Below are 57,671 nucleotides of genomic sequence, written 5' to 3'. Positions count from 1 at the left end.
GTTGAGGAAATCTGGATAAGCCCGAATCCGTTTCCGCTCTACAATTCACGACCGCTCATGAACAATATTGCCAAACACGGTATTGCCTATAAGCGAGTGAAAGCGGGGCAATCTTTTCACGATTGGCTACGCATTCTTCATCCATCTCAGGTGAACGGAGACGAAGGTGATTCCAACCGAGATTCGCTAGTTATCGATGCAGCAACGTCAACCTTGCATACGGTGGTGCTAAGCGATGTTCCACAAGAGATACAAGACCAGCTGAGCGTCCACGCGAAGGAGGTGGACGTCGTCGTAGTATCACACCATGGCTCGAAAGATCAGTCACCGCGTTTGGCGCAAGCCTATCGACCAAAAATAAGCCTGGTGTCTGTGGGTGAAAACAACTACGGACATCCAACGGCTCAGGCACGCCGGATCTGGGCTGCGCCTATGTACCTCACTACTGCTGATTGTGAAATGATCAGGATCGGCCACGGCAAAATAGAAACGTCGTGCTTAGACGCAGAATAGATACCGTGGAATAATAAACCTATGGCAGTATGGGAATCTCTCGAACTCAGACCTCTGATCCTGATTAAGTCTGGTGAACCAGTATATGGTGACCGCGCAACAGACCACGTCAAGCAACAGTTGCGCGCTCGCGATCCGAATACTGATGTGACCACGATTGATGCTGCTGATTATCAAAATGGACAGTTGCAGATGCTCACTACTCCTACGCTGTTTGGCGAGCCACGAGCTGTTATTATCCCCAATGTCGAGCAGGCTACTGACGCGTTTTTGAACGATGCCTTGGAATACGTCGAGATGCCAGAACAAGATGTTGTGGTGTTGTTTCGGCACAACGGCGGCGTGCGCGGCAAGAAATTGCTTGACAAGCTGGTAGCTGAGCGGGTTCCCACGATCACTATCAATGCGGTGAAACAGCAGGCTGAGAAAATCAATGCTGTGATGGCTGACGTTTCGGCACAAGGCAGAACGATGTCGAAACCCGCAGTTGAAGCGCTTATCGACGCCTTGGGTTCAGACTTACGCGAGCTATTATCCGCAACAAACCAGCTCCTCAATGACATCCCTGGAAATATTGGCGATGACGACGTACACAAGTATTTCTCGGGACGTATCGAAGCAAATGGCTACCGAGTTGCCGATGCATTAGTGACGGGCGACGTAGGCCGCGCCATCGAATTGGCCCGTCATGCGATGGCAACGGGAGCCTCGCCAGTGAGCATAGTGTCGTCGCTCGCCTTGAAATTTCGCTCAATGGCGCTGGTATTGGGGCAACGTTCGTCTAAACTGGGCGTAAAAGATACCATGCAGCAATGGCAACGTGACCGTGCCAAGCGTGAATTGCGATATTGGAGTGCGGAAGGCTTGGCACAGGCAATATGCGAAATTGCACGAGCAGATGTCGATGTCAAGGGAGGGTCGCGCGATGCGGGCTATGCGCTTGAGCGTGCCATTTTGGCAGTTGGGCGTGCCCGGCGCATTCGCTAACTTAGACGGCAACTATTCGCTAGTTTCGTCAACAAGCGAGACCTGAAGCATAAAATATCTCGATAAAGAGACAAATCTGGGCTAACCTTAGAAGTGGCGAAAATGAAGCAAATTTTATTGTGCTTCACACAATCCATGGTTAGGAGACACTGTGCAAATTGGTGTACCGCGCGAGCCAGATGCTTCTCAAGCGTTAGTGGCCGCCACTCCAGATACGGTTGGAAAACTCATCAAGCTCGGCTACGAATTGTTAGTTGAGCGCGGCGCTGGTGATCGCGCGAGTTTTCCAGATCATCTGTACGAAGAAGCTGGTGCAAAGGTTGTTGAGACGGACGACGCTTGGGGCGCGGATATCGTATTCGCCCTCGATACTCCGCCAACCGAGTACTTAGATAAAATGAGGAATGGCGCCACGCTTGTTGCACGGATGGCTCCTGGGCGAAACGAACAAACCCTGCAAGCCTTAGCGCAGCGTGGGATTACCGGTTTGGCAATGGACATGGTTCCGCGAATTTCGCGTGCACAGTCGATGGACGTGCTTTCCTCAATGGCAAATATTGCTGGTTATCGCGCAGTTATTGAAGCTGCAACCCAATTTGGACGGCTCTTTACCGGTCAAGTAACTGCTGCGGGAAAGATGCCTCCGGCAACGGTTTATGTAATCGGTGCTGGCGTGGCAGGTCTTGCGGCGATTGGAACTGCAAATTCAATGGGAGCCATCGTCAATGCAACCGATGTTCGCCAGGAGACGGCTGAGCAGGTCGAATCTATGGGCGCAAACTTCGTCGCGATTCCAGCTCCTGCTCAAGAATCATCGGACGGTTACGCCAAAGAAATGACGGCAGACCAAGCCGCTGCGGCTGCCAAACTGTACGCAGAGCAAGCAGCGCTCTCCGACGTCGTCATCACGACCGCAAATATTCCCGGACGTAAGTCGCCGATCCTGCTTGACGCTCAAGCCATCGCTAACATGAAACCAGGATCAGTGGTTGTGGACATGGCGGCAGCAAATGGTGGCAACTGTGAGCTCACCGTTCCAGGTGAGGTTGTGACCACTGAAAATGGCGTAAAAATTGTGGGCTACACAGATTTGGCGGGTCGGCTTCCTGCCCAGGCATCGCAGCTGTACGGCCAAAATCTTGTCAATTTCTTCAAACTGACAACACCCAACAAAGACGGTTTGCTCCACTTGGACCTTGACGATGTCGTCGTCCGGCAAATGGCTGTGACCCTCAATAACGATATTTTGTTCCCGCCTCCGCCGGTGCAGGTCTCAGCAGCTCCTGCTGCCAAGAAGGCAGAGCCTGTTGCGCAAGCGGAACCTGAACCAGAAAAGAGCTGGATAGCTAAGAACTGGTGGATGCTGGTTGCTGGTGCCGTATTTGCGGCCTTAATCATGACAGCTCCGCCGGGAATGACGAGCCATTTCATCGTCTTTGCGCTGGCAGTGGTAGTTGGATTCTACGTTATTACGTCGGTTACCCACTCGCTGCACACTCCGTTGATGTCGGTCACGAATGCCATCTCGGGAATCATTGTGGTAGGAGCACTGCTGCAAGTTCCGGCGGACTCAGTGGCAGTCAAAGTATTGACTTTCTTCGCGATCGTAGTTGCTTCAATTAACGTATTCGGTGGCTTCACAGTGACCCATCGGATGCTCAAGATGTTCCAGAGGAGCTAAGCATGGGTGCCCCTTCGTTTTTCCAAGAATTCTCGGTTCAATTTCAATCCCTGGCGTACGTTTGTGCGGCTCTGCTGTTTATTCTCGCTCTAGCTGGTCTTTCGAAACAGGAGACGGCGCGGCGCGGAAACCTTTTCGGCATCGTCGGAATGGGAACTGCGCTGTTGGCGACTATTCTCATCGTGCTGGCATTCGATAATGAACCTGCGATGTCCTTCTTCCTCATTGCGTTGGCAATGGGTATCGGTGCTGCGGTAGGTATCTACAAGGCGAAGCACGTGGAAATGACGGGAATGCCAGAGCTTATTGCCTTGCTCCATTCCTTTGTTGGCCTTGCAGCGGTGCTCGTTGGCTACAACTCATTTTTCATCACACCAGGCTCTGACAGCCCAGAGAATGCATTCCACATGGGCGAAGTGGGACTTGCGGTATTCATTGGCGCGGTGACACTCACCGGATCCATCGTGGCATTCTTGAAGCTCTCAGCGCGTATCAAGGGATCGCCGCTGACATTGCCTGGTCGTAACTGGCTCAACCTCGGTGCGATTGTGGTGAGCATTGGCCTCATTATTTGGTTCGCCAATACTCGTTCGGTCGGCGTGGGCCTCATTCCGCTCATTCTTCTCACCATCATTGCGTTGGCCCTTGGCCTGCATTTGGTGGCAGCAATTGGCGGTGGCGATATGCCGGTTGTAGTCTCGATGCTCAACTCATATTCGGGCTGGGCGGCAGCAATGGCTGGCTTTACGCTGAACAATGATTTGCTTATTATTACTGGCGCTCTCGTGGGCTCCTCAGGTGCGTATTTGAGCTACATCATGTGTAAAGCGATGAACCGTTCGTTTGTTTCGGTGATTTTGGGTGGATTCGGTACAGACGGCGGCGCTGCCGGGGCGGATGATCGCGATTACGGCGAGCATCGGGAGACGACGGCGGCAGACGTCGCGCAAATGCTCAAGGATGCTCGTAAAGTTATGATTACCCCTGGATATGGCATGGCTGTTGCCCAAGCGCAGTATCCTGTAGCGGATTTGACCTCGCGTTTGCGCGCACAGGGTGTTGATGTAACCTTCGGTATTCACCCTGTTGCTGGCCGTTTGCCTGGGCATATGAACGTTCTTTTGGCGGAAGCCAAAGTGCCGTACGATATCGTGCTTGAAATGGACGAAGTTAACGACGATTTCGCCGATATTGACGTAGTGCTGGTGATCGGCGCAAACGATACCGTTAATCCAGCTGCTGAAGAGCCTGGTTCGCCGATTGCAGGAATGCCTGTTCTGAAGGTCTGGGAAGCGAAGAACGTGGTGGTATTCAAGCGATCGATGGGCAATGCAGGCTACGCTGGTGTGCAAAACCCGCTGTTCTTCAATGAAAATTCGCAGATGTTGCTTGGCGACGCGAAGGCTACGGTAGAGCAGATCATCGCTGCACTGTAGAACACAAACCCGAGAGCTGGTTGAGAATATGGGAGTTTCGATACGTAATTTCGAAGCTCCCATATTTTTGATTCAATAGATAAAGGACGCGCTAGAAGCGCGTTGTGCCAAGAGACTGCAATGATGCGAAAGGTGAAGAATATGGCATGGCTAGTTACTGGAGGAGCTGGATACATCGGCGCCCATGTTGTGCGAGCATTTCATGATGCCGGAATAGATACGGTGGTGTACGACGATCTTTCCACTGGTCTACGCCAGTTCGTGCCTGACGGCACTGCGTTCGTTGAGGGATCAATTCTCGACGAAGATCTCCTGGCGAAGGTGTTCGAAACATACGAAATCACTGGCGTCATGTCTATTGCAGGATATAAATATGCTGGTGAATCCGTTAAACGGCCGCTACACACCTACAATCAGAACGTCACAGGTCTCGTTTCGCTGCTGTCCGCGATGCACGATGCCGGTGTGCACAATTACGTTTTCTCATCTTCGGCATCTGTGTATGGCACCCCGCAGGTAGATATTGTTACCGAAGATTGTCCGCTTTCACCTGAATCTCCCTACGGGCAAACCAAGTTTATTGGCGAATGGCTCGCTGCAGACATGAAAGCCATTGATCCACAGTGGCGCTATACAAATTTGCGTTATTTCAATGTGGTCGGGTCCGCCGGCACAGACGTTTATGATCGTAGCCCGCATAATCTGTTCCCAATTGTGTTTGATCGCTTATTGGCGGGCAAAACACCGCAGATTAATGGAAACGACTATCCGACTCCCGATGGAACCTGCGTACGCGATTATATTCATGTTGCCGATTTAGCGGTGTCTCATGTAGCGGCAGCTCAGGCACTAGAATCTGGGAAAGATCTTCTTCCTGCCTACAATCTCGGTTCAGGGGAGGGCTCGTCTGTGGCCGAAATTATGCATGAAATTGCTACAGTCACCGGAATCGAATTTGACCCGATCATTGCCCCTCGGCGCCCTGGCGATCCAGCTCGCATTGTGGCTGATGGTCACGCAGCGGCACGGGACATCAATTGGAAGATGCGCCACAGCCTAGCTGATATGGTGCGTTCTGCCTGGGAGGCTCGTCAGGCGCAATAGCCTGCCTTGGAAGAGTTTGCGCGAAGTTTTTCCTAACTTAGGCGATGCTTTAGACATCGGCATTATATAGCGCGATGAATGAATGATCGCCTAAGTTAGAGCATCTAATTTGGGGCAAGCGAAACACTTGTATAGATACTTTTGATAGATACTTTTGAGGGTGGTGCGGAACATTCCGCACCACCCTCAAAAGAGTTCGCGTTAGGAGAGCTTAAAACTCTACCAACGGAAAGTTATCGAATCAGGCTTTCTCTCCAAGAGCAGCAACCTGCTTGGCAAGCTTCGACTTGCGGTTAGCAGCTTGGTTCTTGTGGATAATACCCTTAGATACAGCTTTGTCCAGCTTGCGGCTTGCAATACGAAGTTCCGCGGTAGCGGTCTCAGCATCGCCGGCAGCAATAGCTTCACGCGTCTTGCGAACGAGGGTCTTGAGCTCAGACTTGTATGCCTTATTGCGGATACGACGCTTCTCGTTGGTCTTGATGCGCTTCTTCTGGGACTTAATATTTGCCACTGTTTAACTCTTTCGATTTTTCGCTTATGCGAACGGATACGGTCGGTGAGAGGTTGCCATCTCCGGACTGCCAGGCGTGGGGACACCCGTGGTTATGGATCAGGCCGGACTCGCGACCCGACCAGGTGCAAAGTCCATTGGAACACTCTACCAGTTTTTTCGTGCAGTTCCAACGATAAGTAGCCCAAATGGCGGTGCTACGCGTCACGTGCGCTCTCACATCATTATTTGTGGATCTCTTTGAGCGCAGCAATTACTCGCAAATAGCGATTTTTCTCGAGGAATCCGCCGATTCTACGTACTTCGGTAAACGGAACTTGCCAAAGGATGTCGAGGCGCACTTCTGAAGGCCGATTAGCTCGATCCCAGTTTCCATTTCCAATATCGAGCCACCACCGATGATATTCGTCTTGGTATAGCGAGCTCTGTGCGTGATCTTTGGACGTCATCTGGGCACATATTGCAGTGTCTCCAACGCAAGCTACCACCAAAACTGGCCGATCTTTGCCCTCGCCGTTGTTCTCTTCATAAGGAATCCATGTCCACACAACTTCGCCTGGATCAGGAATTCCGTCGTCGTCCGGACGATAGCCAAAATCTGGCAAGCCGTTCTTTGCAATATCCCAACGTTTGCTGCGTGATTGCGCAGATGAGTTCGTAGGTGATGACGACGTCGGTGCGTGTGGCGTAGGCTGAGAACCGCGCGTCGTCTGTGGGGAGCGAGCAGTTCTATCATCGGGACGTTTCCGCGTTAGCTCACGTACGAGACTTTTACCTACATTAACTATGAGGCGCTTTAAGAAAGGTTGGAGATTCATTCGTCCTCAATTGTTCGGTAGTTGGTGTTGTCTGGAGAATCGAAAAGCATCTCAGTTAGGCGCACATGCACGTCCTCAACATGGGGAATGTCCTTCAATTCGAGTGGATTTCCCGCGGATGTTTCAAAGATCAACGTACCGCAGCCAAAAATACGGTCAATGAAATCGAGGTCGTAATTGACGTTTGAGATACGTGAGAGCGGAATGTCGTGGCCGGTTTTGGCAAAGATGCCGCTGCGTGTGATGATTCGCCGTGTTGTAATCGTGTACGTGGTTGTAAACCATTTGAGCCATGGCACCAGAAATACAACTGCTATAAATACCAAGGCTATTGCCCAGATTAACCACACAATCCAAGTAGGGCGAGATTCTGGCAAGAAATAGGTGCCGGCAATGGCAAGTATCAATACGGCAATCGCACCGATAATATTGAGCAATATTGCTTTGACGTGCTCGCGCAGATGAAACACGACTGTTTCATCTGCGCCGAGGATTTTCTGTGGAATAGCCATATTCCTATAATCCCACGATTAAGCACTGATGTGCACGTCACCCACCAATTTCTCGGTTCCGTCGAAGAAATAGTTGCCGGTCACTTCGATTGTGTCGAGCTTTGCCGTGGATGGCAGATTCTTGGTTCGAAGTTCGAAATCTGAAATCATAGCGAAATATTGCGGATCAAGCTTGGCTATCGGCGCTTGCTCGCGGTTGAGTCGAAGCCGTGCATCCGCACCGAAATCGTAACTATCTGAGCGGATCGCAAAAAGATCATTCGTGGTTTTGACCGGCAGGAATCTCTCACGCCCCACCAATATTGGACGCGAATCAGAAAACGAACTCACAATCGCTCCGCTTGCACATTCAATCTGATACACCTGAGGGGAAGTCTTATCGGTAGGATCCACATTCTTTTTATTGCGAATCAGTGGGAGATTGACCACGCCCTCAGTACGACGCAAAAGATCGCGAAGCGCCTCGATGTTGAACCACAGGTTATTGGTGTGGAAATACGGATGACGGTATTGGTCAGTGAAGAAATGCATATCCTCCGGTGGGGTTTGCGCCGTGTCACGCAAAATAATCTGACCATCGGATTTACGCCGTGCCAAATGGCCACCTTTAAGATCGGTCAAAGTACGAGTGCATAGCTCAGGGGCGTATGATGCTCCGCTTTCGCTAAACCAACCGGCAATCTGAGCAGACGGAAATGCACCGAGGTTATCCGCATTCGAGGTAGTGAAGTATCGCAAACCTCGATCTAGGAGCGATGTAAGCAGATCCGATTCGGCAAGCGATGTGAAGAGATCGCCATGCCCGGGCGGACACCATTCGAGTTCAGGATCGCGCGGCCACTCAACCGGCTCAAATGAATCAACTAACAGCTTCGGCTCGCGTCCCTGCACAAAGTCAACGGGTATTCCATCCACTTTGAGATCGTCTGGGAACAAGCTTACGGTGTCGGTATGAGTGCGGAAAGAGTTCATGAGCATGAGAGGAACTTCTTTGCCGCTACAGCGTCGTGCATCGCGAATCTGGGCAAAGATGATATCGAGGAACGTCATGCCGTCGCGAACTGGTAGCAAGGACTTTGCTTTAGCCAAGCCCATCGACGTACCCAAACCACCATTGAGCTTCAAGAACACGGTTTGTCCGAGAGCTTTCTTGGCAACTTCCGGATCAATGTCCACCGCAGTCAGATCATCAACTGACGTGAGTGGCTCAATGGTCGATTCAGGAATTAAACCAGTACTACCTTGTTCAAGCTGGTAAAAGTACTCCTCAAAAACTCTGATTGCGATTTTCCCGGCGCCGTCGTCAATCATCTTTTGGCGGGCGTGTTCGAGCGCGCTCATGCCTCAACCCTTTCTGCTCCTTGCGCTGCAATAGTGCGTAAGAAATGTGGTGGTGTGAACCCATGATCAGCAAAAGCTGTTTCAACGGCTTGCGTAACAGCATCGAAAGCGGCATTAGGGACAAGAGCGATGGCTGAGCCGCCGAAACCGCCTCCAGTCATTCGCGCGCCCAAAGCGCCCGCGGCGGTTGCGCTTTCAACAGCGACGTCCAGCTCAGCGCACGAGACTTCGTAATCGTCACGAAGCGAGGCATGGGAAGCGTTGAGAAGCGAACCGATCTCGTGAGGGCGCTGATCTTCAAGAAGTGCGACGACGTCGCGCACGCGCTGAATTTCGGTCACCACGTGGCGTGCACGCTGCAGTAACACGCCGTCGAGCTTGTCTAAGTCTTCCAGCGTAGCTTCGCGCAATGAGTTCACACCAAGCAATTGAGCTGCTTCTTCACACGATCTGCGGCGCTTTTCGTACTGGCCGTCGTTGAGTGAATGGGTGGCTCGCGTATCGATCACCAAAAGTGAGAGGTCAAATCTCGACATGTCGAAAGGAATACTTCGCGTTTCCCACGACTGGCAGTCCAAATAGAGCGCATTTCCTTCCGTGCACAGCATGGATGCAGATTGATCCAAACCTCCTGTGGCTGCACCAGACACGATATTTTCCGAGGTGACGCAGGCGCTTGCAAGTTCTTTGCGTTCTGCTTGCGTTTCGGTTGGCACGAAAGCGGCACCGACTGCACATTCAATTGCCGCCGACGACGATAGCCCAGCACCCGTTGGAACGCACGAATCGATGGCGGCATCGAAACCGTGAGTTACTCCTAAAGCCCAAGCTGGTCCAACAGCATAGGAAGCCCAAGAATCGGGGGAGTTGGGGCCGATATCGCTCAATTTGCCTTCCCACACGTGTACAGAATCGAGGCGTGAGACGACGCGTACGACGTCGTCGTTCCGAAAAGAGACCGCAGCAAATGTGCGGTGGTTGAGGGCGATTGGCAAGCACAACCCCTCGTTGTAATCAGTGTGCTCGCCGATGATGTTTACCCGGCCCGGAGCTGCCCAGACTTGCTCAGGCTCGTGTCCGAATTGATCTGCAAAAAGTTTGCTCACCCGATTAGAACCTTCTTGGTTGGACCAAGAGTCCTTGAATACTGCCACAACGTGCTCCTTTGCCGTATTGTGTACGTTATGTTGCACAGGCAACATGTGTAAACCAAAAGAAATTCTAGCATTTATACAGCTCTTAGTGCCAAAAGCTACAATATCTTGCGGTGAGCTTTTGTGCCGATGTTAAAATCACATACGACAAGATCTTGGGCACATGCCGCGCGCTGGTAGCCTTATACCTGAGAAACATGAGTTAAGGAGTTCCGTGCCTGTAAGTACGTCAGAGCAGATCAAACAGATCGAACCGGCAGCCACTGCCGCAGATCGTATCCGTAATTTCTGCATTATTGCCCATATTGACCACGGGAAATCTACCCTGGCGGACCGTATGCTCCAACTTACTGGAGTACTTTCAGAGCGGGATATGCGCGCGCAGTATCTGGATCGAATGGATATTGAGCGCGAACGCGGAATTACGATTAAGTCGCAAGCGGTGCGCATGCCCTGGACTGTTGATGGTTCGGCCTATGCCCTTAATATGATCGATACGCCGGGGCACGTCGATTTCTCTTATGAAGTTTCACGGTCGCTTGCGGCTTGTGAGGGAGCAATTCTGCTGGTGGACGCGGCGCAAGGAATCGAAGCTCAGACTCTTGCCAATTTGTATATGGCGATCGAAAATGATCTCGCCATCATTCCAGTGCTCAATAAAATTGATCTTCCCGCAGCTAACCCGGATAAATACGCTGTGGAGCTCGCTTCGCTCATCGGTTGTGAACCAGAAGATTGTATTCGCGTTTCAGGTAAGACGGGCGAGGGCGTGGACGTGCTGCTTGACCGGATTGTGGGTGAGGTGCCGCCTCCAGTTGGCGACGCCGATGCCGAAACTCGCGCTATGATCTTCGATTCCGTATACGACACCTACCGTGGAGTTGTGACCTACGTGCGTGTGGTGGATGGAAATCTGCGTCCGCGCCAGCGCATTCAGATGATGTCTACCAAGCAGACACACGAACTTTTGGAAATTGGTGTGATTTCACCTGAGCCAATGCCATCGAAAGGCCTGGGCGTGGGTGAGGTAGGGTACCTCATTACCGGTGTGAAAGACGTGCGTCAATCGCGCGTGGGTGATACCATCACCGATTTGAACAAGCCAGCTGCTCAAGCGCTTTCTGGTTACCAAGACCCAAAGCCGATGGTGTTCTCTGGTTTGTATCCAATTGACGGATCTGACTATCCAGCTTTGCGCGATGCGTTAGACAAATTGAAGCTCAATGATGCCGCACTCACCTACGAGCCGGAGACTTCTGTAGCTTTGGGGTTTGGTTATCGCTGTGGCTTTTTAGGCCTGCTCCACTTAGAAATTATTACCGAGCGCCTTGCACGCGAATTTGATCTGGATTTGATTGCTACCGCGCCGTCAGTAAATTACCGAGTAATCACAGACGCTGGGGAAGAAGTGAAGGTATCGAATCCTTCGGAATTCCCAGAAGGAAAGATTAAGGAAGTTATCGAACCGCTGGTTGATGCCACAATTTTGACTCCGAAGGAGTACGTGGGAACGGTTATGGAACTGAGTCAGCAGCGCCGCGGAAACATGAAGGGGATGGATTACCTTTCGGAAGACCGCGTTGAACTGCGTTATGAACTTCCACTAGCGGAAATCGTGACGGATTTTTTCGATCAACTCAAATCGCGCACCAAGGGCTACGCTTCTCTGGATTACAAGGAAGAAGGAGAACAAGCTGCGGATTTGGTGAAAGTCAATATTTTGCTCAACCACGAAACCGTGGACGCATTCTCTGCGATTGTTCACCGAGATAGTGCATATTCATACGGCGTGGAGATGGCGGCAAAACTCAAGACTCTCATCCCGCGCCAGCAGTTCGAGATCCCAATTCAGGCTGCGGTTGGCTCACGAGTTATTGCGCGTGAAACTATTCGTGCACTGCGCAAAGATGTGTTGGCCAAGTGCTATGGTGGCGACGTTAGCCGTAAGCGCAAGCTTCTTGAGAAGCAAAAAGAGGGCAAGAAGCGCATGAAGTCGATTGGTCGAATCGATGTGCCGCAAGAGGCCTTTGTGGCAGCGCTCAGCTCTGAAATGCCAGAGAGTAAGAAGAAATAAGTGGTCGATAGTGGACAGCAGCCGGTAAATTACGGGCGTATTATGTCGTTTTCCTTGCGTGGGAAGCGTCTTGGCGATAAGTATGAAAAAGTCATGGAAGAGCACTCCGAAAAATACCTGCTCCCTTTTGAAAAAGGTGTCGGACAAGCAACCATTGCGGCCGGCTCTCATATTGATTTGGCTGCCGTGTTTGGCAGGGAAGCGCCAATTGTGGTGGAAGTCGGGCCTGGCTCTGGAGAGCAGCTAGTTCATGCTGCCACCCTTCACCCCGAATGGGATTTTTTGGCCTTTGAAGCTTGGGCGCCAGGGGTTGCACGCTGTGTAAACGCAGTGTCACGCGCTGAACTCGACAACGTTAAGATCGCTGAACTGGATGCGGCTCAGGCATTGCCGATCATTTTTGGCGCCCACCTTGGTAGTGAATCGTCCGCGACGCACGCTGCTGAGCAGGTTACTGCGCACGTTGCTGAGCAAGCTCTGGCGCACGCCATTGAGCGCGACGGCGCACACGACGTCGTTCAAAACGCTGGTCAGCGTCAGTATGCCTCCCAAGTATGGACTTTCTTTCCTGATCCGTGGCGCAAGAAAAAACACCGCAAACGCAGAATCGTTTCGCCGTCTTTTGCGCATACAGTAGCTGCAATTTTGCAGCCCGACGGCGTATGGCGCATGGCCACCGATTGGGACAACTACGCCTGGCAGATGCGAGACGTGATCGCCGAATCTCCGTGGTTTAGAAATCCTTATGCTGGTCAGAACATTGATTTTACTGACGAGGGTATCTACCAAGGAGGTTTTGCGCCTCGTTTCGAAGAACGCGTTATGACGCGTTTTGAAGAACGTGGTCTTGAAGCACAACGGAAGGTTCACGACGTCGTCGCTGTGCGCAACAACCTGGGGATTGACGACGCCGAGGTGCCCGAGGATCCGTGGGTGAGCGCCGTCGCCCGCGGGGAAACTGTGCTCGCGGATCGCGGTGGAGAGCGTCCGGCGAGCTCGCGTCGAGGATTGGCACAACTTGGCTGAACTGCCGCTAGGCGATCCCGCGCCCGCCGATGGCACATTGCCTGAGCCGCACGTCGGCGGAGGTTTTTCGGCGTACATTCACGTCCCTTTTTGCCGCGTACGCTGTGGATATTGTGATTTCAATACCTATACAAATCTCGATTTTGGCCCAGGCGCATCCGTTGAAGATTTTCGCCATACTGTGCGGCGTGAAATTGAATTATCGCGGCGGGTGCTGGACACAGGCGAGCACGGAGCACTCCGCACAGTATTTTTTGGCGGTGGTACACCAACGATGCTTGCTGCCAAGCAACTGTTGGGTATCTTTGCTGATTTGACTGCCGCTTTTGGTCTTGAAGAAGGTGCTGAGGTCACCACCGAAGCAAACCCAGAAACGTTGACCAAAGATTATTTGGCGCAGCTCAAAGATGCCGGATTTACCCGAATATCCTGCGGTATGCAATCGGCTGATCCTCAAGTTTTAGCCACACTTGATCGTGCCCATACCCAAGGACAGGTTGAAAAGGTTGCAACGTGGGCCCAAGAGCTTGGTCTGCGTTATTCGATTGATTTGATCTATGGGGCGCCGGGAGAGTCGATGGAGCAGTGGGAACGCTCGATTGAGGCAGCTCTTGAACTCGAACCTGCGCATATCTCTGCGTATGCTCTCACTGTTGAGCCGGCCACGAAAATGGGTGCACAGTTGCGCCGAGGAGAAATCCGCGAGCCAGATCCTGAGGAGCTCGCAGATAAGTATGTATTGGCTGATGAGCGCTTTTCTGCTGCTGGATTACAGTGGTATGAGATTTCGAATTGGGCGAAATCGGGAGAAGAATGCCAGCACAATATGCACTACTGGCGCAACGCAAATTGGTGGGGATATGGGCCAGGGGCTCATTCGCATATTAACGGTACACGTTTTTGGAATGTGAAACACCCAATCGCATATGCCCAGCGTTTGAACGCTATCGACGGTAATCTACCTGCGAGTCCTGCAGCTGGACGTGAGGTACTCACTGAGGTTGAGCGACGCGAAGAGCACATCATGATGGGAGTTCGGCTCTCAAGCGGCATTAAAGTACCTTCCGGCACACCTGCACATGTGGTGGCTAATCTTGTTAGCGACGAGCTTATTGATCCGCATCACGCTTTGAGCGGAAAAATCGTGCTTACGCGAAAAGGTCGGTTGCTTGCCGATACTGTTATTCGTGAACTTTGGTAAGTGTAGCTTTCCGAGAGGTAGAGGGATTATGGGCGATATCTACATTAAGACGCTGTTGATTGTGCTATTTGCTGGTTCGCTCGGATGGGCACTTTTTGTAGGGCTGTCGCCTAAAACGAAAGGCTCATGGGATGAGCGCACTCGACTCATCGCGCTTTTGCGCAAAGAAAAGATTTCGCATAAGGACATCGTCAAAGATGCTCGCACTTTTCTCATCGGCGAGCAGAGCAATACGTCTTTGTGGCCATTTTTAGCTAATGCCGCAGCTCATGATGCGTTGAGTGGCAGTGGTACTCAAACGTGGCGCAGCGCTCGAATCCTTGTGGGCGAAAGCGATGCATACCAAGTCATTACAGTTGATTCGCCATTCCTTGCAGATGGTAGTGAGAAAACTTTTCCACAAATGCTTGGTGTTACTGATTCATTCAAGCTTCCAGTAGGTTTTGCATCGACGCCGGTGACGGCGCCGTCGTTTCTCGAACCGTCACAAAGGCGTTGGACGTTCTACGCCACGGCAAGTTCGGCGGAGCTGCAAGAAGATTCTGCCTTGCTAGAGTGGGCAAATTCCCAGCCAAATGTGGTGGCGATCTACACCAACGGCAATACTGCAAGTGTCATTATTGCAGCTCATGAGTTTGATTCAGAATTGGTTGCGGAGATTAAAGCGATTAAAAGTGCGCTGGGGCAGCTTGTGAGGTTGTAACGCAGTCCTTTTGTGAGGTTGTAACGCTGACGCTGCGATAGCTTATAACCCAGCGCTCACAAAATCGATGAGCTCTTCCATCCTGCCGAGCAACGCAGGCTCAAGATCGGTGTAGGAATGCACCGAATCCAGCATCCTTTGCCAGCCTATGCCGATATCCTCAGCATTCGCGTGTGGCCAGCCGAGTCGTGCGAGCGTTCCAGATTTAATATCTTCGCCGCGCGGAACATTTGGCCAGCTAGCAATGCCGATAGTACGAGGTTTAATCGCTTGCCACACGTCAATATACGGATGTCCAAGCACCAAAACACCCGGGTACTTCATTGCCTCTTGGGCGATTCGCCATTCTTTTGAACCCGGCACGAGATGATCAAGAAGTACGCCAGCGCGGTGATCGTTGGACGGGCCAAAAACTTTGAGCACGTCAATAAGGTGATCGGCACCGTAAAGCTCCTCGATCATAATTCCTTCGTAAGCGAGGTCCTCACCCCAAATTTTCGAGATGAGCTGTGCATCGTGTTTACCTTCTACCCAGATACGCGATGGTCGCGCTACCCGAGCTTTGTGATCCACGTGAAGAGAGCCCGATGCGGTAACGAATTTTCCGGCGACGACGCGCGGTTGCGTATCGTTACGCTGTGGCGTTACCTTTGGTTCCACAATCACTACCGGTTCACCTTCAACCCAGAATCCAGGACCGAGTGGAAATGAGCGCTGTTTGAAATCCCCATCTTCAAGTACCATCTGCCATTGACCAGCAACTTTGGAAACTCGCACCACCTCGCCTACATACCCTGTTTGCACATCTTCAAGCAGTAGGCCTACTTCGGCAGGTATCTCGCGTGCTTTGGGTTTGCGCAGTGGATCGGCGCGCAGAACGTCGTCGCCATAACGATCGTTGGCATTTCGAAAAACTGGTGTGGCGGCGTCGGCCTCTTTGAACCGATGAATCTCACGGCCGGAAGGATGTCGGTTGGTAAATCTTGAGTTCACCTCACTAGGTTAAATCACCGGAGGCGAAAAAGGGGTGACCAATCGGACGTTGCGCAGATGCGTGTTGAGGTAAGAAAAGCGTAGAATTAGCACTCGGATACTTTGAGTGCAACACTCACGCTGAAACTGTTGCAACATGTGGAAAGGGGGAACTTGGTGGGAACACCAGATGAACGACGACGGATCGTGCTCAACGCTATCGTTGAAGACTACGTGTCTACGAGGGAACCTGTAGGCTCAAAAGCCGTTGTGGAACGTCATGGCTTCCATGTTTCTCCTGCTACTATTCGCAACGATATGGCTCAGTTGGAGGAAGCTGGGCTGATTGTGCAGCCGCATACCTCTGCTGGGCGAATTCCGACCGATGCTGGATATCGCGCTTTTGTTGATTCGCTCGCTGAGATTAAACCTCTTTCAGCTGGCGAACGCCTTGCAATCGAACGTATTTTGCGCGAAGCAGTGGATTTAGACGACGTTTTGGATCGTACCGTGCGACTATTGGCGCAGATCACTCAACAAGTTGCGGTGGTGCAATATCCGTCGTTGCGGCGCACAACCTTGCGTCACGTCGAATTAGTACGACTCAGTGAGCAGCTCATTCTCATCGTCATGATTACCGACGCCGGTCGAGTTGAGCAACGCACTATCGAGCATAGCCAGCAAATCAAAGAAGCAAATCTTGACGATCTACGCCTTGCCATCAACGAGCATCTCACTGGATTGCAGCTGAAAGTGCTTGGTTCGGCATCTGCGCAGCTCTTGGAAAATTGCCCTGCACATCTCCAAACTTTCGCGCGCAATATTCTCGATGTTTTGCGTCAAACCTTGCTCAATGAAGTTGAAGAGCGTGTAGTTGTGGCTGGTACTGGCAATTTGAGCCGCTACAACGTGGAATTTCACAATTCGATCGCGCCGATCCTTGATGTGCTCGAAGAACAAGTAGTTCTGATGAAATTGTTGGCTAAGCAGGGTGAGGGACTCCACGTTCGAATTGGCCGCGAAAATGATACTGAAGAACTGGTGGAAACATCGATAGTGTCATCTGGCTACGGCAATACATCAGATCAGACCATCGCAAGTTTGGGCATTATCGGCCCAACTCGAATGGACTACCCAGGCGCAATATCAAGTGTCCATGCAATTGCAACGTATTTGTCGGAAATTTTGCGGCAGAACTAGTTGCACGAAATCAGATAAATTAACCCGAATATAAAAGATAGGTAAAGCATTCAGTGGCTGACTATTACGAAATCCTTGGTGTGTCGAGAGATGCCTCGCAAGACGATATCAAAAAAGCGTATCGAAAGTTGGCGCGCAAATTACATCCCGATGTGGCTGGTCCTGACGGTGCTGAGCGCTTCAAGGACGTAACTAGCGCTTATGACGTGCTCTCCAATGAAGAAAAGCGCCGCATGTACGATATGGGTGGCGAGGATGCTCTCCGCGGTGGCGGTGCAGGCGCCGCTGGTGGATTTGGTTTCGAAGATATTTTCTCTACATTCTTTGGCGGCGGAGCTGCTCAGCGTGGTCCAATTTCCCGCACGCAGCGGGGTTCTGATTCGCTTGTGCAAATGAACCTCAGCTTGGATGAAGTTGTGTTTGGCGTAGACAAGCCAATAACTGTTGATATTGCTGCTGAATGCCCCGAATGTCACGGCATGATGACGGCTCCTGGCACGCAGCCGGTGACATGTGCTCAATGTGGCGGTTCGGGTTCGATCCAACGGGTAACTAACTCCCTATTCGGCCAGATGATGACGACGTCCGCTTGCGGTGCGTGCCAAGGTTACGGCACACAGATTGTCACACCATGTGGCGAATGCTCTGGTGAGGGGCGTGTGCGCTCGAAGAAATCCGTAACTGTCAAAGTTCCTGCGGGTGTTGAGAACGGCATGCGGATCCGGCTCACGGGGCAGGGCGACGCCGGAGTGGCCGGTGGCATGCCAGGTGACCTTTTCGCCGAGGTCTATGTAGAAAAAGATCCGATTTTTGTACGTCAAGGAGACCATCTCCATGCCACGCTCGAAGTGCCGATGACGAGCGCTGTGCTTGGCACCGAACTAGCTATCGACACTTTTGATGGTGAACAGAAGGTCTATATTGCTCCTGGCACACAGTCTGGTGCCGAAGTGAAATTGGAAGGCATGGGAGTTGGGCGTTTGCATCGCCGCGGCCGTGGAGATCTAAAAATTACCGTCCAGGTGAAGACTCCTACCAAGCTTGATGATGCTCAGCGTGCATTGATTGAAGAACTTGCCAAGTTGCGCGGCGAAGAATCCCCAGCAGCTCGGATGATTTCAGATTTAAGCTCGGTATTCTCGCGTCTTAAAGATAAGTTCATGGGACACTGATGTCATGATGGCGCATTTTCGCAGTTCGTTTCTTCGATTGGCGGTGTTTGGTGACGCTCCCTGTTTATATTGATCGTAACCTGCAGCAGCCGCGTGTGGGCGACGTCGTCGTGCTTAGTGGAGACGAAGCTCGCCACGCCGCAACGGTACGTCGCACTCGTTGCGCCGAGCGTATCGACATCGTTGATGGTCGTGGCTTGCGCGTTACTGTGGAAGTGGACGACGTGGCAAAAAACCAGCTCAGCGGCACAGCGCTTGAAGTGAAGAATGAAAAGGCTCCTGATGTGCGAATTATCCTAGTGCAAGCCTTGGCGAAGGGTGGGCGCGATGAGCAAGCAGTGGAAACGTCTACCGAATTTGGCGTAGATGAGGTAGTTCCATGGGAGTCGCAGCGGGCAATCGTCACGTGGAGTCAGCCGGGAAAAGCGAGCAAAGGAACTGCAAAATGGCAGCTCACAGCTGATGCTGCTGCCAAGCAGTCGCGCCGTTCGTACGTGCCGGTGGTGCACGACGTCGTAAAATCGCGCGAGTTAGCAGCCAAAATCGGGCAGTGGGTAGCCAATGATTGCTGGGTGTTGGTCTGCCATGAAGAAGCACGTGATTCTTTGGTGCAACACTTACGCACTTTGGTATTTTGCCAAGGTGAGGGATCGGCGTCGGACGATTCGCCGGAAATTAGTGCAACAATGGCTTCGCTACCTGCGCAAATCGTGGTGATCGTTGGTCCAGAGGGCGGCATCGCACCTGAGGAAATTGAACTGTTCACAGGCGCGGGAGCACAACCGGTTTTACTCGGTGAGCACGTTTTGCGATCAGCGACGGCTGGCTCGTGGGCAATTGCAGTTTTGCGAGCTTTCACTGACGCTCAGATGTGGCGATCTAAGGTAGAATCGAATTGATGACGAACGACGCACAAATACAGCGAACAGTTACCGTTCCCGACAGAATCCCCATGATCAGCTTGCTTGGTCATAGCGACGGCGTTTTGCGAGTTCTTGAAAAAGGCCTTGCGCCCGCAACTTTGCACGTGCGTGGACACTCCATTTCAATAACCGGCGATGCCGCAGACGTGGATTTGGCCATTGAATTGATTTCGGAGTTGATCGCCGTCGTCTCCTTGGGAGAGCACCTGACAGTTGATGCGGTGGAGCGCGCAATTTCCATGACGAAATCGGGTATGGCTCGCCCAACTGAGCTACTCAACGCCGATATATTGACGGCACGTGGGAAGACGATACGCCCGAAAACGCTCGGTCAGAAGGCCTATGTAGACGCGATTGACGAAAATACCGTGATTTTTGGCATCGGCCCTGCTGGTACGGGTAAAACGTATCTGGCGATGGCAAAAGCAGTGGTGGCTTTACAGAAGAAAGAAGTCTCGCGCATTATTTTGACTCGTCCTGCGGTTGAGGCAGGGGAGTCACTCGGTTTCTTGCCAGGTTCACTCAACGACAAAATTGATCCCTATGTGCGCCCACTCTACGATGCGCTACACGATATGGTGGATCCGGATGCTATTCCAAAGCTGATGGCAGCGGGAACTATTGAAGTCGCTCCCCTGGCCTACATGCGCGGGCGTACGCTTAACGATGCTTTCATTATCTTGGACGAGGCACAAAACACCACTCCTGAGCAGATGAAGATGTTCCTCACGCGCTTGGGTTTCGGCTCAAAAATGGTTGTGACCGGCGATATCACGCAAATTGATTTGCCCGGCAAAGTACAATCGGGTCTGCTTTTGGTGCGCAGAATTTTGCGAGAAGTGGATGGAATTAAGTTCTCGGAGCTCGGTTCAGCAGACGTTGTACGCCACCGCCTTGTGGCAGATATTATTGACGCTTACGCACGATGGAATGATGAACAATGATTGAAGTTAATGATGAATCTTCGTTTTCGCCAGCTCCGAATTTGGAGGAGATTTCCGAATTAGGAACCTGGCTTTTCGACCAGATGCGAGTGCATCCGCAGGCAGACCTCAACATTGTGTTACTTGATGAATCTGCTATGGCACAACTGCACGTTGAGTGGATGGATTTGGAAGGACCTACCGATGTGATGTCCTTCCCGATGGATGAGTTGCGCCCAACGCCTCCAGGTCAAGAACCGATTGAGGGTATTTTGGGCGATATCGCGATTTGCCCTCAAGTTGCTGCACGGCAAGCGCTGCGTTCTGGACACGCCACGATGGAAGAAATTCTGTTGCTCACTACCCATGGAGTGCTCCATCTTCTCGGCTACGATCACGAGGAAGAAGACGAGCGGAAGGAAATGTTTGATTTGCAGCGCCGCTTGCTTTTGAGCTTTCTAGCTCGTAAACCGCAAAATCCGAACGAGCCTATTCGCGATTTTGGGGATATCGACGATATTGCGCCAACCATCGATTAGGTGACGTACTGTGAGTGATTTTGCTTCGATCCCGCTGAGCGTGGAGATTATTATTGCTGTGTTGTCGCTGTGTGCGATGTCCTATACCGGAGTGATCGCAACTGCGGTAAATCGCGTGACTCGGTCTGAGGCTGCCGAAGCTGCAGCTCATGATGCGGGCGGAAAATACATTGCGAACATTGTCAATGAGCGTGCCAGTGCAATCACAGCAACGCACGGTGCGCGGGTAGTGTTTGCGGCGATCTTCGCTATTTCTACCGCTGCGGCACTCAATCATTTTGTGCAGAATTTTTGGCTCCTGCTCGTGCTCTCGCTTGCAGTAATTGCGGGTGGCAGTGCGATTGTGTCTTTCGTTTTCCCGGGGTCGTTTGGGCGCAAACATCCCTTGGGAGTGATTCGTAGCGTCAATTACGTTTTGTGGGTTTTTACGAAACTTACAGCGTTGTTCGCCGGACGTCGTGACACAGCGGACGACGACGAGCGCGAAACCGAGCATGAAGATCAGCTCGCCTTGATGGTAGAACGCGTTTCGGAATCCGAAGCGATTGAAGACGACGAGCGCTCGCTTCTCCATTCGGTGTTCGAGCTTTCTCGCACACGAGTGCGCGAAGTGATGGTGCCCCGCACAGACATGATTTCTATCGGCGGCGACGAATCTGTAGATCGTGCATTCTCGCTGTTTGCGAGGTCTGGATTCTCTCGTGTTCCGGTGATTGGTGATTCGGTAGATGATCTGCGTGGCGTGCTTTATCTAAAAGATGCCATTCGGCGTGTTCATCACCGCGTCAATCCTAAAGAGATCACGGTAGCCGATGTTATGCGCAAACCGGTGTTTGTGCCTGAAACCAAGATGGTAGATGCCCTGCTACACGAAATGCAGGCAAATACAGTGCATATCGCCCTCGTTGTAGATGAATATGGTGGCATTGCCGGGTTGGTTACCATTGAGGATTTGCTTGAAGAACTTGTGGGTGAGATGGTTGATGAGCACGACGTTGCTCATCCAGAAGTTGAAGCGCTGGACGATGGTACATTCCGAGTACCTGCACGTTTGCCGATAGACGATCTTGGCGAACTGTTCGGTTTAAGTATCGAGGATGACGACGTCGATACTGCCGGTGGTTTGCTTGCGAAAGCTCTCGGTCGAGTGCCTATCACCGGCTCTCATACGGTAGTTCAAGGTTTAGAATTGGCGGCAGATCGTTTTGAAGGCAGGCGTAAGCGCCTTGCCACAATCATTGCTTCATTAGCACCAGAGGAAAATATTGATGAATAATTCTTGGCCAGACGATTTTCGGGCAGGCTTTACCGCTATTGTGGGACGCCCAAACGCGGGGAAGTCTACCCTTACGAATGCGCTGGTAGGGCAGAAGATCGCTATCACTGCGAATCAGCCAGAAACCACGAGGCGCGTTATCCGCGGTATCGTAAATCGCGACGTCGGGCAGCTTATTTTGGTTGATACGCCGGGTTTGCACCGCCCACGTACTCTGTTGGGCGAGCGCTTGAATGACATGGTGCACGAATCCTTGGCGGACGTAGATTGCGTGGCGTTGTGTTTACCTGCGGATGAAAAGATCGGTCCGGGGGATCGGTTCTTATTGAATTTGGTCAAGCAAACGAAAGCGCCCATCATCGCCGTTATTACCAAATGCGACAAGATTTCACGAGAAGCCTTGGCTACCAAACTCATTGCTGTTAATGAGTTCTATGCAGATTTTGCCGAAATTGTGCCGATTTCAGCTATTCAAGGTGAGCAAACTGAACTCCTGATTTCCTTGCTGCTGGAACGAATGCCGCTTTCGCCGCCGCTTTATCCGCGTGATGCAGTCACCGATGAAACTGAAGAAGATCTGATCGCTGAGATGATTCGAGAAGCATCGCTCTCGGACGTGCGTCACGAACTTCCGCACTCGATCGCCGTCGTCATTGAAGAAATGGAAGAACGCGAACGCGCTGGCGGAAAGGGTGAACCGATTTTGGCGATTCACGCTTCTGTGTTTGTGGAACGCGATTCTCAAAAAGGAATTGTGATCGGTACTGGGGGAGCGCGGCTCAAGAAAGTCGGGCAAGAAGCACGTCATAATATCGAGCGTCTGCTTGGCCGGCCGGTTTATCTTGATATCCGTGTCAAAGTGGCGAAAGACTGGCAGCGTAATCCGAAGCTACTGGGTCGGCTCGGTTTCTAATTATTCTCAATACACGAATCCCCAATCTCATCCAAGTGCTGACTATCGTCCGAGCTCTTATTGTGGATATTCCACAATTTGAGCCAATATGCGTGCGAGTGCCGTTTATCTTAAAGTGAAGATATGTACAATGTTGGGATGTTTCTTCTTCTAAATGGCCGCGGCGAGGTTCGCTAGATCGACTCCTCTCCGCGGGTAACTGGTGTCGATCCACGAACTAGCTACATAAAGGAGAGTTATGAAAACCCAAGGATACAATCGGGCACAGAGCAATTCGTCGATGCCAACGGCAAAATACCAGCATTTTCTCGATGCGAACCCGATAGCTTTACCAGATCGCACCTGGCCAAATAATAGAATTACCCGGGCGCCACGGTGGCTTTCAACTGATTTGCGCGATGGCAATCAATCGTTGATTGAGCCGATGAATCCTGATCAGAAACGCAAGATTTTTGAGTTGCTGGTCAATATTGGCGTTAAGGAAATCGAAGTCGGTTTTCCGGCTGCATCACAAACCGATTGGGATTTTGTACGTTCCTTGGTTGAGGAAGATTTGGTTCCTGAGGACGTAACAATTTCAGTGCTCACGCAGTCGCGCCCAGAGATCATCCACCGCACGATCGACGCATTGCAGGGTCTGCCGCGCGCTACAGTGCATCTGTACAATGCGACGTCGCCAACTTTCCGCTCCGTCGTCTTCAATAACGACCGCGAGCAGACGAAACACTTGGCAGTTTCGGGCACTCAGGAAGTGCTCGCCTATATGGAAAAGACGCTGGACGACACCACAATTGCGGGATTTGAGTATTCGCCCGAAATATTTGTCGATACTGAACTCGATTTTGCTTTAGAAGTTTGCGAAGCTGTGATGGACGTGTGGCAGCCTGACGCGGATCGTGAAATCATTTTGAATCTGCCCACTACAGTGGAGAGATGCACACCGAATGTGTACGCGGATCAGATTGAGTGGATGAGCCGCAATCTCTCGCGGCGCGAATTTGTGGCGCTTTCGGCTCACAATCACAATGATCGGGGAACCGGCGTTGCAACCACCGAGCTTGCACTGTTGGCAGGTGTGGATCGAGTGGAGGGATGCCTGTTTGGGCACGGCGAGCGCACCGGAAACGTCGATCTTATTACGGTGGCTTTGAACCTGTTTTCTAGTGGTGTGGATCCGCAGCTGGACGTGTCCAATATTGATGAGATTCGGCGCATTGTGGAGCACTGTACGAATATGGACGTGCCGCCGCGCACCCCTTACGCAGGCGATTTGGTGTACACCTCGTTTTCGGGATCGCATCAAGACGCGATCAAAAAGGGATTCGCGGCGCGGGCAAAAGCGGTTGCCCAAGCCGGAGGAGACGAAAACGCAGTTGTCTGGAATGTGCCGTATCTGCCTATTGATCCCAAAGACGTGGGACGCACCTACGAAGCTGTGGTGCGGGTAAACTCGCAGTCTGGCAAGGGCGGCATTGCATATTTGATGTCCGCTGTGCACGGCATGGATCTTCCGCGTCGCTTGCAAATCGAGTTGGCGCGAATCGTGCAACGATACACGGATCGCTTTGGCGGCGAGATTACCGCAGATCAGTTGTGGCGTATTTTTGCTGATGAGTTCTTGCCGTACATTCTGGCACCTGATTTGCAGCCGTGGGGTAAGTATGCGCTGCGTGGTACCAATATTTGGGCTGACGACGACGGCGCACGGACCGTTTTGACCGTCACGATTTCCCAGCCAGTTGCGCTAAATGATGGAGATGAGTCAGCGCGCGAAGATCGGACGGTTGAAGCGGCTGGAAATGGCCCGATTGATGCATTCGTGCGTGCCATTGCTCAACTCGGCATTGAGATTGAGATTTTGGATTACGTGGAACACGCGATGTCTGCCGGTGGGGACGCCCGGGCAGCTTCGTATGTGGAATGTAATATTGGCGGGCAAATCTTGTGGGGCGTAGGCGTAGATTCTTCTACGATTCGCGCTGCATTTAACGCGATTGTGTCGGCGGTGAATCGAGCGCTGCGCTAAGGAGTGGCGATGCGCGCGGCACGTGAGTGACACGGTGATGAAAAGTTAAGCGAATCCGCATTGAAACATCGCAAAAAGGTATTTCAAATACCGTGTTTTGGCCAATTTAGGGATATTCTAGAAAAATGAACAAAACCTATCGTGACCAAGCGATTGTGCTTCGCACCCACGATTTGGGTGAAGCAGATCGTATTATCACGATGTTTTCGCGCGAGCATGGGAAAATTCGGGGTATTGCAAAGGGCGTGCGCAAAACGAAGTCGCGCTTCGGTGCAAGACTTGAACCATTTTCTCATGTGGACGTTCAACTATATTATGGGCGAACGCTTGACGTGATTACCCAGGTAGAGACGATTAATGAGTATCATCGCTCGATCATCACGCACTATGATCTCTATACGGCTGCGAGTGCTTTACTCGAGACAGCCGATCAGCTGATGTCTACCGAGGGCGAACCTGATTTAGCTCAGTTTCTCCTTCTACACGGGGCGCTACACGCAATGGCTACTGGCGCACACCACCAAGACCTTATCTTGTACTCCTATATTTTGCGCGCGATGAAATATTCCGGTTGGGAATTTGCAGTATTTGAGTGCGCACGGTGTGGAGTTGAAGGGCCGCACGAGGCATTGAATGTGCATATTGGTGGCGCGGTATGCGCCGATTGCCGTCCGGCGGGTTGTGCGATTCCGAGTGTGGAAACCTGGCAGCTATTGGGCGCGCTGATCTCAGGAGATTGGAAGATTGCCGCCCTTGCTGATGAGCCCACCCGAAAGAGTGCTGGTGCTATTATCGGAGCGTATTTGCAATGGCATATGGAAAAGCAGGTGCGTTCCTTGAAATATGTGGATAGTAGGTTGATTTCATGACTGACAAGTACCGTGTTCCTCCCAAACACGCCTCTGGAGCTATTGCACCTGCGTGCGATGCCAATAAAGTGCCCGCACATATTGCAATTGTGATGGATGGCAACGGTCGATGGGCAAATGCACGGAATCTGCCTAGAACCGAGGGACACAAAGCCGGCGAGCTTTCATTGATGGATGTTATTGCTGGAGCGATCGAAATGGGCGTGCGCGTGGTGTCCGTTTACGCTTTTTCCACCGAGAACTGGCGGCGTTCACCGCAAGAAGTTGCGTTCCTTATGGGGTATTCACGCGACGTGATCCACCGGCGTCGAGATGAACTCAACTCGTGGGGCGTGAAAATCCTGTGGTCAGGCAGGCAGCCACGCCTGTGGAAGTCTGTAATAAAAGAGCTGAAAGAAGCTGAGGAACTCACCCGGGGGAACGACGTCATCACCGTGAATTTTTGTGTGAACTATGGAGGCCAGGCCGAGGTGACGGACGCGGTGCGCAATATTGCTGCTCGGGTTGCGCGCGGTGACTTGAAAGCTGAGCGCATCACCCCAGAAACGATTTCGCGCAACCTCTATCATCCGCATTTGCCACCGGTAGATTTGTTCATTCGCACTGGTGGTGAGCAGCGCATTTCTAATTTCATGTTGTGGCAGTCAAGCTATGCTGAGTTCATGTTTGTGGATGAGGCGTGGCCAGATTTTGATCGTCGGCACCTGTGGGACTGTATTTGCAGGTACGCTAACCGTGATCGCAGATTTGGTACAGCGGTCGATACCGTGACGGAAGGGTAGGCGCAGATGCTCAATCAGGTAGATCTTCGTGGACGTGACTTAACGCAGACAGAGCTTGCGAAGGCGCTGCCGCGCGCAGAGTTGAATATTGAACGCGCTCTCGACGCCGTGCTGCCGATTATTAATGCAGTTCGCGACGCCGGTGCAGTTGCGTTGCGCGATTTGGCTGAGCGTTTCGACGGCGTGCGGCCCGAGTATTTGCGGGTGCCCCAAGCTGCGCTTGACCAAGCCGAGGCAGAGCTCAGCGCTGATCTGCGTGAGGGTTTGCTGATGTCGATTGACCACAATCGCCGTGGCCATGAGGCACAGTTGCCGCAGCCGAAAGAGACGCAGATCGTTCCGGGTGGCGTGGTGCGTCAGCGGTGGATTCCGGTTAAGCGCGTTGGATTGTATGTGCCTGGGGGCTTGGCTGTGTATCCGTCGTCGGTGATACATAATGCGGTGGCGGCACAGGTGGCGGGTGTAGAGACGATTGCTTTGGCGTCACCTCCGCAAAAGGAACATGGCGGGCTCCCACATCCCACGATTTTGGCAGCTTGTAAGCTGTTGGGAATCACGGAAGTGTATGCGGTGGGCGGCGCGCAAGCGATTGCTATGTTCGCCTATGGTGCGCGTGGTGAAGATATTCAGCGCGACGGCGAAGTGCTGTGCGAGCCTGTAGATGTGGTGACCGGACCAGGCAATATTTATGTGGCTGCGGCGAAGCGAGCGGTACATGGCATCGTGGGGATTGACGCCGAAGCAGGAACCACTGAGATTGCCATTATTGCTGATGAAACGGCACGCCCTGAGTATGTGGCGGCTGATTTGGTGTCGCAAGCTGAGCACGATCCTTGCGCTGCGTCGGTACTGATTACTCATTCACTCGATTTGGTATCCAGGGTAGAAGAAGCATTAGAGCAGCAAATTGTGCAGACGAAGCATTCTCAGCGCGTGCGTACGGCTTTGAGTGGGCCGCAGTCTGGTGTGGTTATCACAAGTGATTTGGGGCAGTCTGTGCAGGTTGCTAATGCTTATGGCGCTGAACACTTAGAGATTCACACCGCGCAGGCGCGCGACGTGGCGCAGAAGATTCATAATGCAGGTGCGATTTTCGTTGGCGCATTTTCGCCGGTTCCATTGGGTGACTATATGGCAGGATCGAACCATGTGTTGCCTACGGGTGGCACTGCTCGCTTTGCTGCGGGGCTCAACGTGATGGCTTTTATTAAGCCAGTGCAGGAGATTGAATACACGCGCGAAGCGATGAGTGGTTTGTATCCGGCTTTGGCTGCGATTGCCGTGGACGAGGATTTACCGGCGCATGCACATTCGTTGGAAGTGCGGATCAACGATCAGCTTTAGATGAATACCATTCGGCCGATTTGGCGCAATAAAGCGGCAAATCGGTCGAGTGTAGTTCGTCATAGCAGCGTTGGTTGAGTTCTTTATGCTGGCCCCAAACCGCCCACCAAAGAACCAATACCGTATGTGACGATCATGGCGATATTGCCCCACACAATATTCCTAATCGTTGCGGGTATCACTGGGGCTTCGCCGAGTTTTGCCGATACCGCTCCAGTGATCGTTAAAGAAACGCTCACAGCAATCACCGTGATAGTCACCGCCCACTGCGTAGGGCTAAGCAAAATAGCAAGCAGCGGGATAATCGCGCCAAGCGCAAAGGCTGCCATCGAGGCAAGCGCAGCGTGCCACGGATTTGTGAGCTCAGCGGGATCGATGCCCAATTCAAAGCGAGCATGTGCAGCTTCAGCGTCTTGATCTGTTCGGCTCAATTCGCTTGCCATGCGAGTTGCTAAAAACTTTGACACTCCATGCCCGGCAATAATTCCAGCCAGTCTGCGCTGTGAACCAACCGGATCTTTCGCAATAGCTTTACGTTGCCGCACAAGCGCTGCCCGTTCCGAATCGCGCTGTGTAGAAACAGACACAAACTCACCGGCAGCCATTGATAGCGCGCCTGCAACAAGACCCGCCACGCCAGATACGAAAAGGGCGTGGGAATTAACGGCTGCACCAGCAACGCCAACTACCAGACCAGCGGTCGACACAATACCGTCGTTGGCACCGAGCACTCCGGCACGCAACCAGTTGAGCCGCGAATTCATCGCGCCGTCTTGAGCCTCAATGACTTCCAAAGTCTCAACATCTGTATTGTCCTCCACGCAATTATTACACGCGCTAACATTGTTCATAGTTCGAAAATATTGAGTTTTTTCAATTAATACCAGCAAGGGGAGGCTTACCTTGGAGCAAGAAACAAACCCAACTCGGGACGTATTTTTGCCCTTCCGTGCCGATCTACGTGGGCAATCACCGTATGGCGCTCCACAACTCGACGTACCCGTGCGTCTTAATGTGAACGAAAACCCATATTCGCCCTCAAGCGATCTGTGCGAGGCGATCAGTGCTTCCGTTACCGCGGCCATAAAAGATCTCAACCGCTACCCAGACCGCGATTTTTCAAAGCTTCGGTGCGACCTCTCTGATTACCTTGCGGAGGAGTCTGGCGTGCGAATTGCCCCCGATTTGATCTGGGCTGCTAATGGTTCCAACGAGATCATGATGCATATTTTGCAGGCCTTTGCTGGACCGCAGCGTGTGGTGGCAAGTTTTTTGCCCAGTTATTCGATGTATCCCGAATATACACGCGATTCATTCAGCACGTGGGTTGCTGGCACGCGCAAACCGGACTTCTCACTTGATTTTGACGAAATACGGCGAGTGCTTGACGTTCACCACCCGAGCGTCGTCTTTCTTGCCTCACCAAACAATCCAACCGGTACCGCGTTAAGCGAAGCTGAGTTGCGTGAAATTCTCGAGCTCACACGCGAGTCTGGTCCGCTTGCGAGCGACGGCGCAACGCGAGACAATGCGGTGACGCGCGATACCGACGTCTGTGTTACTGACGACGACGGCGTTCCTGCACGCCGCACCGCGACGATCGTCGTGGTAGACGAAGCCTATGCAGAATTTCGACGTGAGGGCGTTCCCAGTGCTTTAGAGCTGCTTGATCGCTACGAGCACCTCATTGTTACGAGGACTATGTCGAAGGCCTTCGGTGCTGCTGGATTGCGATTGGGTTATATGGCTGCGGCAAAATCGATCATTGAGCAGATTATGCTCGTGCGCTTGCCGTATCATCTTTCCGCCATCACTCAGGCCGCCGCCTCAGCAGCCCTGACAAATCGATCAGCGTTGATGGAGCAAGTGGCACAAATCCGTGCCGACCGCGACTCGTTAGCTTGCTCATTGCAAGAAATGGGCTTTGAGATTGCGCCGTCAGATGCGAATTTTGTGTTTTTTGGCAAAATCGCTAATCGTCACCAAACATGGCAAGATTTACTTAACGAAGGCGTGCTGATTAGGGAAGTTGGGCCGGACGGCTGGTTACGAGTGAGCGTTGGTACGCCAGCCGAAAAGGAACGTTTCCTCTCGGCGCTGCACAAGGCGTATGTCGACCACATGTAAACTGAAAACGCTAACCTAGCACTATACAAAAGCAAGGAATTCTGAGGAAGGCGCAACCATGAGTGAGCGGATTGCGAGTTTTGCCCGAGAAACATCCGAGTCGGCGATTTCGGTAGAAATTAATCTCGATGGGCACGGGCGCACCGATGTTGATACCGGCGTGCCATTCTTCGACCATATGCTCACTGCGCTGGGTAAACATTCCCTGATCGACTTGCGCGTTCAGGCTAAGGGCGATGTTCATATCGACGTGCACCACACTGTTGAAGATACGGCAATTTGCTTTGGACAAGCTCTCCAAACAGCACTTGGCGATAAAACGGGAATTGCCCGTTTTGGCGATGCTCTCGTTCCTCTCGACGAAGCTCTGGCACGCGCCGTCGTAGATGTGGCGGGGCGGCCTTATGTAGTACATCGTGGGGAGCCAGCTGGGCAGGAGTATCACCTGATCGGTGGGCATTTCACTGGTTCTATGACGCGCCACTTTTTCGAGTCTTTGGCCTACAACGCCGGGATATGCTTGCACATTGAACTTCTCTATGGGCGCGATCCACACCATATTGTAGAAGCGCAGTTCAAATCACTTGCGCGAGCTCTGCGCGCTGCTGTTGCCCGCGATGATCGCGTTGAGGGCGTTCCGTCAACGAAAGGTGCACTGTGAGCTCACGTAAACGTATTGTGGTGCTCACGCCTTTTGATAAGCCAGAGGTTGTGGCGGCAATTTTGGCGTTACACAAGGTGGACGCACACGTATTGCAAACTCGTTCGGGAGTAATCGTCACTCGTGACGTTCCGGTTCCAACTTTTGATGACTGGGATATCGCAGAACTTCTGGGCGGCGAACCTGAACTCGGAGCTGACGTAGCCTCAGAACACGCTGCGGGAGTGCAATCTCAGGACGCTGCTCAAGATCCGAACGAGCCCACCGCGATTGCGGCGCAACTGTCTCGAATGGCGCCAGGCTACGGAGTGGTGCTTATCAGTGCAGAGTTGGGCGACGACGTCGGTGGGGAACCGGGCGTATCTGGCCTGGTTACGGCACGGAGAGTGATTGATCAAAAACTGGGAGACGAAATCGCACCTGGATTACTGCTCAATTCACTCGATCCAATCATTGAACAGATAATCTTGGGAGCTGCGCCAGTTGCTGAACTCAAAGGAGCTCTCCACACCAGCGAGCTACCGTCCGAGCTACAAAATCAATTTTTCGGGAACGACCGCACTGGTAACGACGGCGCAGGGGACGACCACGCAGGGACTGGCCGCACTGGAGGCGACAACTGATGCATAAAGTTGTGGTGTTGGATGCTGATACTGGCAACGTGCGCTCGGTGGTGCGCGCACTGGAACATGTAGGTGCCAGCGTTGAACTAACCGCTCAACCAGAGCTGGTCATGAACGCCGACGGGCTGGTAGTGCCAGGTGTGGGTGCATTTGCGGCAGTGATGAACAAAATTCGTGCTGTGCGTGCTGATCGGATGATTGAGCGCCGGCTGGCCGGTGGCCAGGCAGTATTTGGTATCTGCGTGGGCTTGCAAATCATGTTTGATCGCGGCACGGAATTTGGGGTGCATGAGGGATTGGCTCAGTGGCGCGGTTCGGTCGATAAACTTGACGCGCCGGTGGTTCCTCATATGGGCTGGTCGCAGGTGCGTCCTGGCAATGGTTCTGCCTTATTTTCTGGCATTGAGAATGAACGCTTCTATTTCGTACATTCCTATGCGGTGCAAAGCGATCCCGCAGTACAGATGGCTGACGAAGCGGAGGTTTTTGCACCGCCGATCGTGTCTTATGCCAATCATTACGGGGATTTTGTGGCCGCTGTGGAAAACGGTGCATTGTGCGCCACCCAATTCCATCCGGAAAAATCCGCTGATGCTGGCTTGCACCTGCTCGAAAACTGGCTTAAGACCTTGTGACAAGGCATTGGGAAAGACTAACTCGGCTACTACTAAGTGAGAATCTCATGAAAAAACTTCAATTGCTGCCGGCCGTTGACGTAGTGAATGGCCAGGCTGTGCGGTTGCTCCAGGGGGAAGCTGGCACGGAAGAGTCCTATGGCGATCCGGCGCAAGCAGTAGCAAATTTCGTAGCTGCAGGAGCGTCTTGGATCCACCTGGTTGACCTCGATGCCGCTTTCGGGCGTGGATCAAATCACGAGTTATTGGCACGAATTGTGCGGGATGTGCAGGGAGTGAATATCGAGCTATCTGGTGGTATCCGTGACGACGATTCGCTTGCGCGTGCTATCGACGCCGGTGCGGCGCGCGTCAATCTTGGTACCGCGGCACTCGAAGACCCGCAGTGGACGGCTTGCGCTATTGCGCGATATGGCGAGCAGATCGCCGTCGGCCTTGATGTGCGTGGTGAGACGCTAGCTGCGCGCGGATGGACGTCCGAGGGTGGTAATCTGTGGGAGGTGCTCAAACGTCTCAACGACGCCGGCTGTGCGCGTTACGTCGTCACTGACGTTGAGAAAGATGGCACGTTGCGCGGGCCAAATGTGGAGTTACTGCGGCGAGTTTGTGAGGCTACGGATCGCCCTGTGATTGCATCTGGAGGAGTGTCAGATTTGGATGATTTACGCGCTTTGCGAGCACTGACCGAAGCGGGTGTGGAGGGCGCTATCGTTGGAAAAGCCCTATATGCTGGGAAAATGACGTTAGAGCAAGCTCTCGTTGTTGCAGAAGGATAGTATTCTTGCCTGATATCGATCGTTTATTAGCTCCCAATCCTTTCGCGGGCGACGACGGTGCGTGCGCTGAGACTGTGGCATCAGCTTTGCGTGTTGATCGCGAGTTTCGAGCTGAGCAAGTGATCTCGTGTCTCGATCGGGTGTTTATGGCGGTTTTCCCGCACGAGCATCCAGGGCGAACAAGCGATGGCTCGGTGATGCCGCACGAGAAAAGACCAGATCCACGCAGTGTTGACTCTCAAGATTTCGTGCTCGTAGATTTTCCTGGCGGCCGGCAAGCAACGCCACTGTTTACCAGCGCACAAGCATTGGCTGAGTTCGCGCCTGCGGCTCGGCCGGCTCCATTGTACGGCTCGGAATTGGCGCAACTTGCCGTGCGGCGTTCAGGGGGTCTGATTGTGCTTGACCCTGGGAGTGAGCACGAAATGTACTTGGGACGCAGTGCAGTGATCTCGTTAGCTGCGGGGATGGAATGGATAGCCCCGTGGCATGATCCAAAAATCGTGGAACATTTGGAGAAGCATATTGCGCATGCAGGTTTTGCGTGGAATCTGAGTGTAAAAGCGCAGCAGGGGAATATTGCACAAGTGCGCTTACACGTTCCAGCTGGTGTTGGTGCTGAGCAGGTGAAAAGCGCCATCGCAGTATTGCTTCAAGGTATCGAGACGATAGATTACGTACGTTCGCGGCTTGATGTGCTCGAAGTTGTTCCGATTCGCTCTGCCGAGTGATTTTCGGCTTTGAGGTAGTTCATGGTAGCGCCGTTTACTGTGCGGTAGTGGGGAAACTCACGGCAAAATAGCGGCTCAAACCAGAGGAATTCTTGGTGAATCTGGCGGGTGCTGGTAGTGTTATATCCGACCGACCGGCAGATTGCCGGAACGCAAGCGGAGAAATCCCACCTGGGTTCCACTCGATTAGGAACCGGGTTTTGGAAATACGGTTAGCCCCGTATGCCCTCTGGACTCCGTGCGCGTCGCACTCGAAGTTAGAGGAGCAATTATCAACGAGCCAAGAGTCAACGATCGAATTAACGTACCTGAAGTGCGTCTTGTTGGTCCAGGTGGCGAGCAAGTCGGAGTAGTTCGTATTGAAAATGCGCTGCGTCTCGCTCAGGAAGCTAATCTCGATCTTGTAGAGGTTGCCCCAGATGCCAAACCACCAGTCGCAAAGCTGATGGACTACGGCAAATTCAAGTATGAGGCAGCCCAGAAGGCACGAGATGCGCGTCGTAATCAGGCTAATACGCAGCTAAAAGAGATTCGTATTGGGTTGAAGATCGACCAGCACGACTACGAAACCAAGCTCAAGCGAATCCTTAAATTCCTTGATGGCGGCGACAAAGTCAAGATTCAATTGCGCTTCCGTGGGCGTGAGCAGTCACGACCTGAGCAAGGTCTGCGCTTGATGGAGAGAATTTCACAAGATGCTTCAGAAAACGGCATTGTGGAATCGGCTCCACGAGTGGATGGACGCGCGATGGTTATGGTACTTGCCCCGATTCGACGTAAGTCTGAAGCTAAATCGGATCAGCGCCGTCGTCGTGAAGCAGAGCGGGAAAACCGCCGTGCGAACGAAGCCCGTCGTGCTCAAAAGAATAACGAGCGCGTCGCAGGTAAGTCTGAGCACGTCGAAGAAGAGCCTGCTAACGACGCTAATGCTGAGTAATTTCGGGTAAAGCAAACACGAACACACTCCCATGTGGAGTACTTATTGCTGCGTTGAGCAGCTAGAGGGAGCATGAAAATGCCAAAGATGAAGACACACTCCGGAGCTAAGAAGCGCTTCCGCGTGACCGGCAAGGGAAAGCTCATGCGTGAGCAGGCGGGTAAGCGCCACCTTCTTGAGCACAAGTCATCGCGTCGCACTCGCCGTCTGTCCTCGGACCAGCCGGTAGCACGTGCAGATGTGAAGCAGGTCAAGAAGCTGCTGGGTCGCTGAAGAAGCTTTAGGAACAAGGAGAAATAGAAGATGGCACGCGTAAAGAACGCCGTAAATTCCAAGAAGAAGCGTCGCACTACGCTTGAGCGCGCATCAGGCTACCGTGGTCAGCGTTCGCGCCTTTACCGCAAGGCAAAGGAACAAGTTACACACTCAATGGTGTACAACTACCGCGATCGCAAGGTGCGTAAGAACGAGTTCCGCAAGCTTTGGATTGCTCGTATCAATGCTGCATCGCGCGCAAATGGCATGACCTACAATCGCTTCATGCAAGGTCTCAAGCTTGCAGGCATTGAAGTTGATCGCCGGATGCTCGCTGAGCTTGCGGTGAACGACGCTCCAGCATTCGCTGCGATCGTTGAGATGGCTCGCAAGGCTCTGCCAGAGGACGTCAATGCGCCTGTAGCCTGAACGGTTACTTGATTTTAACAGTGGCTCGGAATCTTAAGATTCCGAGCCACTTTCGTATTTGGGCATTTACATTTGAACAGGGAAATTTCGTGTCTACGCAGTGTAGACTGTACGGCAAAAGGACTTTTACGCTCAGGAGGGGAGAAGACATGAAGGAAATGATCTTTGGCGCATTCCAGTTTGAGATGTCTTCGAATATTCGAGAGCTTCTGGACGAACTAGATTCCCTACGTGAGCTACAATCAACGTGTTTTAACGCGCGTAATGAGCATGAAATCGAAGCGAATAAGTCGTTTGAAAAAGATTTTATTAATCGGTTTACCTGCAATTCTGCCGCCATTGAAGGATCGACGCTTTCACCGCAAGAAACCCAACTCGTATTACAGGGTGAGTTTTTGCCAAAAGACGATAGAGAACTTTCAGATATGTTTGCTGTTCGCGGTGTAGCTGAGGGATACGATTATGCGATGCGTGATTTCGCTCAAGGCCGTGAATTAGACGAAGAATTCATAAAGGACATTCATGAACGAACTGCGCTTGATTGCCAGCCGAGGAGTCGGGGTTCATATCGCCTCTCGGCTGCACTGATCGCTGGATCTCAAGTTGTTCCTTCCAGCCCACTTCAGATACGTGAACAGATGGCGGATCTTCTCTTTGCCTATAAGCAATCGTTACTGCCGAGCGTTGTAAAAGCCTGCATTTTTCATGCTTTATTTGAACGAATTCATCCCTTCGTCGATGGAAACGGACGAACGGGACGTACAATCATGAACGCAATGTTGGTAGCTGATAAATATGCTCCAGTTGCACTCAAATATCAAGATCGGCGAACTTATCTCGATACACTTGCACGTGCACAAATAGACGGTGATTACGAACCACTCATCAGCTTTGTTTCGGCTGCTATAGCAGAGGAATTCGGAAAACGTTTCGACATGATCCGCAGTACGCGTGAGGCGGTTGAGCGCGCGCAGTCGTAGGAAAGCGAAGGCCAACGATCTACGATAGCGAGTGCACATATACGCACGAAATGCACCATGAAAATCGAGCGGTACGTCTTCGGAGCTGCTACAATATAACGAAGTTCATTGGAACATGGCACATGCGCAAAGGCGCGCTTTTAGGTGAATTATAGGTGAGGAAATATCGTGGGAAAACACACGTATCCACTTGGAAAACTGATGATCGGTACTGGTTCCGCTGCATTGCAAATTGAAGGCTCTTTGCCGCGTTCAACATGGCATGTTTGGGCTGAAACACCAGGCAAGGTAGCCGACGGCACCAGCCCAAATCCCACCACAGACCATTGGAACAGATGGCGCGAAGATAACCAGCTTATGGCTGATCTCAACTTCCAAACCGCACGTATTGGCGTGGATTGGGCACGCATTGAGCCCGAGTTTAGGGTGTTCGACGCCGCCGCATTGGCACGTTATCGGGAAGAAATTGACGACCTCATTGCCAAAGGCATTCATCCATTGGTAACACTCCACCATTTTGGACACCCATTGTGGTTCGAGGAACTTGGCGCCTTTAACAAGCAGGAAAATATCCGTTATTTCATCGAGTTTGTTGAGCGCGTGCTCGAATACCTCGGACCTGTGGTAAGCGATTGGATCACTATTAACGAGCCAAATGTGTACGCTACCCAAGCGTATTTATTCGATTATGGCCCGATCGTTAACGGTAAGAGTTGGAAGAATTTACGCTCCACACTGCGCAATCTCGCGGTTGCCCACATTCAGGCATATCAGCTGATTCACGAACGGATCGACGCCGGGGAACGCGTTGCACGGGTAGGTTTTGCTCACCATCGCCGTGTTTTCGCACCGCTCAATCCGAAGAATCCTTTGCATCGAATTTTTACGCGGGTGAATGAGCAACTGTTCCATCGCGAAATTGAAGAAGCTTTTTTCAGCGGAAAATTTGGCCGATTTTTAGGCAAACCAGTGGGAGTGAAGCTTGGCCGCTACTGCGACGTCATTGGGATCAACTACTATTCCCGTACGGCCGTTAGCGGACTTGACGACGGCGTATTCCCCGACGTCCCCACAACTGATCTAGGATGGGAAATATACCCACAAGGGGTAGTGATCGCAGCGCGTGAGCTTTATCAGCGCTACCGCCTTCCCATTTGGATCACCGAGAATGGCACGGCAGACAACGGCGATTCCTCCCGTCTAGAAAAGTTCCGGTGCTCCTTCATCCTCGATCATTTGAAAGAAATTGTGGCAAGCGATTTGCCAATTGAACGCTACTATCACTGGTGTTTCGTAGATAACTGGGAGTGGTCGGACGGAATGGAACCGCGTTTCGGCGTCGTCTATCTTGATCGCACTAATCTTGAACGCAAACCGAAACCCTCGGCTTATATGCTTCGTGATCTCATCAAAGCCGGAGCAATCACTGCGGAAATCGAGAAAAAATATCGCGAACGCTGAGCGTGTACATGCATAACGTTGAGCGTACACCGGCGGTGAGCTGAGCGCGTGCCTTTGAAACGGCGCGTGTGTGCCATTGGGAACTCACCGCTAGATGTGCGAGAATTGTAGGCGAACAACGAGACTCAAGGAGAAAACGTGGTTGAGATTATTGATGCCAGCATCAAAGACAGCAAGATTGATGGTCTAAAGATCATCACACCGAAGCAAATCACGGACGAGCGCGGCACAATCCGCGAGCTATTCCGTTTTTCGTGGCTGAAAGAAAACGGCATCGTCTCCTCGTTTGAGCAGTGCAATAACACATTGACTCATCGTGGTGCAGTGCGTGGTCTCCACGCCGAAGCAATGACCAAGCTCGTTACGGTGGCTTCCGGCGAAGTCTTTGGAGCGTATGTTGATATTCGTCCAGATTCGCCTACTTTTGGCGCAGTTGAAACCGTACAGATTAAGCCGGGCGTGATGGTGCTCGTTCCAAACGGAGTGTGTAACGGTTTCCAAGCAGCCGGTGAGACTGCTGACTCGGAATACATCTACTTCTTCGACAAAGAGTGGAAGCCAGGCATGCCAGGATCTGCGCTCACACCGCTCGATCCTGAACTCGGTATCGAGTGGCCAGTGCCGATTGATGTAAACGATCGCTCACAGATTTCTGAGAAGGATCTCAACGCTCCGACGTTGGCACAATTCAAAGCTGCACATGCCTCGTAAATATACAGACGAAATGACGGGACAGCTCAAGAAAGTTCTTGGGCTGTTTCGTCGTTCTAACCGTTATCGATATTGGCAAGCTGTGGTTGAAGGTCCGCAAGCTGTGCGTGAGTTATTGCAATTCTCACCGGAGCTCATCAGGGACGTCTATGCAACGGAAACTGCACTAAACGCGCATCCCGATATTGACCGGCTGCTTAATCAACATGATCCATATACGCATATACTTACCGACGAGCTGTGCAACAGGCTGAGCTCTGACGCTCAGGGAGTGCTCGCCGTCATCAATATTGCAGACGAACCGAATTTCGACGATGTACTTGCTTCTTCGCGTCTTGCCGTGATGGCAGTGAGCGGTGCCGATCCGGGCAATGTGGGAACGATTATTCGTTCTGCCGACGCAGCGGGAGCGAACGCCGTCATCCTCGGTAGCGGTTCGGTAGATGCCATGAATCCCAAGGTGATTCGCTCGTCAGTGGGCTCTGTGTTCCACCTTCCCATTATTGAAGATGAACACCTTGCCGACGTTGTGTCGCGTGCTCGTGCTCATGGTTTCACGGTGCTACTCGCCGACGGCGGCGGGCAATATAACCTCAACGATCTAGCCGACGCCGCATCGCGGGCTCATTTTGAAGGTCGCGTGATAGAGGGGCTCGATTTGCGTGCAAAAACTTTGTGGCTCGTTGGTAACGAGGCACACGGGTTTACGGCTGAGCAGCGTGAATTGGCAGATTACATCGTGTCGGTGCCGATGTGGGGGCACACCGAGTCGCTCAATGTGGCTATGGCTACCACTCTGTGTGTGTATGCTTCTGCGCAGGCGCAGAATCGGTAGGCAGCGTCGGTAGACAGAATCGGTAGCAGGAAAAAATACTTAGATTTCCGAATCAGATCTCAGAATCGGCTTCTAGCCAGCCCAAAATGCCACTATATTTCGTCGATTTGCTTGCGAAGGCAATGGCCTCTCGCAGCGCAGTGAGTGGATTTGAGGCCTGCGGCAGGAAGGCAGTAAAAGATCCGTGCAAAACGTCGCCCGCGCCGAGTGTGTCTTTCACCGCCACGTGCGGCACTTGGATCTTCACTTCCTGCTGACCAGCAACCGCATGAACTGGTTCTTCGCCGGCCGACTGCGCTAGAAGCTGGAAATCAAAGCCGCGTAAATAATCGAATGTGCGCTCGGCAGTAGAATCTGTACGCACGAAATCTTGAGAGATAATCACATGCGTGGACAACGGTAGCAGTTCGTCTGTGCCAGCTTTCCAAGAACCGCCGTCAAAAATAACTGGAATTCCTGCGTCTTTACACCGTTCAGCGAATAGTTTTTGCAGTTGTGGCAGGTGTCCATCTATTTCGAGAATAGCGACGTCGTCAAGGATCGAAACGTCTGGATTGCGGAATTTTCGGTTCGGATTATTGCGTGAGACGACGGTGCGCATTCCGGCGTCGTCCACAAAAACGGTGGATACCGGGAACTCTGAGTCTGCAGCGAGATCAATCACCTCGATACCCTCAGCGAAAAGCTTCTCGAGCGCGAGACGCGCGAGGGGAGTATCGCCCAGCAGCGTCACTAAACGAGCAGGAACGCCCAGAGCTGCGGCAGTACGAGCAGCATTTGCAGCTGGTCCGCCCACATCGAGCAGGGTCTGATGCGAAACAATCTTTTGGTTAGCTTGTGGAACTTCCGTCACGTGCTGGGTTACGTCGATGGTGGTTAGTCCACAAAACAGTGCAGTGCTCATATTTCTAATCGTACGGTTTTGTAGCGTATCTGTGCATCTGTGTATCAGAAAGGGAAAGAACAATCACGAAATGAACGCACTTCGCGTGTTTGGCGATCGCTCGGTAGAATAGTTCAGGTATGGATTAATTTATTACTCCGAAATGTCACGTTTATGTGAAAGGTAATCATGGATCTCAGTCCATTAGATGAAACGGGAATTGCCGCGGCGGTGCGTTCGGCATGTGCTGCGTTCGAATCGGCTAGCACTCTCGATGAACTCAAGGAAGCACGTCTGTGCCATATGGGGGATTCAGCCCCAATCACGGTTGCCAATATGGCGATCAAGGGTTTGGACAAGGAACTCAAACCCACTGCGGGAAAGTTGATGGGAGCAGCACGCAAAGAGATTTCCGCGGCGCTTGCGCAAGCAACTGAGCGAATCGAAGCCCTTAATGAGGCGCGTATGCTCGCAGAAGAGACGGTTGATGTAACGGTGCCAACGCGTAGAGCACCAATTGGCGCCCGGCATCCGCTCAATGTGCTCCTCGAGGACGTGTCGGATTTCTTTATCGGCATGGGCTGGGATGTGGTTGAAGGCCCTGAAGTCGAACATGAATGGTTTAACTTCGATGCGCTCAATTTTGGCCCCGATCACCCGGCGCGCCAAATGCAAGATACGTTCTATGTGGCAGGAGTGGAGAAGGTAAGTGCTGGATCAGGCTCTGAACCACAAATCTCGGCACAACCTGGACTCGTTTTGCGCACGCACACTTCTCCGGTTCAATCGCACACCTTACTTTCGCGTGGTGCTCCTGTGTATATTGCCTGCCCAGGTAAGGTTTACCGCACCGATGCGCTCGATGCTACACATACGCCAGTATTCCACCAGATCGAAGGTCTTGCCGTTGATAAGGGTCTCACGATGGAGCACCTCAAAGGCACCCTTGATCATTTTGCGAAAGCGATGTTCGGCCCAGAAGCAAAGACGCGCTTGCGCCCGTCATTCTTCCCATTTACCGAGCCGTCAGCAGAAATGGATCTGTGGTTCCCACTGAAAAAGGGTGGACCTGGCTGGATCGAATGGGGCGGCTGCGGGATGGTAAATCCTGAAGTTCTGCGCAATGCGGGAATTGACCCTGATGAATACACCGGTTTTGCATTCGGCATGGGAATCGAACGTACACTCATGCTGCGCCACGGCATCGCAGATATGCGCGATATGGTTGAGGGCGATATCCGGTTCTCGTTGCAATTCAGCACCACTGGAAGGGGAAACTGATGCCACGTATTCCACTTGATTGGCTGCGTCAGCATGTCGACATATCACCTGATCTCAGTGCTGAAGAATTAGCTGCTGCGCTGGTGAAAGTCGGTTTGGAAGAAGAGACGATCCACCGCTCGGAGGTAACTGGGCCGATCGTCGTCGGCAAGGTATTGACGCTCGAAAAGAATGAGCAATCCAACGGAAAGCTCATCAATTACTGTCGCGTCGACGTCGGCGAACATAACGACGCTCCTGGTGAGGGGAAAGAGCCTTCTGAACTGCCGTCGCGCGGAATTATTTGCGGTGCGCATAACTTCGTGGAGGGAGATTACGTCGTAGTCTCGCTGCCTGGTGCTGTGCTACCAGGCGACTTCAAAATCGCAGCTCGAAAGACGTATGGTCACATTTCTGACGGTATGATCTGCTCGCAGCGCGAGCTCGGCTTGGGCGACGATCACGATGGAATTATCGTGCTTGCCCATAATGACGACGAAGCGCGCGAACGTGGCATTCCAGCAATCGGGCACGATGTGCTCGGTTTCCTCGGGCTTGCCGGGGAAGTTTTGGAAATCAACGTCACTCCAGATCGTGGCTATTGCTTTTCGATGCGTGGCGTGGCACGCGAGTATTCCCATTCGACGGGTGCGAAGTTTACCGATCCTGCCTATGAATCGAATGCTGCAAAGAATGTGCCAGCAGTAAATAACGAAGGTTTCGCAGTTGAGATTGCTGACGATGCTCCTATCCACGGTGTGCCAGGCTGTTCTCGGTTTGTGACACGCATTGTTCGGGGCGTTGATGCTTGTGCGCAGTCGCCAAAGTGGATGCATGACCGGCTCAAGGCAGCAGGAATGCGTCCAATTTCGCTGGTGGTTGACGCAACAAACTATGTAATGCTCGATTTGGGGCAACCGCTACACGCCTACGATCTCAATAAAACAGTGGCACCGCTGATTGTTCGCCGCGCGAAAGCTGGGGAAACTTTACGCACACTCGACGACGTTGAGCGCACTTTGGGTGGCGAAGATTTGGTGATCGCCGATTCTCAGGGCGGACGTGGTGAACGTGCTGTTGGCCTCGCTGGCACTATGGGCGGCGCGAGCACTGAAATCTCGGACGCAACTACTGATGTTCTTATCGAAGCGGCGCATTTTGATTCGGTGTCTGTGGCTCGTATGGCACGCAATCATCGGCTTCCGTCGGAAGCTTCAAAGCGTTTTGAACGTGGTGTTGACCCACAACTGCCACCTATTGCTGCTCAAGCAGTAGTGGATTTGCTGGTAGAATACGGCGGTGGTACTGCTGATCAAGCCAATTTCGAAGTAAATCACGTTGATGCGACTCCTGCGTTGGCATTTAATACGGGTGAAACTCGCCGGCTCACAGGCCTTGAGCTCAGCGCCGAAAAACAGATTTCCTTGCTACATGCGATTGGCTGTGAGGTTGAGGAAATTCCTTCGATTTCTGACGCAGCTAGCGATGATAATCGTGAACTCTCGGTCACGGCGCCGTCATGGCGTCCAGATTTGATTGGCAGCGCACATTTTGTAGAGGAAATTGCGCGCTTGGTGGGATTCGATGAGATTGCTTCTGTGGTGCCTTACGCACCGGCTGGACATGGGCTGAGCATCGAACAGCGCCAGGCTCGTGACGTAGCGCGTGCGCTTGCTGAGCAAGGCTGGGTGCAGGTGTTGAGCTATCCTTTCGTTGCAGGTCAAGTTTTCGATCACCAAGGTATTGATGACGACGACGCGCGCCGGCTCGCCATTCGCTTGCAAAATCCGCTCCAAGAGTCCGCACCGTATATGCGTACGTCGATTCTTGACTCGCTGTTGGAAACGGCGCGACTCAACGTCTCGCGTGGGCACAGCACTGTGGCATTGTTCGAAACCGGTGTTGTGACTCGTCCGCAGGGCGTTGTTCCGGCTGAGAATCCTGGTGTGGGACGCCGCCCCACTAATGAGGAATTGGACGCTTTGGAACGGGCAATTCCGGCTCAACCGCGACACATCGCAGGTGTGGCGACGGCTCGGGCTGCTGAAGCCGCTGCTGATCTCGATGGTGTCACCTGGGATTGGCGCGATGCTATCGAAGCGGTGAAAACACTCGGTAGAACTATTGGCTTGGACATGCGCGTTAAGCAAGAACAGTATGCTCCGTTCCACCCAGGTCGTTGTGCGCAAATTTGCGTTGGTGAGCACGTAATTGGATATGCGGGTGAGTTGGCTCCACAGGTATGCAAGACCTTTGAGCTACCGAAGCGTTCAATTGCCTTCGAAGCCGACCTCGATCAACTATTCGCTGCCCGCGGTAGTTCGCCGATCCAGGTAGCAGGAGTATCTACTTTCCCGATGGCAAAAGAAGACATCGCGGTAGTGGTAGATGCCGATTTGCCTTCGTATGAAGTTGAGGCAGTAATACGGAACGTGGGCGGCGAGATTCTTGAAGACGTGCGCCTCTTTGACGTCTATCGAGGGGAACAGATCGGTGATGGTAAGAAATCATTGGCTTTCGCGCTGAGATTGCGTGGCCTTGATCATACGCTTACTGCCGAAGAAACTGCTGCGCTGCGCAAGCGGATCGTGAAGCAACTGAAGAAAACCTTCGACGCTGATCTTCGGGCCTAATTTGCTTTGAACCCTTGATGGGTGGGAGCTGACATTGATCGGCTCCCACCCATTTTGGTGTCTATCCAATTTGGGCTATCTTTAAGATGCAGAATTTGCTCACAGTTAAAATAGTGTGTTTTCTTTACGAATTAATGACCAAATCTTGAGACGTTTTCCCACGTTATCTAGTGAACAAATACTTTTGACTTATAAGACCAACCAATAATGTAAGGGGAGGCCGCACATGTCCGTATTCAAACGCCGTGCTCAAATGGGGTTGTATCAGCCGAATTTTGAACATGATGCTTGTGGCGTAGCCTTTGTTGCGCACCTAGATGGAAAACCTCGACACGATATCGTCGAGAAGGCGCTGGAAGCGCTTCGAAATCTGGATCATCGCGGTGCTACCGGAGCAGACGAAGCCGCAGGTGACGGTGCGGGTATCCTCATTCAGGTGCCGGACGAATATTTCCGTTCTACTGTGGACTTCCGCCTACCGGAAAAGGGGGAATACGCCGTCGGCATGGCATTCTTGCCAACAGATGACGGCGAGCGTGCAGAAATTAAACAGCACATCGCAGAGCTTGTTGAAGAAACTGACCTTGAGCTGCTTGGATGGCGCAATATTGAGGTACGAACCGACACATTATCGCCAATCTCAGTTGAGGCAATGCCACATTTTGAGTTTCTTTTTGTTACTGGACGTGCTGGTCAAAGCGAAATTGACCTCGATCGATACGCATTTGTGCTCAGGAAGCGCATCCAAAACGATACGGATGTTTATTTTGCTTCGCTGTCGGCGCGTACTTTGGTTTACAAAGGTATGCTCACCACAAGCCAACTGGAAGAAGTGTTCCCAGAGCTACATGACCCGAAGATGGCTTCGGCCTTGGCGCTCGTGCACTCCCGTTTTTCGACCAATACTTTCCCGTCTTGGGAGCTTGCACATCCATTCCGTTTGATCGCCCATAACGGAGAAATTAATACCGTCATGGGCAACCGAAATTGGATGCGTGCCCGCGAAGCGATGCTCACATCCGATAAATTCCCAGGCAATATGGACAAGCTCTTCCCAATCTGCACGCCAGACGGATCAGACTCGGCGTCCTTTGACGAAGTACTTGAGCTACTGCATCTGGGCGGTCGATCACTTCCGCACGCAGTGATGATGATGGTTCCTGAGGCATGGGAAGGCAACCAAGATATGGATGCCTTGCGACGGAACTTCTATGAGTACCATTCACTTATTATGGAACCTTGGGACGGTCCGGCGTCTATCACTTTCACTGATGGATCGATCATTGGCGGCACGCTCGACCGTAACGGCTTGCGTCCGGGGCGCTATTGGGTGACTGACGAAGGCTTAGTGGTTTTCGCTTCGGAAGCTGGTGTGCTCGACATCGATCAGACGACGATTGTCAAGAAAGGTCGCCTGCAACCAGGCCGTATGTTCTTGGTGGATCTCGATTCGCACAAGGTGCTCTCGGATGAAGAAGTGAAGAATTCTTTGGCAGCTGAACACCCCTATGGTGAGTGGCTCGATAAGAACAAAATCGAATTAGATAAGCTGCCCACTCGAGCACATATTGTGCATTCGCATTCGTCAGTGACGCGCCGCCAGCAAGTATTTGGTTATACCGAAGAAGAACTGCGCTTAATTATTGCACCGATGGCGAATACAGGTGCCGAAGCAATCGGATCAATGGGAACCGACACTCCTATCGCTGTGTTGTCAGAGCGTCCTCGTTTGATTTTCGATTACTTTACTCAAATCTTCGCGCAAGTCACGAACCCGCCATTGGATGCGATTCGCGAAGAACTCGTCACCTCACTCACGACGAAAATTGGTTCGGAACGAAATCTTCTTACCCCAACGCCGGAATCAGCACGCCAAATTGTGATGCGCAATCCGATTCTCGACTCTGAGCAACTCGCAAAAATTGTGCGCTTGCGCGAGGGTAACGTAGTTGGATTTTCGTCGCATGTGGTCAAAGGTGTGTATCGGGTCGCTGGTGGTCGGCGTGCGCTCGAAGCGAAGATCGATGAGATTTGCCAAGAGGTATCGGCAGCAATTCGTGGGGGAGCACGAGTAATCGTGGTATCCGATCGCCATTCGAACGCAGAGTTTGCACCGATCCCATCATTGCTGCTCACCTCGGCAATTCACCACCATCTGGTACGGGAGAAGACTCGTACTCAGGTTGGTCTCGTGGTAGAGGCTGGAGATGTGCGCGAAGTTCACCATATTGCGCTCTTGCTTGCTTACGGTGCCGCGGCAGTTAATCCTTATTTGGTTTTTGAAACTGCCGAAGATCTCGCCCGCCGTGAACTTTATGTAGATGTTGATCCCAATAAGGCCATCGCGAATATCGCCAAGGCGCTCTCGAAAGGCGTTTTGAAGATTATGAGCAAGATGGGCGTATCCACTGTTGCTTCGTACACAGGAGCGCAGCTCTTTGAAGCAATCGGTCTTGATTCGAACTTTGTCGATACCTATTTCACGGGCACAGCTGCCCGAATCGGCGGGGTGGCGCTTGATGAAATTGCCAAAGAAGTTCATATGCGTCACTTGGTTGCATATCCTGCTGATGGTATTCCACTTGCACACCGTGACCTGCGCACTGGTGGTGAATATCAATGGCGCAGGGAAGGCGAACATCACCTGCTCGATCCTGAAACCGTGTTCCGGCTTCAACAGTCGACGAAGAGCGGTGATTACGAGCAGTTTAAGCGCTATACGGCGCTTGTCAATAGCAATTCGGAACGGGTAATGACCCTGCGTTCGATGCTCAAATTCAAGGATGTGCAGCCCATCGATATCTCGGAAGTCGAGCCAGTGGAATCGATTGTTAAGCGGTTCTCAACCGGCGCGATGAGCTACGGCTCAATTTCTGAAGAAGCACACCAGACCCTTGCTATCGCCATGAACCGTTTGGGTGGTAAATCCAATACTGGTGAAGGTGGCGAAGACTCGGAGCGTTTGCACGATCCAGCTCGTCGGTCTGCAATTAAGCAGGTGGCTTCTGGTCGTTTTGGCGTGACCTCGGAGTATCTGACTTACGCCGATGATATCCAAATCAAGATGGCCCAGGGAGCAAAGCCCGGTGAAGGCGGTCAATTGCCTGGACCGAAGGTGTACCCGTGGGTGGCAAAGACTCGCCATTCAACGACAGGTGTAGGACTCATTTCTCCGCCTCCACATCACGATATCTATTCAATCGAAGATCTAAAACAGCTGATTCACGATCTCAAGTCGGCAAATCCGCGGGCGCGCGTACACGTCAAGCTCGTATCCGAGGTTGGCGTTGGCACGATTGCTACAGGTGTTTCGAAAGCGAAAGCTGATGTGGTGCTCATTTCGGGGCGCGACGGCGGTACCGGTGCTGCGCCGTTGACTTCCGTTAAGCACGCAGGAGCTCCGTGGGAGCTCGGCTTGGCAGAAACGCAACAGACGCTTTTGCTCAACGGGCTACGCGACCGCATCGTAGTGCAAGCTGACGGTCAGATGAAAACTGGACGCGACGTCGTCATTGCTGCACTTCTAGGCGCCGAGGAATACGGTTTCGCAACCGCTCCGCTCGTCGTCACTGGTTGTGTAATGATGCGTGTGTGCCACAAAGATACGTGCCCGGTTGGTATCGCAACCCAAAATCCGCAGCTACGTGAGAAATTCACGGGTGATCCGCAGCATGTGATCAATTTCTTTACGTTTATCGCTCAAGAGGTGCGCGAACTTTTGGCTAGCCTCGGTTTACGCAGTATCGACGAAGCGGTTGGCAGAGTTGATCTGTTGCGCACGGATGCCGCAGTCGGGCACTGGAAGACACAAGGAATCGATCTCTCTGCAGTGCTTGCTGGAAGTGATATTCCGGTAGATGTCGCTAGGCGCTGCACGAGTACTCAGGATCACGGCTTGGACGAGGCTTTGGATCAAAAGCTGATTGAACTGGCTCGCCCTGCGCTGGAAAATGGTACGCGTGTGCGTGAATCAGTCGAGGTTCGCAATGTCAATCGCACTGTGGGAACACAGCTCGGTAATGCGGTGACGCGGGCAACTGAGGGCAGAGGATTGCCTGACGGAACCATCGAGTTCACTATGAGTGGTACTGGAGGTCAGAGTTTTGGCGCATTCTTACCACGCGGAGTCACGTTGCGGTTGATCGGCGATTCCAATGACTACGTAGGTAAAGGCCTTTCGGGCGGACGCATTATCGTGACGCCGCCGTCTGGTGTTCGTTTCGATCCACGAAAGGAAATAATCGCCGGTAACGTGATTGGTTATGGTGCGACGTCGGGTGAAATCTTCCTGCGTGGTACCGTGGGCGAACGCTTCTGCGTGCGCAATTCCGGCGCAACTGCGGTGGTAGAGGGCGTAGGCGATCATGGATGTGAATACATGACCGGAGGCGAAGTACTTGTGCTCGGTTCGGTGGGACGCAATTTTGCGGCCGGAATGAGCGGTGGCGTGGCATGGGTTCTTGATCTTGATGCGGCGCGCGTCAACACAGAATTAGTAGATGTTGTGGACCTCGAAGCCGTAGATATTGACCGGATTCGAGAGCTACTTGAGCAGCATAGTGCGCAGACCGGATCTGATATCGCCAAGGAATTGCTTGGCACAACGGATGCCGAGCTCGCGCAGCGTTTCAAGAAGATTTCTCCGCGCACATACGCCAAAATAATGGCTGCTGCCCAAGAAGCAAAAGAACGTAATCTGACAGAACGTGAAACAACTGACCTGATGATGGAGGTGGCTCGTGGCTGATCCGCGTGGATTTATTACGACGGCACGGGAAGTGCCGCAGCGCAGAGCGATTGACGAGCGTGTCAAGGATTGGAATGAGGTTTACCCAGGAACAGTGGGTCGAGCAGTGCTTCCAATTATCACGAAGCAGGCGAGCCGATGCATGGATTGTGGTATCCCGTTCTGTAACAACGGTTGTCCGTTAGGAAATCTCATTCCAGAGTGGAATGACTTGGTTTGGCGCGATAAATGGCAAGAAGCATTAGAGCGCCTGCACGCGACGAATAACTTCCCAGAATTGACAGGTAGATTGTGCCCAGCTCCATGTGAGACGTCCTGTGTGGTGGGAATAAGTCGCGATCCGGTAACCATCAAGAATGTCGAAGTCGCGATTATCGATAAGGCTTGGGATGATCTGCGCGTTGTGCCGCAACAACCAGAGTGGCACACCTCAAAGACGGTGGCTGTGGTTGGTTCGGGTCCGGCAGGCCTTGCGGTAGCGCAGCAGCTTACGCGCGCGGGGCACACCGTCGTCGTCTATGAACGAGCGGATGAAATCGGCGGATTGCTTCGCTATGGAATTCCCGAGTTTAAGCTTGAGAAGGCGGTGCTTGACCGGCGTCTGAAGCAGATGGTGTTGGAAGGAACGCAGTTCAAGACAAATGTTGAGATCGGCGTCGATATCACCATCGAAGAATTGCGTGACATGTATGAAGCCGTGGTGCTCGCTATTGGCGCAACTGTGCCGCGTGGAATCAATGTTCCGGGCGCAGATCTGCGTGGAATCTATCAGGCAATGGAGTACTTGCCGCAGGCCAATAAAGTGGCGAGGGGAGTAGAAGTACCAGATCAGATCACTGCTACCGGTAAGAATGTGGTGATTATTGGTGGCGGCGACACTGGTGCGGATTGCCTAGGTACAGCGATTCGCCAAGGAGCAGCATCAATTACCCAGCTTGAGATAATGCCAATGCCGAGTGCTGAGCGCCCGGTAAATCAGCCGTGGCCCACATACCCAATGACTTTCAAGGTTGCTTCGGCTCATGAAGAAGGCGGCGATCGTGTTTATGCAGTGAATACTGTTGCTTTTACTGATGACGGCTCAGGTGCGGTTTCTGGTCTGGATATTGTTGAAGTCAAGTTTGATGCCGGTCAATTTGTGCCAGTTCCGGGAACTGAGCGTCATATTGACGCTGAACTTGTGCTGCTGGCAATGGGTTTTGTGGGACCGCAAAAATCGGGAATTATTGATGAGCTTGGTCTTGAACTCGATGCACGCGGAAACATCGTGCGCAATGAGGAATATGTGACGAGTGTTCCTGGCGTTTTTGCCTGTGGTGACGCCGGTCGCGGACAGTCACTGATCGTGTGGGCGATTGCCGAGGGACGTTCGTGTGCGCATGGAGTGGATCAGTTCTTGAGTGGCACGTCGAAACTTCCACGTCCAATTTCACCGCAATTGCGTCAGCTTATGCTGTGAAATGCCTTATCACAGTTGGTTGTGAGTGATGCCAAACGTGTTTGAGCGCACGCTGCAAAGCAATGCAATATCATACATTAGAGAGTATAGTTATGCTTTGTGGGTTGGTGTGGAACGCTTTTGCTTGGCGCGCTTGCAGCCAACTCGTGCTATATACGCAATTTAGGTCGGAGCTGGTAATACATGTGGCGTGGTAGATATGAACATGCGCTGTGTCAGTCAATACACGCGCCTCGCATGCTCATTGAGCGAGCGGACGGCTCAGTTCTTACGAATAATGAGGGCGATACTTTTCTCGATCTGACCGCTGGTGGCGGAGCAAACGCACTGGGATATAACAATCCTATTATTGCAAACTATGCGGCAGCTAATACGCATAAGCTTTTCGAGGCAACACATCATTTTGCCACCGAAGAACAGATTGGCCTAGCCACGGCAATTCAGAGTTGCTTGACCGAATCAGGCTACGTGGGTGCCAGCTCCCGGGTACGTTTTACCAGATCAGGTCACGAAGCAAATCGCGCCGCCCTTGAAATTGCGCTCCAGTTCAAGCCGCGCGGAAATATCGTTACGTTCTTGCCAGTGCACTCGGATTCCGAGCTGTATGGCGTCGTCGCGCCAGTGTACGACGGCGGAGCGAACGTCGCATCAGAAAGGCCTGTGAGCTCGGTGTCTGCGGCATCAACGCAAACCCGCATCATTGCGGTAGAACCCACTGCGAAAGCCCTGGAAAATGTGGTAGACGACGATACTGCGACCATCATTTTCAGTCCGATGGATCTACGCTCTGCCACCGGCGTTGTGGATGAGGAAATTTTTCAACGTGCGAGCGCTCTTTGCGAGCGGTTCAAAGCGCTACTGATTATGGATGAAACGCATATTGGTATGGGACGTACTGGAGACTGGTTTGTGCATGCTCCCTACGTCAAGGCGGACATAATCACTGTGGGTCGTGGCCTTGGCGGTGGGGTTCCCCTCGGTGCCACATTGTTACTCTCGCGGAGAGCTAAACAGGATTCAGATAGGCTCTCGGGGCTCATTCCTGCTGGTAATCCGTTCTCGTTCGATATTTCCATGCTCGTAATTGACGAGATTCGGAAGATATTCGGTCAGATCAATTCGGTGGGTCAATGGCTAAGGGATGAGCTTTCCGAATGTGGGTATGAGGTTTCGGGTAAGGGTTTGCTACTTGGTATTCGGACTCAAGATGCTGAATTCGTCCAACAACAATTGCAAGAGCGCGGGATTATTGTGCACGTCGGTGCGCAGGATCGGATCGAATTATCGCCGCCGCTCAACATTTCTATTGACCATTTACAACTGTTTATCGACCACATGAAGGGACTTGCAAACTAATATGGCGAGCGTAAATATCCCAACAACTCGTGCAGCGCGGCACGCGAAGATCGTGACGCTCGTTGAGCAGTACGGAATTTCATCTCAAAGTGAGTTGCGTGATCTCCTTGCAAAGGAGGGTATCCGCGTAACTCAAGCTACACTCTCGCGTGACCTTGAAGAACTCCATGCATTCAAAGAATATGCAGCTGACGGCAAACGAGTATATCGGATTCCAGACATCGTTGAACTCGCTGAATCTGAATATGGGGCACGCGCTCAGCTAGAGCGATGGGCACGCGAGGTGGTTACGAGCGCGCAGAGCGTATTGAATCAAGTGATTGTGAGAACGCCCCCAGGAGCTGCTCAGTTGCTCGCTTCGGCAATCGATCGTGCGGTGTTTGACGGTGTCTTGGGCTGTATCGCAGGTGACGATACAGTGCTTGTGGTTACGGCGTCGGAAGACATAGCGAAGAACTTCGTAGCAGAAATTATGGATTTGTCGCGAAGTTCTCGAAATGACTAATAAATCGGCGTTGCGAGCATCTGTGTGGAGTGCATAGATAATGGAAACGTCTGCTTGCCGCGTCAAATGATTGGCTCTTAAATTGCTCAAATAATTTTCGAAGGAGAGAAAATGTCTGCTAATAATCGTGTAGTTCTTGCCTACTCTGGTGGTCTCGATACGTCCGTGGCGATTGGATGGATCGCCGAACAAACTGGCGCAGAAGTTGTGACCGTGTCGGTTGACTGTGGTCAGGGAGGTGAAGATCTCGAGGTAATCCGTCAGCGTGCGATCGATTGCGGCGCGGTAGAAGCATATATCGCTGATGCGAAAGATGAATTTGCCGAGGAATACTGCATGCTGGATCTACAGGCAAACGGCTTGTATATGGATGCATACCCGCTGGTTTCGGCGTTGTCTCGTCCGTTGATCGTCAAGCATTTGGTGACGGCAGCGCGCCAATTTGATGCGAGTGTTGTGGCACACGGTTGCACCGGTAAAGGTAACGATCAAGTTCGATTTGAAAACGGTATTACGTCCTTGGCTCCTGATGTGGCATGTCTTTCGCCAGTTCGCGATCTTGCATTAACGCGCGAATTTGCGATTAACTACGCCAATAAGCACAATCTTCCGATTGAAACCACACACCACAATCCCTTCTCGATTGACCAAAATGTGTGGGGTCGTGCAATTGAAACTGGTTTCTTGGAAGACCTTTGGAATGCGCCAACTAAGGATGTTTATAACTACACCGATGATCCTACATACCCACCTTTGCCAGATGAAGTCGTGATTTCTTTCGAGAAAGGCATTCCTGTGGCAATAGACGGAGTTAAGGTCACGCCTTTGGAAGCCATCGTTGAGATGAATCGCCGCGCAGGTGCACAGGGAATTGGTCGAATCGATATCGTCGAAGATCGTATGGTGGGCATCAAGTCGCGTGAGATCTATGAAGCTCCTGGAGCGATGGCTTTGATCGAAGCACATAAAGAGCTCGAACGAGTCACAATGGATCGTGAACAGGCTCGTTATAAGCAGCGTATTGCGCTGCGGTGGTCTGAGCTGGTCTATGAGGGGCAGTGGTTCTCACCGCTCAAGCGTTCTTTGGATGCGTTTATTCGAGATACGCAAGAGTATGTGACGGGCGATATTCGCATGGTTTTGCATGGTGGTCGTGCCGTTGTGACTGGACGTAAGTCTGAAACTTCGCTTTATGATTTCAATTTGGCAACCTATGACGAGGGCGATTCCTTCGATCAAAGTTATGCAAAAGGCTTCATCGAGATTACTGGCCTAACATCTAAGCTCGCTGCCGCTCGTGACGTGAAATTTGGCAAGGGCGAGGCTATGCCGAAGCTCAACCTGTCTTAATTAATCAAGGCGAGTTGATCAGGCTATAGGAGCTGTTAAAGCAAGGTGAGCGCAATGTGATCTAAAGCTTCAGCAGATAACAATTTTGCTGTCGCTTTAGATCTACATTTGCTCTCGCAGACGTGAAAGAATATTTGCTGTGAACCATACAATCAATACTCAATTGGGACATCGCACGATTCGTGAATTTACTGATGAGGCGATCAGCTCAGACACCCTCGCAGAGTTGAAAAGCGTTGCAATTCGCACTGCTACCTCACGTGGCCTGCAACAAGCGTCGGTTATTCGGGTTACTGATGCACAAATTCGAGCAGAATTAGCCCAGATTGGCCAACAGCCTTATGTGGCACGCGCTCCCGAGTATTGGCTTTTCATCGTAGACGTGCACCGTAATATTCAAATCTTGCAGGAGCGAAAAGAGCCTATTGACGGCGCTAGTACCATGGACGTGTTCGTCGAGGCTTTTACTGATGCCTGCTTAATGGCGCAGAATGTGGTCAATGCAGTCGAATCATTTGGTTTGGGTGCGAATTTACTCGGCAATGTGCTCAATGATCCGATGGCGGTGGTGAATGCTCTTGATCTGCCACTATATACATTCCCAGTGGTTGGCTTGACGTTCGGTGTGCCAAATCAAAGTCCACAATTGAAACCGCGCATGAGTAGTGATTTCCGCTTTATGGAAAACGGCTACGAGCATCGCGAGTCGTGGATCGAGGCGCTGGCTGATTACGATCTAGAGCTTCAAACCTACTACGACTTGCGTGACGCTAGTCGGCACGTCGACTCTTTTACCGATCAGGTGTCGCGCGCTTTGTCCGGCGTGCGGATGAAACGTGCACAAATTTTGAACGACATCGCAGCGCAGGGGTTTCGCACGGCAATCGCCTAGTTGCTCTCAACAAAGGATGAAAGTATATGACTGAACATATCGCGCTATGGGGTGGACGTTTTTCAGGCGCGCCCGCTGATGCACTGACTGAACTATCACGCTCAACGCATTTTGATTGGCGTCTTGCTCGTTACGACATTGCGGGTTCGCGTGCACATGCGCGAGCTTTACACCGCGCGAATCTTCTCGACGACGCCGAGCTTACGGCTATGCTTGCAGCCTTAGATTCGCTTGATGCGGACGTTGCGTCCGGGGTTTTTACAGCATTACCCGAGGACGAAGATGTGCACACTGCGCTCGAACGCGGTCTGCTCGCTAAAGCTGGTGGTGAGCTAGGCGGAAAGCTTCGGGCCGGACGTTCCCGAAATGATCAAATCGCCACATTAATCCGAATGTACCTGCGCGATCAGAGCCGGAACGTGGGCGGAAAATTGCTTGACGTCGTCGTCGCCCTCATAGAACAAGCTCAGCGCGCTGGCGACGTGATTATGCCTGGCAGAACCCACATGCAGCATGCACAACCGATCCTGCTCGCTCATCATTTACTTGCCCATGTGTGGCCGCTGTTCCGCGATGTGCAGCGACTCGTGGATTTGGATCGTCGCTTGGCGATTAGCCCCTATGGATCAGGTGCTCTGGCTGGCAATACGCTTGGTTTAGATCCTGAACAGGTGGCACGTGAGCTTGGATTTGACTCTGCTGTCTGGAACTCTATCGACGGCACTTCGGCGCGTGATTTGGTGGCGGAGTTTGCGTTTATCATGGCACAGATAGGCGTTGATTTATCGCGCATTAGTGAAGAAATAATTATTTGGAATACGAAAGAGTTTTCGTTCGTTCGCCTCGACGATGCGTTCTCTACTGGATCGTCTATCATGCCGCAAAAGAAGAATCCTGATGTTGCAGAACTCGCGCGTGGAAAAGCTGGCAGGCTAATTGGCGATCTCATGGCATTGCTCTCGATGCTCAAAGCGCTTCCACTCGCTTATGATCGCGATTTGCAAGAGGACAAAGAGCCCGTATTTGACCAGGTAGATACCTTAGACGTGCTTTTACCGGCAGTTAGCGGAATGATCGCCACGATGGAACTCAATTATGAGCGAATGGAACAGCTTGCTCCGCAGGGTTTCTCATTGGCTACCGATATTGCAGAATGGCTAGTCAAAGAGGGTGTCCCGTTCCGTCATGCCCACGAAATTTCAGGTGCTTGCGTGGCAGAATGTGAACGCCGAGGCATTGAACTGTGGGATTTGAGCGATGAGGATTTGGCACGTATTGATTCTCGATTAAGGCCGCAGGTTCGTGAGGTTCTTTCCGCGCAGGGCTCCGTTGCTGCTCGAAGTGGTCGTGGCGGTACAGCTCCTGAGCGGGTGCGTGAGCAGCTTGCCGAGGCACAAGCTCAGTACGAGCAGCTACGAGAATTTACGACGTCGGTGCTGTCGCTGAGCTGATGCTACGGTTGAGCTCGGGGCGAGTGACCTCGAAAAGTGGGCAAGTAGCTCGCGTGAGGCGACTGCGTCGGGCTTAGGCAAGGCTGCGGCGTCGTCGAAAAGAAATTCGTGTTATTGCGTTTCGTAAGGCAAAATAGCTTTACGTATGAATAACTACAATGGAAAGGGTTCAAAGTGACGGATGTTCTTGAGGAGCTTCGTTGGCGTGGGCTGATTGCCCAACATACCGATATTGACGCACTCTCGGAGGCGTTAAACTCTGGACCGATCACCTTCTATTGTGGTTTTGATCCAACCGGGCCATCTTTGCACCACGGGCATTTGGTGGCAGTAAAGGTAATGCGCCATTTGCAGATGGCTGGACACAAGCCGTTAGTACTGGTCGGTGGTGCTACTGGCCTTGTTGGTGATCCGCGGGCGAAGGGTGAGCGCACGCTCAATGAGCGCGAGACGGTCGCGCAGTGGGTGGAATCGCTCCGTGCACAGCTGGAATCACTGCTTGATTTTGACGGAGATAATGCTGCTCGCACGGTAAATAATTTCGATTGGACCGAGGAGATGTCGGCCATTGACTTCTTGCGTGACCTCGGCAAGCATTTCCGAATGGGAACGATGCTTTCGAAGGACATTGTGGCGCGGCGTCTCAATTCCGATGAGGGCATTTCGTACACCGAGTTTTCCTACCAAATTTTGCAGGCAAACGACTACCTTGAGCTGTACCGTCGTTACGGTTGTACACTCGAAATTGGTGGAAATGACCAGTGGGGCAACCTTGTTGGCGGAATGGATCTTATTCATAAAGTCGAGGGTGCTTCGGTGCATGTGCTCACGAATCCGCTGATTACAAAGAGTGACGGCACGAAGTTTGGAAAGACTGAGGGGGGAGCGGTCTGGCTCAATCCGCAGATGTTGAGTCCGTACAAGTTCTATCAGTTCTGGCTCAACACCTCCGACGACGACGTGGTTACGATGCTCAAAGTGTTTACTTTCCGCAGTCGCGAGGAGATCGAGGAGCTTACGACGGCGGTGCAGGAGCGCGCTTTTGCACGTGAGGCGCAAAAGGCCTTGGCTGAGGATGTCACGACTTGGGTGCATGGTGCAGAGGCAACTGAACGGGTGAAGCAGGCTTCGGCGGTTTTGTTTGGTCAAGCTAACCCAGCAATTCTTGATGAGCAGACTCTCGCTGATGCTGTGGCTGAGTTACCTTGTGCAGATGTGGCATTAGGAACTGCCCTTACAGATGCGTTGGTTGATCTGGGCCTTGAAAAGGGAAAGGGTGCAGCTAGGCGCACTATTTCTTCAGGTGGCGTCTACATCAACAATGAGAAAGTTGCAGATGAAGAGCGAGTGATCGACGAATCGGATGTTCTTGCTGGTGGTGTGGTGCTCGTGCGCAAGGGGCGTAAGAACCTCAACGTGTTACGAGTGCAGAGCTGAATGGGCTGCCGCACCGAAATGCTTTTCAGCAACAGTAAGATGAAGGGCTATCGGAGCTGAATTTGAGCTGGTTTTGGTGCTTAAGTGATGCTTAGTTAGCGGTCAAATTAGATTCGTGTGATCTTTGATTGGACACGAGGGGTTTCGCCGAAAATAAAGGCGAAACCCCTCGTGTTTTGGCCGTGTGAGTAGCGACACCGCGTAATAGTTTGACCTAAGTTCGCAATAGTTTGTAAAGTTTTATCCGTCGCCAAGAGCGAGTGAGAAGCGATTGAGACAAACTAATCCGAATGGAATTTGGAAGTTTGTTGCTTTCTTACAAATCTTGAATGTCCATGAGTTAATTTGTGTGGAGAAATCTGCGCTTGTTAGGTCTTGACATTCGCTGGTGATCGGCCTTAAATTGGTCATTACCTCTTCGGCAGAGGATCCCTCCTTGGGGTTGTTTGTTGGGTGTGGGTTTGTTGTTTGGGATCTCAATAGTGTGTCAGCTTTTTATGATATGTTTTGTTGTCTGGCTGGCTGGGGCTGCTG

51 protein-coding genes (1 of these 51 running past the window's edge) are annotated in these 57,671 nt (G+C 52.2%); 43 read left to right on the top strand and 8 right to left on the bottom strand.

The features are described from left to right. The 5 genes from EZJ44_RS04070 to galE form a co-directional block, all read left to right on the top strand. On the top strand, window positions 1-513 hold the 3' portion of the coding sequence (locus EZJ44_RS04070) for a ComEC/Rec2 family competence protein (protein ID WP_131280486.1). Its footprint begins 1,911 nt before the window's first position; only the last 513 of its 2,424 coding nucleotides appear in the window; its start codon lies beyond the left edge, outside the window; its stop codon occupies window positions 511-513. A 21-nt stretch (window positions 514-534) separates the two neighbouring features. After that, window positions 535-1,500: a DNA polymerase III subunit delta gene (gene holA, locus EZJ44_RS04065; RefSeq protein ID WP_131280484.1), complete on the top strand. Its 966-nt coding sequence runs from the start codon at window positions 535-537 to the stop codon at window positions 1,498-1,500. 151 nt (window positions 1,501-1,651) lie between these two features. Further along, window positions 1,652-3,181: a Re/Si-specific NAD(P)(+) transhydrogenase subunit alpha gene (locus EZJ44_RS04060; protein WP_131280482.1), complete on the top strand. Its 1,530-nt coding sequence runs from the start codon at window positions 1,652-1,654 to the stop codon at window positions 3,179-3,181. A 2-nt stretch (window positions 3,182-3,183) separates the two neighbouring features. Further along, complete coding sequence (pntB, locus tag EZJ44_RS04055; protein WP_131280480.1) at window positions 3,184-4,617, top strand: Re/Si-specific NAD(P)(+) transhydrogenase subunit beta; 1,434 nt, start codon at window positions 3,184-3,186, stop codon at window positions 4,615-4,617. Window positions 4,618-4,758: 141 nt separating this feature from the next. Beyond that, a complete protein-coding gene (gene galE / locus EZJ44_RS04050; protein ID WP_131280478.1) occupies window positions 4,759-5,721 on the top strand; it encodes a UDP-glucose 4-epimerase GalE in 963 nt (320 codons plus the stop codon). Between the two features lie 241 nt (window positions 5,722-5,962). On the opposite strand, the gene rpsT is transcribed toward galE, so the two are convergent. The 5 genes from rpsT to galK all read right to left on the bottom strand — a co-directional run bounded on the left by rpsT (window position 5,963) and on the right by galK (window position 10,060). Further along, entirely contained in the window at window positions 5,963-6,235 is a 273-nt protein-coding gene (gene rpsT, locus EZJ44_RS04045) for a 30S ribosomal protein S20 (protein ID WP_131280475.1), read from the bottom strand. A 224-nt stretch (window positions 6,236-6,459) separates the two neighbouring features. Beyond that, the gene (locus EZJ44_RS04040; protein ID WP_131280473.1) at window positions 6,460-7,053 is read right to left on the bottom strand and encodes a type II toxin-antitoxin system PemK/MazF family toxin; all 594 of its coding nucleotides are present in this window, start codon (window positions 7,051-7,053) and stop codon (window positions 6,460-6,462) included. Continuing rightward, complete coding sequence (locus EZJ44_RS04035; protein ID WP_131280470.1) at window positions 7,050-7,565, bottom strand: PH domain-containing protein; 516 nt, start codon at window positions 7,563-7,565, stop codon at window positions 7,050-7,052. Before EZJ44_RS04035 ends, EZJ44_RS04040 begins: the two co-directional genes overlap by 4 nt. An 18-nt stretch (window positions 7,566-7,583) precedes the next feature. After that, a complete protein-coding gene (locus EZJ44_RS04030) occupies window positions 7,584-8,906 on the bottom strand; it encodes a UTP--glucose-1-phosphate uridylyltransferase (RefSeq protein WP_131280467.1) in 1,323 nt (440 codons plus the stop codon). Further along, the gene (galK, locus tag EZJ44_RS04025) at window positions 8,903-10,060 is read right to left on the bottom strand and encodes a galactokinase (protein ID WP_241658587.1); all 1,158 of its coding nucleotides are present in this window, start codon (window positions 10,058-10,060) and stop codon (window positions 8,903-8,905) included. The genes EZJ44_RS04030 and galK overlap by 4 nt, the downstream gene beginning before the upstream one ends. Before the next feature lie 214 nt (window positions 10,061-10,274). On the opposite strand from galK, the gene lepA reads away from it, so the two are divergent. The 4 genes from lepA to EZJ44_RS04005 are packed head-to-tail and all read left to right on the top strand — an operon-like array spanning window position 10,275 to window position 15,064. Beyond that, a complete protein-coding gene (lepA, locus tag EZJ44_RS04020; protein ID WP_241658586.1) occupies window positions 10,275-12,134 on the top strand; it encodes a translation elongation factor 4 in 1,860 nt (619 codons plus the stop codon). Further along, window positions 12,135-13,160 carry a tRNA (guanine(46)-N(7))-methyltransferase TrmB gene (trmB, locus tag EZJ44_RS04015; protein ID WP_241658585.1) on the top strand — a complete coding sequence of 342 codons (1,026 nt, stop codon included), beginning with the start codon at window positions 12,135-12,137 and terminating at the stop codon, window positions 13,158-13,160. Further along, window positions 13,111-14,361: a radical SAM family heme chaperone HemW gene (hemW, locus tag EZJ44_RS04010; protein WP_241658584.1), complete on the top strand. Its 1,251-nt coding sequence runs from the start codon at window positions 13,111-13,113 to the stop codon at window positions 14,359-14,361. The genes trmB and hemW overlap by 50 nt, the downstream gene beginning before the upstream one ends. A 28-nt stretch (window positions 14,362-14,389) precedes the next feature. Then, the gene (locus EZJ44_RS04005) at window positions 14,390-15,064 is read left to right on the top strand and encodes a hypothetical protein (RefSeq protein ID WP_131280456.1); all 675 of its coding nucleotides are present in this window, start codon (window positions 14,390-14,392) and stop codon (window positions 15,062-15,064) included. Window positions 15,065-15,106: 42 nt separating this feature from the next. Here EZJ44_RS04005 and EZJ44_RS04000 read toward each other — a convergent pair whose 3' ends face one another. Further along, the gene (locus tag EZJ44_RS04000; protein ID WP_241658583.1) at window positions 15,107-16,057 is read right to left on the bottom strand and encodes a DUF3097 family protein; all 951 of its coding nucleotides are present in this window, start codon (window positions 16,055-16,057) and stop codon (window positions 15,107-15,109) included. Window positions 16,058-16,213: 156 nt separating this feature from the next. Here EZJ44_RS04000 and hrcA point away from each other — a divergent pair, with 156 nt between their 5' ends. The 11 genes from hrcA to hisD all read left to right on the top strand — a co-directional run bounded on the left by hrcA (window position 16,214) and on the right by hisD (window position 28,003). Beyond that, a complete protein-coding gene (hrcA, locus tag EZJ44_RS03995) occupies window positions 16,214-17,236 on the top strand; it encodes a heat-inducible transcriptional repressor HrcA (RefSeq protein WP_206661840.1) in 1,023 nt (340 codons plus the stop codon). A gap of 53 nt (window positions 17,237-17,289) precedes the next feature. Then, window positions 17,290-18,408, top strand: coding sequence for a molecular chaperone DnaJ (dnaJ, locus tag EZJ44_RS03990; protein WP_131280450.1), 1,119 nt, complete (start codon window positions 17,290-17,292; stop codon window positions 18,406-18,408). Window positions 18,409-18,458: 50 nt separating this feature from the next. Continuing rightward, window positions 18,459-19,307 (top strand): 16S rRNA (uracil(1498)-N(3))-methyltransferase, encoded by an 849-nt coding sequence (locus EZJ44_RS03985; RefSeq protein ID WP_131280447.1) that lies wholly within the window; start codon window positions 18,459-18,461, stop codon window positions 19,305-19,307. Then, a complete protein-coding gene (locus EZJ44_RS03980; protein ID WP_191088401.1) occupies window positions 19,307-20,275 on the top strand; it encodes a PhoH family protein in 969 nt (322 codons plus the stop codon). The genes EZJ44_RS03985 and EZJ44_RS03980 overlap by 1 nt, the downstream gene beginning before the upstream one ends. Further along, window positions 20,272-20,793 (top strand): rRNA maturation RNase YbeY, encoded by a 522-nt coding sequence (gene ybeY / locus EZJ44_RS03975; protein ID WP_131280444.1) that lies wholly within the window; start codon window positions 20,272-20,274, stop codon window positions 20,791-20,793. The genes EZJ44_RS03980 and ybeY overlap by 4 nt, the downstream gene beginning before the upstream one ends. 10 nt (window positions 20,794-20,803) lie before the next feature. Beyond that, window positions 20,804-22,069: a hemolysin family protein gene (locus EZJ44_RS03970; RefSeq protein WP_131280441.1), complete on the top strand. Its 1,266-nt coding sequence runs from the start codon at window positions 20,804-20,806 to the stop codon at window positions 22,067-22,069. Further along, complete coding sequence (gene era, locus EZJ44_RS03965; protein ID WP_131280438.1) at window positions 22,062-22,982, top strand: GTPase Era; 921 nt, start codon at window positions 22,062-22,064, stop codon at window positions 22,980-22,982. The genes EZJ44_RS03970 and era overlap by 8 nt, the downstream gene beginning before the upstream one ends. 238 nt (window positions 22,983-23,220) lie before the next feature. After that, entirely contained in the window at window positions 23,221-25,008 is a 1,788-nt protein-coding gene (gene leuA, locus EZJ44_RS03960; RefSeq protein WP_376988643.1) for a 2-isopropylmalate synthase, read from the top strand. Window positions 25,009-25,133: 125 nt separating this feature from the next. Continuing rightward, window positions 25,134-25,877: a DNA repair protein RecO gene (gene recO, locus EZJ44_RS03955; protein ID WP_131280434.1), complete on the top strand. Its 744-nt coding sequence runs from the start codon at window positions 25,134-25,136 to the stop codon at window positions 25,875-25,877. Continuing rightward, window positions 25,874-26,659 (top strand): isoprenyl transferase, encoded by a 786-nt coding sequence (locus tag EZJ44_RS03950; RefSeq protein WP_131280431.1) that lies wholly within the window; start codon window positions 25,874-25,876, stop codon window positions 26,657-26,659. Before recO ends, EZJ44_RS03950 begins: the two co-directional genes overlap by 4 nt. Window positions 26,660-26,665: 6 nt before the next feature. Further along, the gene (hisD, locus tag EZJ44_RS03945; protein WP_131280428.1) at window positions 26,666-28,003 is read left to right on the top strand and encodes a histidinol dehydrogenase; all 1,338 of its coding nucleotides are present in this window, start codon (window positions 26,666-26,668) and stop codon (window positions 28,001-28,003) included. Between the two features lie 83 nt (window positions 28,004-28,086). On the opposite strand, the gene EZJ44_RS03940 is transcribed toward hisD, so the two are convergent. Further along, window positions 28,087-28,824 carry a VIT1/CCC1 transporter family protein gene (locus tag EZJ44_RS03940; protein ID WP_241658582.1) on the bottom strand — a complete coding sequence of 246 codons (738 nt, stop codon included), beginning with the start codon at window positions 28,822-28,824 and terminating at the stop codon, window positions 28,087-28,089. An 82-nt stretch (window positions 28,825-28,906) separates the two neighbouring features. Between EZJ44_RS03940 and EZJ44_RS03935 the strand changes: the two genes are divergently transcribed. From EZJ44_RS03935 to EZJ44_RS03875, 13 genes are all read left to right on the top strand, one after another. Further along, window positions 28,907-30,130, top strand: a complete 1,224-nt coding sequence (locus EZJ44_RS03935; RefSeq protein ID WP_131280421.1) for a histidinol-phosphate transaminase — start codon at window positions 28,907-28,909, stop codon at window positions 30,128-30,130. A 58-nt stretch (window positions 30,131-30,188) separates the two neighbouring features. Next, the gene (gene hisB / locus EZJ44_RS03930; protein ID WP_131280418.1) at window positions 30,189-30,791 is read left to right on the top strand and encodes an imidazoleglycerol-phosphate dehydratase HisB; all 603 of its coding nucleotides are present in this window, start codon (window positions 30,189-30,191) and stop codon (window positions 30,789-30,791) included. Then, entirely contained in the window at window positions 30,788-31,414 is a 627-nt protein-coding gene (locus EZJ44_RS03925) for a hypothetical protein (RefSeq protein ID WP_131280415.1), read from the top strand. Before hisB ends, EZJ44_RS03925 begins: the two co-directional genes overlap by 4 nt. After that, window positions 31,414-32,049, top strand: a complete 636-nt coding sequence (gene hisH, locus EZJ44_RS03920; RefSeq protein ID WP_131280412.1) for an imidazole glycerol phosphate synthase subunit HisH — start codon at window positions 31,414-31,416, stop codon at window positions 32,047-32,049. The genes EZJ44_RS03925 and hisH overlap by 1 nt, the downstream gene beginning before the upstream one ends. 47 nt (window positions 32,050-32,096) lie before the next feature. Continuing rightward, window positions 32,097-32,825: a bifunctional 1-(5-phosphoribosyl)-5-((5-phosphoribosylamino)methylideneamino)imidazole-4-carboxamide isomerase/phosphoribosylanthranilate isomerase PriA gene (gene priA, locus EZJ44_RS03915; RefSeq protein WP_131280409.1), complete on the top strand. Its 729-nt coding sequence runs from the start codon at window positions 32,097-32,099 to the stop codon at window positions 32,823-32,825. A 5-nt stretch (window positions 32,826-32,830) separates the two neighbouring features. Further along, complete coding sequence (locus EZJ44_RS03910) at window positions 32,831-33,556, top strand: SseB family protein (protein ID WP_131280407.1); 726 nt, start codon at window positions 32,831-32,833, stop codon at window positions 33,554-33,556. Window positions 33,557-33,794: 238 nt separating this feature from the next. Beyond that, window positions 33,795-34,493: a translation initiation factor IF-3 gene (gene infC, locus EZJ44_RS03905; protein ID WP_241658581.1), complete on the top strand. Its 699-nt coding sequence runs from the start codon at window positions 33,795-33,797 to the stop codon at window positions 34,491-34,493. 78 nt (window positions 34,494-34,571) lie between these two features. After that, entirely contained in the window at window positions 34,572-34,766 is a 195-nt protein-coding gene (gene rpmI / locus EZJ44_RS03900) for a 50S ribosomal protein L35 (protein WP_124053750.1), read from the top strand. 30 nt (window positions 34,767-34,796) lie between these two features. Next, window positions 34,797-35,177: a 50S ribosomal protein L20 gene (gene rplT / locus EZJ44_RS03895; RefSeq protein WP_131280403.1), complete on the top strand. Its 381-nt coding sequence runs from the start codon at window positions 34,797-34,799 to the stop codon at window positions 35,175-35,177. 149 nt (window positions 35,178-35,326) lie between these two features. Further along, window positions 35,327-36,157 (top strand): Fic family protein, encoded by an 831-nt coding sequence (locus EZJ44_RS03890; RefSeq protein WP_131280402.1) that lies wholly within the window; start codon window positions 35,327-35,329, stop codon window positions 36,155-36,157. Between the two features lie 168 nt (window positions 36,158-36,325). After that, window positions 36,326-37,618 carry a glycoside hydrolase family 1 protein gene (locus EZJ44_RS03885; RefSeq protein WP_206661839.1) on the top strand — a complete coding sequence of 431 codons (1,293 nt, stop codon included), beginning with the start codon at window positions 36,326-36,328 and terminating at the stop codon, window positions 37,616-37,618. A gap of 138 nt (window positions 37,619-37,756) precedes the next feature. Beyond that, window positions 37,757-38,329, top strand: a complete 573-nt coding sequence (locus tag EZJ44_RS03880) for a dTDP-4-dehydrorhamnose 3,5-epimerase family protein (protein WP_131280400.1) — start codon at window positions 37,757-37,759, stop codon at window positions 38,327-38,329. Window positions 38,330-38,342: 13 nt separating this feature from the next. Next, window positions 38,343-39,164 (top strand): TrmH family RNA methyltransferase, encoded by an 822-nt coding sequence (locus EZJ44_RS03875; RefSeq protein WP_165496105.1) that lies wholly within the window; start codon window positions 38,343-38,345, stop codon window positions 39,162-39,164. Window positions 39,165-39,216: 52 nt separating this feature from the next. On the opposite strand, the gene EZJ44_RS03870 is transcribed toward EZJ44_RS03875, so the two are convergent. Then, window positions 39,217-40,068, bottom strand: coding sequence for a PfkB family carbohydrate kinase (locus EZJ44_RS03870; protein ID WP_131280396.1), 852 nt, complete (start codon window positions 40,066-40,068; stop codon window positions 39,217-39,219). A gap of 168 nt (window positions 40,069-40,236) precedes the next feature. On the opposite strand from EZJ44_RS03870, the gene pheS reads away from it, so the two are divergent. From pheS to tyrS, 10 genes are all read left to right on the top strand, one after another. Further along, entirely contained in the window at window positions 40,237-41,328 is a 1,092-nt protein-coding gene (gene pheS / locus EZJ44_RS03865) for a phenylalanine--tRNA ligase subunit alpha (RefSeq protein WP_131280394.1), read from the top strand. Then, complete coding sequence (gene pheT / locus EZJ44_RS03860) at window positions 41,328-43,940, top strand: phenylalanine--tRNA ligase subunit beta (RefSeq protein WP_131280392.1); 2,613 nt, start codon at window positions 41,328-41,330, stop codon at window positions 43,938-43,940. Before pheS ends, pheT begins: the two co-directional genes overlap by 1 nt. A 226-nt stretch (window positions 43,941-44,166) precedes the next feature. Next, a complete protein-coding gene (gene gltB / locus EZJ44_RS03855) occupies window positions 44,167-48,687 on the top strand; it encodes a glutamate synthase large subunit (protein ID WP_131280390.1) in 4,521 nt (1,506 codons plus the stop codon). Beyond that, entirely contained in the window at window positions 48,680-50,146 is a 1,467-nt protein-coding gene (locus EZJ44_RS03850; protein ID WP_131280388.1) for a glutamate synthase subunit beta, read from the top strand. Before gltB ends, EZJ44_RS03850 begins: the two co-directional genes overlap by 8 nt. A 237-nt stretch (window positions 50,147-50,383) precedes the next feature. Then, the gene (locus EZJ44_RS03845; RefSeq protein WP_165496104.1) at window positions 50,384-51,502 is read left to right on the top strand and encodes an aminotransferase class III-fold pyridoxal phosphate-dependent enzyme; all 1,119 of its coding nucleotides are present in this window, start codon (window positions 50,384-50,386) and stop codon (window positions 51,500-51,502) included. Between the two features lies 1 nt (window position 51,503). Continuing rightward, a complete protein-coding gene (locus EZJ44_RS03840) occupies window positions 51,504-52,007 on the top strand; it encodes an arginine repressor (protein WP_131280383.1) in 504 nt (167 codons plus the stop codon). 111 nt (window positions 52,008-52,118) lie between these two features. Beyond that, a complete protein-coding gene (locus EZJ44_RS03835) occupies window positions 52,119-53,357 on the top strand; it encodes an argininosuccinate synthase (RefSeq protein ID WP_131280381.1) in 1,239 nt (412 codons plus the stop codon). 139 nt (window positions 53,358-53,496) lie between these two features. Then, entirely contained in the window at window positions 53,497-54,249 is a 753-nt protein-coding gene (locus EZJ44_RS03830) for a nitroreductase family protein (protein WP_131280379.1), read from the top strand. 26 nt (window positions 54,250-54,275) lie between these two features. Continuing rightward, window positions 54,276-55,700 carry an argininosuccinate lyase gene (gene argH, locus EZJ44_RS03825; RefSeq protein ID WP_131280377.1) on the top strand — a complete coding sequence of 475 codons (1,425 nt, stop codon included), beginning with the start codon at window positions 54,276-54,278 and terminating at the stop codon, window positions 55,698-55,700. A gap of 174 nt (window positions 55,701-55,874) precedes the next feature. Further along, on the top strand, window positions 55,875-57,137 hold the full coding sequence (gene tyrS, locus EZJ44_RS03820) for a tyrosine--tRNA ligase (RefSeq protein WP_131280374.1): 1,263 nt from the start codon (window positions 55,875-55,877) through the stop codon (window positions 57,135-57,137). The last annotated feature ends 534 nt before the right edge of the window (window positions 57,138-57,671 follow it).

The sequence above is a fragment of the Arcanobacterium bovis genome, assembly GCF_004331995.1.
Classification (GTDB): Bacteria; Actinomycetota; Actinomycetes; order Actinomycetales; family Actinomycetaceae; genus Arcanobacterium_A; species Arcanobacterium_A bovis.
This window is presented reverse-complemented; position numbering and strand designations above follow the sequence as displayed.

Bases quoted from the DNA above. Each gene is read 5' to 3' on its own strand.
- holA (WP_131280484.1), top strand. From the start codon at position 535: ATGGCAGTATGGGAATCTCTCGAACTCAGACCTCTGATCCTGATTAAG.
- pntB (WP_131280480.1), top strand. From the start codon at position 3,184: ATGGGTGCCCCTTCGTTTTTCCAAGAATTCTCGGTTCAATTTCAATCC.
- galE (WP_131280478.1), top strand. From the start codon at position 4,759: ATGGCATGGCTAGTTACTGGAGGAGCTGGATACATCGGCGCCCATGTT.
- EZJ44_RS04040 (WP_131280473.1), bottom strand. From the start codon at position 7,053: ATGAATCTCCAACCTTTCTTAAAGCGCCTCATAGTTAATGTAGGTAAA.
- EZJ44_RS04035 (WP_131280470.1), bottom strand. From the start codon at position 7,565: ATGGCTATTCCACAGAAAATCCTCGGCGCAGATGAAACAGTCGTGTTT.
- EZJ44_RS04030 (WP_131280467.1), bottom strand. From the start codon at position 8,906: ATGAGCGCGCTCGAACACGCCCGCCAAAAGATGATTGACGACGGCGCC.
- EZJ44_RS04005 (WP_131280456.1), top strand. From the start codon at position 14,390: ATGGGCGATATCTACATTAAGACGCTGTTGATTGTGCTATTTGCTGGT.
- EZJ44_RS03980 (WP_191088401.1), top strand. From the start codon at position 19,307: ATGACGAACGACGCACAAATACAGCGAACAGTTACCGTTCCCGACAGA.
- ybeY (WP_131280444.1), top strand. From the start codon at position 20,272: ATGATTGAAGTTAATGATGAATCTTCGTTTTCGCCAGCTCCGAATTTG.
- era (WP_131280438.1), top strand. From the start codon at position 22,062: ATGAATAATTCTTGGCCAGACGATTTTCGGGCAGGCTTTACCGCTATT.
- leuA (WP_376988643.1), top strand. From the start codon at position 23,221: ATGAAAACCCAAGGATACAATCGGGCACAGAGCAATTCGTCGATGCCA.
- recO (WP_131280434.1), top strand. From the start codon at position 25,134: ATGAACAAAACCTATCGTGACCAAGCGATTGTGCTTCGCACCCACGAT.
- EZJ44_RS03950 (WP_131280431.1), top strand. From the start codon at position 25,874: ATGACTGACAAGTACCGTGTTCCTCCCAAACACGCCTCTGGAGCTATT.
- hisD (WP_131280428.1), top strand. From the start codon at position 26,666: ATGCTCAATCAGGTAGATCTTCGTGGACGTGACTTAACGCAGACAGAG.
- hisB (WP_131280418.1), top strand. From the start codon at position 30,189: ATGAGTGAGCGGATTGCGAGTTTTGCCCGAGAAACATCCGAGTCGGCG.
- hisH (WP_131280412.1), top strand. From the start codon at position 31,414: ATGCATAAAGTTGTGGTGTTGGATGCTGATACTGGCAACGTGCGCTCG.
- priA (WP_131280409.1), top strand. From the start codon at position 32,097: ATGAAAAAACTTCAATTGCTGCCGGCCGTTGACGTAGTGAATGGCCAG.
- rpmI (WP_124053750.1), top strand. From the start codon at position 34,572: ATGCCAAAGATGAAGACACACTCCGGAGCTAAGAAGCGCTTCCGCGTG.
- rplT (WP_131280403.1), top strand. From the start codon at position 34,797: ATGGCACGCGTAAAGAACGCCGTAAATTCCAAGAAGAAGCGTCGCACT.
- EZJ44_RS03890 (WP_131280402.1), top strand. From the start codon at position 35,327: ATGAAGGAAATGATCTTTGGCGCATTCCAGTTTGAGATGTCTTCGAAT.
- EZJ44_RS03875 (WP_165496105.1), top strand. From the start codon at position 38,343: ATGACGGGACAGCTCAAGAAAGTTCTTGGGCTGTTTCGTCGTTCTAAC.
- EZJ44_RS03870 (WP_131280396.1), bottom strand. From the start codon at position 40,068: ATGAGCACTGCACTGTTTTGTGGACTAACCACCATCGACGTAACCCAG.
- pheS (WP_131280394.1), top strand. From the start codon at position 40,237: ATGGATCTCAGTCCATTAGATGAAACGGGAATTGCCGCGGCGGTGCGT.
- pheT (WP_131280392.1), top strand. From the start codon at position 41,328: ATGCCACGTATTCCACTTGATTGGCTGCGTCAGCATGTCGACATATCA.
- gltB (WP_131280390.1), top strand. From the start codon at position 44,167: ATGTCCGTATTCAAACGCCGTGCTCAAATGGGGTTGTATCAGCCGAAT.
- EZJ44_RS03845 (WP_165496104.1), top strand. From the start codon at position 50,384: ATGCTCATTGAGCGAGCGGACGGCTCAGTTCTTACGAATAATGAGGGC.
- EZJ44_RS03840 (WP_131280383.1), top strand. From the start codon at position 51,504: ATGGCGAGCGTAAATATCCCAACAACTCGTGCAGCGCGGCACGCGAAG.
- EZJ44_RS03835 (WP_131280381.1), top strand. From the start codon at position 52,119: ATGTCTGCTAATAATCGTGTAGTTCTTGCCTACTCTGGTGGTCTCGAT.
- argH (WP_131280377.1), top strand. From the start codon at position 54,276: ATGACTGAACATATCGCGCTATGGGGTGGACGTTTTTCAGGCGCGCCC.